Annotated in this window: 53 protein-coding genes and 1 tRNA gene (1 of these 54 running past the window's edge); 35 read left to right on the top strand and 19 right to left on the bottom strand. The window is 49.6% G+C overall.

Annotated features, from left to right (window positions below; genetic code table 11):
* Positions 1 to 811: the 5' portion of a tetratricopeptide repeat protein gene (locus ACYQ2L_RS15480; protein WP_460057598.1), read on the bottom strand. Its footprint begins 71 nt before the window's first position; 811 of the gene's 882 nt are visible here — the first part of the coding sequence; the start codon lies at positions 809 to 811; its stop codon lies beyond the left edge, outside the window.
* A gap of 134 nt (positions 812 to 945) precedes the next feature.
* On the opposite strand from ACYQ2L_RS15480, the gene ACYQ2L_RS15475 reads away from it, so the two are divergent.
* The 8 genes from ACYQ2L_RS15475 (at position 946) to ACYQ2L_RS15440 (ending at position 6592) form a co-directional block, all read left to right on the top strand.
* A complete protein-coding gene (locus ACYQ2L_RS15475) occupies positions 946 to 1275 on the top strand; it encodes an ArsR/SmtB family transcription factor (protein ID WP_460057596.1) in 330 nt (109 codons plus the stop codon).
* Entirely contained in the window at positions 1268 to 2329 is a 1062-nt protein-coding gene (gene arsB / locus ACYQ2L_RS15470) for an ACR3 family arsenite efflux transporter (protein WP_460057593.1), read from the top strand. Before ACYQ2L_RS15475 ends, arsB begins: the two co-directional genes overlap by 8 nt.
* A gap of 32 nt (positions 2330 to 2361) precedes the next feature.
* Positions 2362 to 3252: an alpha/beta hydrolase gene (locus ACYQ2L_RS15465; protein ID WP_460057591.1), complete on the top strand. Its 891-nt coding sequence runs from the start codon at positions 2362 to 2364 to the stop codon at positions 3250 to 3252.
* Between the two features lie 13 nt (positions 3253 to 3265).
* Positions 3266 to 4039: a patatin-like phospholipase family protein gene (locus ACYQ2L_RS15460; RefSeq protein WP_460057589.1), complete on the top strand. Its 774-nt coding sequence runs from the start codon at positions 3266 to 3268 to the stop codon at positions 4037 to 4039.
* 33 nt (positions 4040 to 4072) lie between these two features.
* Positions 4073 to 4582, top strand: coding sequence for an NUDIX hydrolase (locus ACYQ2L_RS15455; RefSeq protein ID WP_460057586.1), 510 nt, complete (start codon positions 4073 to 4075; stop codon positions 4580 to 4582).
* Between the two features lie 71 nt (positions 4583 to 4653).
* Positions 4654 to 5928, top strand: coding sequence for a hypothetical protein (locus ACYQ2L_RS15450; protein WP_460057584.1), 1275 nt, complete (start codon positions 4654 to 4656; stop codon positions 5926 to 5928).
* An 87-nt stretch (positions 5929 to 6015) separates the two neighbouring features.
* On the top strand, positions 6016 to 6222 hold the full coding sequence (locus ACYQ2L_RS15445; protein ID WP_460057582.1) for a helix-turn-helix transcriptional regulator: 207 nt from the start codon (positions 6016 to 6018) through the stop codon (positions 6220 to 6222).
* A complete protein-coding gene (locus ACYQ2L_RS15440) occupies positions 6212 to 6592 on the top strand; it encodes a hypothetical protein (protein ID WP_460057579.1) in 381 nt (126 codons plus the stop codon). The genes ACYQ2L_RS15445 and ACYQ2L_RS15440 overlap by 11 nt, the downstream gene beginning before the upstream one ends.
* 26 nt (positions 6593 to 6618) lie before the next feature.
* On the opposite strand, the gene ACYQ2L_RS15435 is transcribed toward ACYQ2L_RS15440, so the two are convergent.
* From ACYQ2L_RS15435 to ACYQ2L_RS15420, 4 genes are read right to left on the bottom strand one after another with little or no spacing between them, the layout of a single operon-like run.
* The gene (locus ACYQ2L_RS15435; protein WP_460057577.1) at positions 6619 to 7407 is read right to left on the bottom strand and encodes an ABC transporter permease; all 789 of its coding nucleotides are present in this window, start codon (positions 7405 to 7407) and stop codon (positions 6619 to 6621) included.
* Positions 7404 to 8234 (bottom strand): ABC transporter permease, encoded by an 831-nt coding sequence (locus ACYQ2L_RS15430; protein WP_460057575.1) that lies wholly within the window; start codon positions 8232 to 8234, stop codon positions 7404 to 7406. The genes ACYQ2L_RS15435 and ACYQ2L_RS15430 overlap by 4 nt, the downstream gene beginning before the upstream one ends.
* Position 8235: 1 nt before the next feature.
* The gene (locus tag ACYQ2L_RS15425) at positions 8236 to 9471 is read right to left on the bottom strand and encodes an ABC transporter substrate-binding protein (protein WP_460057573.1); all 1236 of its coding nucleotides are present in this window, start codon (positions 9469 to 9471) and stop codon (positions 8236 to 8238) included.
* Positions 9468 to 10499 (bottom strand): ABC transporter ATP-binding protein, encoded by a 1032-nt coding sequence (locus ACYQ2L_RS15420; protein WP_460057571.1) that lies wholly within the window; start codon positions 10497 to 10499, stop codon positions 9468 to 9470. Before ACYQ2L_RS15420 ends, ACYQ2L_RS15425 begins: the two co-directional genes overlap by 4 nt.
* A 98-nt stretch (positions 10500 to 10597) precedes the next feature.
* Here ACYQ2L_RS15420 and ACYQ2L_RS15415 point away from each other — a divergent pair, with 98 nt between their 5' ends.
* From ACYQ2L_RS15415 to ACYQ2L_RS15400, 4 genes are read left to right on the top strand one after another with little or no spacing between them, the layout of a single operon-like run.
* Positions 10598 to 11272, top strand: a complete 675-nt coding sequence (locus ACYQ2L_RS15415) for a cupin domain-containing protein (protein WP_460057569.1) — start codon at positions 10598 to 10600, stop codon at positions 11270 to 11272.
* Positions 11269 to 12102 carry a GNAT family N-acetyltransferase gene (locus ACYQ2L_RS15410; RefSeq protein ID WP_460057566.1) on the top strand — a complete coding sequence of 278 codons (834 nt, stop codon included), beginning with the start codon at positions 11269 to 11271 and terminating at the stop codon, positions 12100 to 12102. The genes ACYQ2L_RS15415 and ACYQ2L_RS15410 overlap by 4 nt, the downstream gene beginning before the upstream one ends.
* On the top strand, positions 12095 to 13042 hold the full coding sequence (locus tag ACYQ2L_RS15405) for a GNAT family N-acetyltransferase (protein ID WP_460057564.1): 948 nt from the start codon (positions 12095 to 12097) through the stop codon (positions 13040 to 13042). Before ACYQ2L_RS15410 ends, ACYQ2L_RS15405 begins: the two co-directional genes overlap by 8 nt.
* On the top strand, positions 13027 to 14406 hold the full coding sequence (locus tag ACYQ2L_RS15400; RefSeq protein WP_460057562.1) for a pyridoxal phosphate-dependent decarboxylase family protein: 1380 nt from the start codon (positions 13027 to 13029) through the stop codon (positions 14404 to 14406). Before ACYQ2L_RS15405 ends, ACYQ2L_RS15400 begins: the two co-directional genes overlap by 16 nt.
* Here ACYQ2L_RS15400 and ACYQ2L_RS15395 read toward each other — a convergent pair.
* Together ACYQ2L_RS15395 and ACYQ2L_RS15390 are read right to left on the bottom strand one after the other, a co-directional pair.
* Entirely contained in the window at positions 14398 to 15261 is an 864-nt protein-coding gene (locus ACYQ2L_RS15395; protein ID WP_460057560.1) for a hypothetical protein, read from the bottom strand. The genes ACYQ2L_RS15400 and ACYQ2L_RS15395 overlap by 9 nt on opposite strands.
* On the bottom strand, positions 15251 to 16084 hold the full coding sequence (locus ACYQ2L_RS15390; RefSeq protein ID WP_460057558.1) for a DUF547 domain-containing protein: 834 nt from the start codon (positions 16082 to 16084) through the stop codon (positions 15251 to 15253). Before ACYQ2L_RS15390 ends, ACYQ2L_RS15395 begins: the two co-directional genes overlap by 11 nt.
* Before the next feature lie 128 nt (positions 16085 to 16212).
* Here ACYQ2L_RS15390 and ACYQ2L_RS15385 point away from each other — a divergent pair, with 128 nt between their 5' ends.
* Entirely contained in the window at positions 16213 to 17316 is a 1104-nt protein-coding gene (locus ACYQ2L_RS15385; RefSeq protein WP_460057555.1) for an NAD(P)/FAD-dependent oxidoreductase, read from the top strand.
* A 1-nt stretch (position 17317) separates the two neighbouring features.
* On the opposite strand, the gene ACYQ2L_RS15380 is transcribed toward ACYQ2L_RS15385, so the two are convergent.
* Positions 17318 to 18016: a TVP38/TMEM64 family protein gene (locus ACYQ2L_RS15380; RefSeq protein ID WP_460057553.1), complete on the bottom strand. Its 699-nt coding sequence runs from the start codon at positions 18014 to 18016 to the stop codon at positions 17318 to 17320.
* Entirely contained in the window at positions 18016 to 19458 is a 1443-nt protein-coding gene (locus ACYQ2L_RS15375; protein ID WP_460057551.1) for a dihydrolipoyl dehydrogenase family protein, read from the bottom strand. Before ACYQ2L_RS15375 ends, ACYQ2L_RS15380 begins: the two co-directional genes overlap by 1 nt.
* Positions 19459 to 19564: 106 nt before the next feature.
* On the opposite strand from ACYQ2L_RS15375, the gene ACYQ2L_RS15370 reads away from it, so the two are divergent.
* From ACYQ2L_RS15370 to ACYQ2L_RS15350, 5 genes are all read left to right on the top strand, one after another.
* Positions 19565 to 20221 (top strand): CDP-alcohol phosphatidyltransferase family protein, encoded by a 657-nt coding sequence (locus tag ACYQ2L_RS15370; RefSeq protein WP_460057548.1) that lies wholly within the window; start codon positions 19565 to 19567, stop codon positions 20219 to 20221.
* 258 nt (positions 20222 to 20479) lie between these two features.
* The gene (locus ACYQ2L_RS15365) at positions 20480 to 21154 is read left to right on the top strand and encodes a lysoplasmalogenase family protein (protein WP_460057546.1); all 675 of its coding nucleotides are present in this window, start codon (positions 20480 to 20482) and stop codon (positions 21152 to 21154) included.
* 75 nt (positions 21155 to 21229) lie between these two features.
* Positions 21230 to 21712 (top strand): YbaN family protein, encoded by a 483-nt coding sequence (locus ACYQ2L_RS15360; RefSeq protein ID WP_460057544.1) that lies wholly within the window; start codon positions 21230 to 21232, stop codon positions 21710 to 21712.
* Positions 21713 to 21777: 65 nt separating this feature from the next.
* Positions 21778 to 22740, top strand: coding sequence for an L-lactate dehydrogenase (locus tag ACYQ2L_RS15355; RefSeq protein ID WP_460057542.1), 963 nt, complete (start codon positions 21778 to 21780; stop codon positions 22738 to 22740).
* A 32-nt stretch (positions 22741 to 22772) separates the two neighbouring features.
* Positions 22773 to 23987, top strand: a complete 1215-nt coding sequence (locus tag ACYQ2L_RS15350; protein WP_460057539.1) for a cation:proton antiporter domain-containing protein — start codon at positions 22773 to 22775, stop codon at positions 23985 to 23987.
* Here ACYQ2L_RS15350 and ACYQ2L_RS15345 read toward each other — a convergent pair.
* The 4 genes from ACYQ2L_RS15345 to ACYQ2L_RS15330 are packed head-to-tail and all read right to left on the bottom strand — an operon-like array spanning position 23947 to position 28043.
* The gene (locus ACYQ2L_RS15345) at positions 23947 to 24912 is read right to left on the bottom strand and encodes a lysylphosphatidylglycerol synthase transmembrane domain-containing protein (protein WP_460057537.1); all 966 of its coding nucleotides are present in this window, start codon (positions 24910 to 24912) and stop codon (positions 23947 to 23949) included. The genes ACYQ2L_RS15350 and ACYQ2L_RS15345 overlap by 41 nt on opposite strands.
* A gap of 5 nt (positions 24913 to 24917) precedes the next feature.
* Positions 24918 to 26720: a FeoB small GTPase domain-containing protein gene (locus ACYQ2L_RS15340; RefSeq protein WP_460057535.1), complete on the bottom strand. Its 1803-nt coding sequence runs from the start codon at positions 26718 to 26720 to the stop codon at positions 24918 to 24920.
* Positions 26717 to 27505 carry a FeoA domain-containing protein gene (locus tag ACYQ2L_RS15335; RefSeq protein ID WP_460057533.1) on the bottom strand — a complete coding sequence of 263 codons (789 nt, stop codon included), beginning with the start codon at positions 27503 to 27505 and terminating at the stop codon, positions 26717 to 26719. The genes ACYQ2L_RS15340 and ACYQ2L_RS15335 overlap by 4 nt, the downstream gene beginning before the upstream one ends.
* Positions 27492 to 28043: an SAM-dependent methyltransferase gene (locus tag ACYQ2L_RS15330; protein WP_460057531.1), complete on the bottom strand. Its 552-nt coding sequence runs from the start codon at positions 28041 to 28043 to the stop codon at positions 27492 to 27494. Before ACYQ2L_RS15330 ends, ACYQ2L_RS15335 begins: the two co-directional genes overlap by 14 nt.
* Positions 28044 to 28242: 199 nt before the next feature.
* Here ACYQ2L_RS15330 and ACYQ2L_RS15325 point away from each other — a divergent pair, with 199 nt between their 5' ends.
* Complete coding sequence (locus ACYQ2L_RS15325; protein ID WP_460057529.1) at positions 28243 to 29100, top strand: hypothetical protein; 858 nt, start codon at positions 28243 to 28245, stop codon at positions 29098 to 29100.
* Positions 29101 to 29185: 85 nt separating this feature from the next.
* Here the strand turns inward: ACYQ2L_RS15325 and ACYQ2L_RS15320 are convergent, their stop codons facing one another.
* The gene (locus ACYQ2L_RS15320; protein WP_460057527.1) at positions 29186 to 31501 is read right to left on the bottom strand and encodes a glycoside hydrolase family 9 protein; all 2316 of its coding nucleotides are present in this window, start codon (positions 31499 to 31501) and stop codon (positions 29186 to 29188) included.
* A 180-nt stretch (positions 31502 to 31681) separates the two neighbouring features.
* Here ACYQ2L_RS15320 and ACYQ2L_RS15315 point away from each other — a divergent pair, with 180 nt between their 5' ends.
* The 16 genes from ACYQ2L_RS15315 to ACYQ2L_RS15240 all read left to right on the top strand — a co-directional run bounded on the left by ACYQ2L_RS15315 (position 31682) and on the right by ACYQ2L_RS15240 (position 49606).
* On the top strand, positions 31682 to 32746 hold the full coding sequence (locus ACYQ2L_RS15315) for a hypothetical protein (protein WP_460057525.1): 1065 nt from the start codon (positions 31682 to 31684) through the stop codon (positions 32744 to 32746).
* 44 nt (positions 32747 to 32790) lie between these two features.
* Positions 32791 to 34122, top strand: a complete 1332-nt coding sequence (gene rsxC / locus ACYQ2L_RS15310; RefSeq protein WP_460057523.1) for an electron transport complex subunit RsxC — start codon at positions 32791 to 32793, stop codon at positions 34120 to 34122.
* Positions 34123 to 34145: 23 nt separating this feature from the next.
* Positions 34146 to 35855, top strand: a complete 1710-nt coding sequence (locus tag ACYQ2L_RS15305; protein ID WP_460057521.1) for an RnfABCDGE type electron transport complex subunit D — start codon at positions 34146 to 34148, stop codon at positions 35853 to 35855.
* Positions 35856 to 35866: 11 nt separating this feature from the next.
* Positions 35867 to 36454: a hypothetical protein gene (locus ACYQ2L_RS15300; protein WP_460057518.1), complete on the top strand. Its 588-nt coding sequence runs from the start codon at positions 35867 to 35869 to the stop codon at positions 36452 to 36454.
* Positions 36447 to 36986: an Rnf-Nqr domain containing protein gene (locus ACYQ2L_RS15295; RefSeq protein ID WP_460057516.1), complete on the top strand. Its 540-nt coding sequence runs from the start codon at positions 36447 to 36449 to the stop codon at positions 36984 to 36986. Before ACYQ2L_RS15300 ends, ACYQ2L_RS15295 begins: the two co-directional genes overlap by 8 nt.
* 190 nt (positions 36987 to 37176) lie before the next feature.
* Positions 37177 to 37250, top strand: a tRNA-Pro gene (locus ACYQ2L_RS15290).
* Between the two features lie 131 nt (positions 37251 to 37381).
* Complete coding sequence (locus tag ACYQ2L_RS15285) at positions 37382 to 38506, top strand: tyrosine-type recombinase/integrase (RefSeq protein ID WP_460057513.1); 1125 nt, start codon at positions 37382 to 37384, stop codon at positions 38504 to 38506.
* Positions 38507 to 38770: 264 nt separating this feature from the next.
* Positions 38771 to 39904, top strand: a complete 1134-nt coding sequence (locus ACYQ2L_RS15280) for a hypothetical protein (protein WP_460057510.1) — start codon at positions 38771 to 38773, stop codon at positions 39902 to 39904.
* A 115-nt stretch (positions 39905 to 40019) separates the two neighbouring features.
* The gene (locus tag ACYQ2L_RS15275; protein ID WP_460057508.1) at positions 40020 to 40301 is read left to right on the top strand and encodes a helix-turn-helix domain-containing protein; all 282 of its coding nucleotides are present in this window, start codon (positions 40020 to 40022) and stop codon (positions 40299 to 40301) included.
* On the top strand, positions 40298 to 41728 hold the full coding sequence (locus ACYQ2L_RS15270; protein ID WP_460057505.1) for an AAA family ATPase: 1431 nt from the start codon (positions 40298 to 40300) through the stop codon (positions 41726 to 41728). The genes ACYQ2L_RS15275 and ACYQ2L_RS15270 overlap by 4 nt, the downstream gene beginning before the upstream one ends.
* 99 nt (positions 41729 to 41827) lie before the next feature.
* Entirely contained in the window at positions 41828 to 44263 is a 2436-nt protein-coding gene (hsdR, locus tag ACYQ2L_RS15265) for an EcoAI/FtnUII family type I restriction enzme subunit R (RefSeq protein WP_460057502.1), read from the top strand.
* A gap of 30 nt (positions 44264 to 44293) precedes the next feature.
* Positions 44294 to 45763 carry a type I restriction-modification system subunit M gene (locus tag ACYQ2L_RS15260; protein WP_460057500.1) on the top strand — a complete coding sequence of 490 codons (1470 nt, stop codon included), beginning with the start codon at positions 44294 to 44296 and terminating at the stop codon, positions 45761 to 45763.
* Positions 45760 to 47493, top strand: a complete 1734-nt coding sequence (locus tag ACYQ2L_RS15255) for a restriction endonuclease subunit S (RefSeq protein WP_460057497.1) — start codon at positions 45760 to 45762, stop codon at positions 47491 to 47493. The genes ACYQ2L_RS15260 and ACYQ2L_RS15255 overlap by 4 nt, the downstream gene beginning before the upstream one ends.
* A 217-nt stretch (positions 47494 to 47710) precedes the next feature.
* A complete protein-coding gene (locus tag ACYQ2L_RS15250) occupies positions 47711 to 48502 on the top strand; it encodes an RES family NAD+ phosphorylase (RefSeq protein WP_460057496.1) in 792 nt (263 codons plus the stop codon).
* Positions 48503 to 48599: 97 nt separating this feature from the next.
* Positions 48600 to 49043 carry an excisionase family DNA-binding protein gene (locus ACYQ2L_RS15245; protein ID WP_460057494.1) on the top strand — a complete coding sequence of 148 codons (444 nt, stop codon included), beginning with the start codon at positions 48600 to 48602 and terminating at the stop codon, positions 49041 to 49043.
* Entirely contained in the window at positions 49043 to 49606 is a 564-nt protein-coding gene (locus ACYQ2L_RS15240) for a PIN domain-containing protein (protein ID WP_460057491.1), read from the top strand. Before ACYQ2L_RS15245 ends, ACYQ2L_RS15240 begins: the two co-directional genes overlap by 1 nt.
* Positions 49607 to 49728: 122 nt before the next feature.
* On the opposite strand, the gene ACYQ2L_RS15235 is transcribed toward ACYQ2L_RS15240, so the two are convergent.
* From ACYQ2L_RS15235 to ACYQ2L_RS15215, 5 genes are all read right to left on the bottom strand, one after another.
* On the bottom strand, positions 49729 to 51168 hold the full coding sequence (locus tag ACYQ2L_RS15235; protein WP_460057489.1) for a hypothetical protein: 1440 nt from the start codon (positions 51166 to 51168) through the stop codon (positions 49729 to 49731).
* 68 nt (positions 51169 to 51236) lie between these two features.
* The gene (locus ACYQ2L_RS15230; RefSeq protein ID WP_460057487.1) at positions 51237 to 53363 is read right to left on the bottom strand and encodes a hypothetical protein; all 2127 of its coding nucleotides are present in this window, start codon (positions 53361 to 53363) and stop codon (positions 51237 to 51239) included.
* A 9-nt stretch (positions 53364 to 53372) separates the two neighbouring features.
* Positions 53373 to 54560: a hypothetical protein gene (locus tag ACYQ2L_RS15225; RefSeq protein WP_460057485.1), complete on the bottom strand. Its 1188-nt coding sequence runs from the start codon at positions 54558 to 54560 to the stop codon at positions 53373 to 53375.
* A 203-nt stretch (positions 54561 to 54763) separates the two neighbouring features.
* Entirely contained in the window at positions 54764 to 57019 is a 2256-nt protein-coding gene (locus tag ACYQ2L_RS15220) for an LPD7 domain-containing protein (RefSeq protein WP_460057483.1), read from the bottom strand.
* Positions 57009 to 57374 carry a plasmid mobilization protein gene (locus ACYQ2L_RS15215; RefSeq protein WP_460057481.1) on the bottom strand — a complete coding sequence of 122 codons (366 nt, stop codon included), beginning with the start codon at positions 57372 to 57374 and terminating at the stop codon, positions 57009 to 57011. The genes ACYQ2L_RS15220 and ACYQ2L_RS15215 overlap by 11 nt, the downstream gene beginning before the upstream one ends.
* Positions 57375 to 57671 lie beyond the last annotated feature (297 nt).

The raw sequence follows: 57671 nt of genomic DNA, 5'->3' as shown, positions 1-57671 counted from the left end.
CCTCCGGTTCGGATTTGTTCGCCGGGGGATCAAGCTCCTCAAGGGCAGATAGATATTCCGGATTGCCGGGCATCTGTTTCAGGGCATCCTGATAGAATTTTTTTGCTTCGCTGAGCTTTCCCAGTTCACGGCAGCTGTAGGCAATATGTCCCAGGATCCATCCTTCCTGTGCCTTCTCATAGGCATTGGAAAAGCAGAGTAGTGCTTTCCGGTGATGATCCGCTGATTCAAATGCCAGTCCCATTGCCAGCCACATTTCTCCCCGGTACACGGGATCCTGTGAGAGCAGGGCGGATCTCTTGTAGCAGCGTACGGCCCGGTGACAGTCGCCTGCCATGAGCATTTCATCTCCTCGTTCCTTCCATGTCCGGGGCAGGAATTCCTGCGGTGCAGTAAGGAATGCACGCGACGCCTGCTCCTGTTCCTGGAGATCAACAAAGAGATCCAGCTGTCCGGCTCTGGTACCTTCAAGCGCAGCATCATAGACGGAAATCATTTCGGCTTCACCGTTCTGATTTTCCCAGATATGCTGCAGGCTCTCTTCATGCAGCAGGGCGTTCGGCCCGAGATCCTGTTCGGATCTGTAGCGGAGTGCTGCAGGTAGAATCGGTATGCATGCATCGAGGTTCACCGTGGAACGTGAGTAAACAAGGGGTTTAATCAGTTTCCAGTAGCCGCCGAAGTGTCGGTAAACCGTGCTGTTCTCTTGTATTTCTTCCCGAATCCCTTTCAGGATAGTTTTGATCTCTTTTGTCGATTGTTGTCCCCATTCCAGGACAATGCTGTTGAGCTCGGTGGATTGGTAGTACATAGCTATTGTATCGCCCCTCTTGCGGTATGACTAAAGACTTTCTGCCATGAATCCGGGAAGAATTCAATGCCTGAGGCTTAATATTGATGATCATCGATATTGACGGGTGTCCATATATAGCATACATTAGTTGCATGAAGTCTTATGAGGAGACAGCAGGCAGGCTGAAAATAATGAGCGATCCCGTGCGGCTCAGGATTCTGGATATGCTGGCATGCAGAGAGATGTGTGCCTGTGATCTGCTGGAGTACCTGTCGATCAGTCAATCCACGCTTTCGCATCATATGAAGATTCTTGTCGATGCCGGCTTTGTCGGCAGCAGGAAGGATGCTACCTGGGTACATTACCGGATGATTGGTTCGAAAATCAATGAGTTGCGGGATGATCTTGCAGACCTGGCTGCTGCTGATCCAGACTGTCTCTGCTTCCGGAAATCAACAATAGAAGGAGAATTTTGTGGCTGAAAAAAAGAATGAAGGAATAAGTTTCTTCGAGAAAAATCTGACTGTGTGGGTCGCACTCTGTATGGTCATTGGTATTTTGATAGGTGTCTACCTCCCGCAGATCCCGGAGTTTCTGGGTGCTTTTGAATATGCAAATGTGTCGATTCCGATTGCATTCCTTATCTGGTTAATGATCTACCCGATGATGATGAAGGTGGATTTTACCAGCATTAAAAATGTCGGTAAAAATCCGAATGGCTTGTATGTCACCTGGGTGGTGAACTGGCTCATTAAACCTTTCAGCATGTTCGGTATTGCTTCGCTGTTTTTCTATGTAATCTTCCGGGATCTGATCCCCCGCGAGCTGGCTGCTGATTATCTTGCCGGTGCTGTTATTCTTGGTGCTGCACCCTGTACCGCAATGGTATTTGTCTGGAGTCATCTCACCAAGGGCAATCCGGCGTATACCGTTGTACAGGTAGCTACCAACAATATTATCCTGCTGTTTGCCTTTACTCCTATCGTTGCCCTGCTACTAGGTGTCGGGGGCATTTCTATTCCCTGGGATACCCTGCTGCTGTCTGTGGTACTGTTTGTGGTAATTCCACTGGGAGGCGGAATTCTTACCCGCAGTCTTGTAATTAAAAACAAGGGACTCGATTATTTCCAGAACAGCTTTGTACCCAAGTTTAATGGGGTGACTATCGGCGGCTTGTTGCTGACCCTGGTTCTGATTTTCTCCTTTCAGGGCGATGTTATTCTCAATAATCCCCTGCATATCCTGTTGATAGCCATTCCCCTTACAATACAGACCTTCCTGATTTTCTTTATAGCGTATTTTGCTGCGAGATTTCTGAGACTGAAGCATGACATAGCAGCTCCTGCTGGTATGATCGGTGCATCGAATTTCTTCGAGCTGGCAGTAGCCGTTGCGATTGCGCTTTTCGGACCTGCCTCACCGGTAGTTCTTGCGACTATTGTAGGTGTTCTGGTTGAAGTCCCGGTCATGCTGGCCCTTGTGGGAATTGCAAATAAAACGAAAAACTGGTTTCCTGTAGGCTCAGAAAGCAAGTAATCTGAGGCTGTGTCCTCAGCGATGAGGGTAGAATGGGAAGTTTCCAGGGTAGGCTTACAAAGAAAATACTGCAGAGGGCAGGCATGTGGTCAGAGGGCACGATAGAAGAACAGCGTGCCCGGCAGGAGCTTTCGACCAGACTGCTCAGAGTACCTAAAGCAGTCAGGAACGAGCATTGTGAAATCAGTGGTATTCATGCGGAATGGTTTATCCCGGTTACTGTCACGCCGGCCAGGGGCACCATGCTGTACCTGCACGGCGGGGCCTATACCATGGGCTCGGTTGCGATACACCGGGAACTCATTTCCCGGATTGTTCTTGCTTCCGGGTATCGTGTGCTTGCCATAGACTATCGCCTGGCTCCGGAGCATCCCTTCCCTGCAGCGCTTGAGGATGCCTGTTCAGCCTGGGACTTCCTGCTTGAGAGCGGAATTGATCTTTCAACATCCTGTATTGCAGGTGACTCAGCAGGTGGCGGTCTGGCAGCAGCCTGTCTTCTTTCCCTGAGGGACAAGGGGACCCCGTTGCCTGCATCAGCAGTGTTTATGTCCCCCTGGTTTGACCTCGGTATGACAGGCGAGTCCGTGCAGACGAGATCGGAATTCGACCCCATGCTCGATGCTGAAAAGTTACGCGAATATGCAGGCATGTATACCGCTGGCAGAAGCGTAGACGATCCCCTGGTCTCACCTTTGTTCGCTGATCTTCATGGATTGCCAGATATGCTGCTTCAGGTGGGAACAGATGAAATATTGCTGGATGATTCAGTTAGATTTGCAGAGCGCGCAGAGGCTGCAGGAAACACAGTGAAAATTGAAGTCTACGAACATCAGATTCACGTATTCCAGATATTTCTGTACCTGCCGGAAGCACGTACTGCAGTGGATTCTATCGGGAAATTCCTGAACCCGAAGGGAGAGTAATGCAGTGAAAATTATGCGCAGAAAAATTAACAGAAAGAAGAAAATCGGTCTGGCATTGGGAGGCGGAGCAGTGTTGGGTGCCGCTCATGTCGGCGTACTCAGAGCAATCGAAGAGCATGAACTGGAGATCGCCTGCATTTCCGGAACCAGCATCGGCGCTTTCGTAGCAGCCTTGTATGCCTTTGGTCTTGGCTGGCAGGAAATAGATGATATTGCACGCGATCTTAACTGGATGCAGGCTGCCAGGTTGAAGGTCACCAAAACCGGAATTTTATCCAATGAACAGCTCGGGAAGTCCCTTGGTAAAATGATCGGAGATGTTGATTTTTCAGATGCCCGAATTCCATTGTCTATGATTGCTACCGATATCGGCTCCGGAACAAAGGTTGAACTGAAGCGTGGAAAGGTTGCCCAGGCGGTTATGGCAAGTTCCTGTATTCCCGGGGTTTTCTCTCCAGTGGAAATAGAGGGTCAGCTGCTGGTAGATGGCGGTCTGAGCGAGAACATTCCGGTTTCTGTTTTGCCTGGACTGGGTGCGGAACAGATAATTGCGGTGGATCTCATTCACAATCATTCCCTCAGACGCCCGGAGAGTATAGTCGAAGTGCTCATAAACAGTTTTGATTTTGCCCTTGCCAATGCTGCTACGGACTCGCTCAGAAAAGCGCATCTCGTTATTGCCCCGCATCTGCAGGGTTTCAACGCCATAGATACCAGACAGATCCCGGATCTGATCGAGCAGGGTTATCGCGATACAGTACAGATTCTGCGCCGCCAGCTGAAATAATCAGCTGAAATAACCAGAAGAAAGGATCGAATCATGAAGTTTTGTACACAGTGCGGCGGTAAGCTGCGGGCTGTAAGTTCGACTCATTTTGTATGCAGTGACTGCTCACGCGATCTGTTCTCGAATCCGAAGGGCGCGGTTGCAATACTCCTGATCTCTCCCCATGGAGAGCTGATTCTGGCCCGACGGGCCAGGGATCCGGAAAAGGGAAAGCTTGATCCCATCGGTGGGTTTCTGGATGTGGGGGAGTGCTTTGAAGAGGCATTGTACCGCGAACTGGAGGAGGAATCCGGACTCGGGATGGATGATATCGAGGCCGTTCGCTATCTGGGCAGTGCCCATGATTATTATCACTGGCAGGGCGTGGATGAACCGGTAATCTCTGCTTATTTTACGGCCGTCCTCAAACCCGGAAGAGAGTTGAAGGCAGCAGATGATGTAGCCTCATACGAGTTCCTGCAGGTCGGGAGTATAGATCAGGATCAGCTGGCCTGGCCAGGACTGCAGAAGATGCTTGCAAAATTCACCAGCGACGATCAATAGAAAACAACAAATTCTGAACTGTATCTGGCGTTTCTTTCTGTATGTGTTATGATATAATACAGGAGGACTGTATGGAACGATTACGGAGGCGGACCGTTCGTTCTTTGCTGTTTGCAGTATTGCTTGTACTTTTAACTGTTCCACTCTCTGCAGAAAGCATTGAACCGGGTTGGTGGGGTAGTTATTATACCCCGGGAAATGTATCGGCGGGACTACTTACAGCAGCTGATTTCAATTATGGCTTGAGCCTTGATGTGTACCCCAATGTGGAATTCAAGTTCTATAAATGGAGACCGGGCAATTTTTTTGCTGTGGACTTCGGGGCAGGGCTTCGGGGTGCAGTAAACCTTTATACGGGAGATAATTTTTACCCCGGATATTTTGGACTTGGTTTGGGGCCGTATGTCTCATGGCACCTGGGTTTCCGGGGCCTGCGTAACCTTGGAATCGAGGCTCTGGAGTACCTTGAACCGCTTGATTTGTTTTCGACTGTAGGGCTCAGTTTTCATATGTTCTCCGGTGATAATCCTCCCGGGTCAGGGCTGTCGTTCTCCGGAATCAGCGGTATGAACTATTTCCTTACTGATAATCTTGCAGTGACTGCCTTCACGTCTGTAGCCGGCATTTCCGGACTTCATACCCGGCGATTGAGGGGCGGAATCGGGCTGCTTCTGAAATGGGGACCCAAGGAACGACTTGGAGATGCACCGGATATAGCCTTTGGATTCGGTGAACCCCTCTACATGTATTTCCAGGCATATTACATGATGGCTATTGGCTTGTCGGGCCCATTCTTTGATGATGTCTCATTTCAGCCAGGTGATGAAACAGAGCTCATGTACCGAATAACCGAAGATGGGGATGCAGTTGAGTTCACGATTATACGAACACTGCTTGAAAGGAATGCAGCTGGCACCGAGTCGTGGTGGAGGGTACAATTTATTCATCCAGATATGGAGAAGGACAGAGATTGGCCGGATGTTTTTGAACTATTGACGAATGCAAGCCATGATATTCTCAAAGTTCGCTATATCGATCCAAACAACCAGAGACTATCTGAGTATGTCCCGGATGATCCTGCCAGATGGCGGCGGAACCTAGATTTTTCATCATATGACCCTGAAGCAATGGAAGACTACTTTGTCAGGACAGACTCAGTCACTGTGCCAGCTGGTACTTTTACTACCGATCTTTATCGTTACACAGATGGAGAGTATGATGTTGAGTACTGGATATCTTCAGACGTTCCGGGTCTTCTTGTTCAGATTGATGGAACATATAGAGATGGTGATGAATTATTCGGGCAGCTGCAGGAAATCCGACGCGGCGTAGTATCGCCCTGGTAACAGAACCTGCTTCAGTAGTATAGCCCGGACAGGATATCCTGTCCGGGCATGTTGACTTTCCATACGTATTCTGTACATTTGAATCCTATGGCAGATACAGTTGTTTCCAACGTCAGGAAATACAGAACAGATCTATCGCTAACTCAGGCTGACCTTGCTGATAAAATCGGTACAACCAGGCAAACTGTAATTGCTATCGAAAAGGGGAATTACACCCCGTCTGTACTACTGGCTCTGAAAATCGCCAGGGTCCTGCATAAAAAGGTAGAGGAGCTGTTTGTATATGAGGAATAAAATAGACCTGCTGAAGGAGAACTTCGAGCTGGTAATTTCGGTTATTCTGCTTGCCTTACTGGCAACCTGTCTGGATCCGATTATGATCCGTATGCCTGAACTCTGGAACAGTCTGGTGGTATATTTGATTGTGGCAGCATTTGGAATCTATGCTGGCATACTATTCCGTGAGAAGAACCTGGATGAGCGGGAGCGACTCCATTCCGCAATGGCTGACCGGGGAGGCTTTCTTGCCGGCACTGCTTTGCTTGTTGCCTCTATTGTCGTCAGTGCTGCTGGCTGGACCTGGGACAAATCCCACATCTGGATTCTGTCGGGCATGATTCTGACTAAACTATTTCTGCTTGTTATTGCCCGGATCCGGAATTAAACAGAAGCGAGAGCTTTTCTGCAGAATTACATTCCCTTGTTGCGGTAGAAGTGCTGCAGAAAAATTTCCTGAATGCTGAAAAGTATCAGGGGTATGCTGATAAACAGAATCGTCAGTGCAGCTGCACTTGCACGATCACCACTGTTAATAAATGGAATCAGATAGGCCGTGAAAGACGGTAGCTGTCCACCGCCGATAAGGGATACCAGAAAATAATCCGAAAAAGCAGATAAAAATACCACTGATCCGCCGGCCAGGGCAGACGGCAGCAGGACGGGAAATTCAATCTCCAGAATGCGCTGCAGGCGGCCTGCTCCGAGATTCTGTGCACATTCGTCATATCCCCTGCGGTAGGCAAGATATCCAATCTTCATAGCCCGCAGCATATAGGGGTATGAGACCAGCGAAAGAATCAGAATTACACCGGCTGCGGTATCTGCTAATCTAATGCGTATAAATATGACCTGTAATCCCATGGAAAAGCTTATGGCAGGAACCAGGGCCGGAGTCAGCAGTACTGCTTCCAGCAGGGCTTGACCAGGGAATTGTGTGCGTGCCAGAAATCGCGCAGGCAGCCAGCAGATAGCTGCGCTCAGAAGAACTGCCGCTGCAGAATAGAGTGTTGAAACCAGCAAGGCGATGAATATGTCTTTCCTGTTTAACCATATAGACTGCCAGGCCCTGAGAGACCATGATCCAGGCAGAATATCCGGGAAGGGCCAGTAGCCTGCGAAGGCGCTTATTACAAGGAAGAGCAGGGGGAGAACAATGAATACAAAGAGCAGTGTATAGAACAGAAGAATACTGATTTTCATAGTTTCCTCTCTCTGTCTTCAATGCCACGAACTGCATAGGCATAGATACATACCAGCAACAGCCCGATTCCGAATACTATCATCAGCAATGCTGCAGCTGCCGGTCGTTCACCGACGGGTCTGGCGAAGTAAGCTCGATACAGGTACAGACTGATCATTCTCGGGCGACTTTCGCCGACAACGAAGGGCAGATCATATGCACCGAAACTGTAGACGAACAGGATAATTGCGGAGGCCGAGAGCCCGGGGAGAATCCGGGGTAGAATAATATGAAAGAAAATTTCAGTCTCGGATGCCCCCAGCATTCTGGCTGTATGTATGTAGGAGTCTGATACCTTTCTGAGTATCGGAAGAATCAGGATTACAACAAAAGGCGTTGACTTGTAGACATAGCCGAGGATAATACCGGCACCATTACCGGTGAACAGCGGAGAACGGTATGTACCGGGTAGCAGTCTTTCCAGAAAAGAGGCCAGGATTCCGGACTGGCTGAACCAGAGCATGACCAGAAACCCAACCACAATATGGGGAAGTATAAGTGGCAGAAAGAACAGGGTTCCTCTACGCTCATGCTTCAGGGGCAGCCTGCGCACAAGATAAGCCAGTCCTGTTCCTGCTACTACCGAAACAAGCGTTGAAACGAATGCGACATATAATGAAAACAGCAGATTCACAGCCAGCGCAGGCTGGGACAGGGCAGTATCCCAGGCATCTGCATTGAATGAAAGCATAAATGTGTGACTGAGACCTGCGAATATCATGAGCCCCGGGATCATAAGCGGCATGAGATGCAGAATTGCTTCAATCCAGGGCTGACGGGTCTTCATTTTATTTGTCCAGCACGTAGCGATACCAGTCATCCTGTAATGCCTCGATGTATTCCGAGGAAATGTCGGGCACAGCTGCTCCATCCAGTTGATCCAGTGGGAGTGTTGCACTTCCCAGATCGATGGAAGCAAATCTCTCCTGGTCCTCAGCGGAAAGGCGGCTGATTTCAAGTACCGTAAAATCTCCCCAGTTTGCTGGTTCGTTTTTTGATGCCTGTACCTCTGGATCCAGCAGGAGATTCGCGAGTACCAGTGCGCCGGCCGGGTTTGTTGAATTCCAGGCAATGGCGGTAAAGTGGGTGCCGAAAACGGTTCCTTCATCCATGACGAAGGTTCTGACTGTATCCGGATACCTTCCCTCGAGAATCCGTGACTGGGCGTTTGCCTGGGTATAGTTCATGTTCACTGCAATCTCACCACGTTCAAAGAGGCTGTCCATTACCGAAAGCTCCCGTGGATAGCTGCGGCCCTCCTGCCAGAGGTAAGGGGCCAGATCGTTCAGGTAGTCCCAGAGTATTTCCGAGCTTTCCCTGTACAGGCTTTCGTCCCAGCCCTCATAGAAGCGCTCGGTCCGGCCGCTTTCACGGTTCAGAGCAAGAAAGGCCTGTCGGATAAATGCAGAACCGGTAAAATCAGAGGGTTCGGGGTAGGTAAATCTGCCGGGATTATTTCTGACCCAGTCAGGCAGCTCAGCAAAGCTTTCGGGGTGGCCAGATTCTGCCGCGCTGTCGTACTCAAACACAAACTGAGCCCTGCCCCAGGGAGCCTCATAACCGTCGGTCGGAAAACCGAAATCATAGGCTGCAGTCTCGGGAGCTACGTAATCATGATAATTGGGTAGTTTCTCCAGGAACGGACCGCTCAGCACATCTGCCTGACGGGCTCGCTTGAAGTTTTCACCGTTGATCCACATGAGATCGATACTTCCACGGCGGCGCATGGCTTCCTTTTCGGCCATGAGCCGATTGACGAACACCGGAGCATCCATCGGGACTCGCTTGAGACGGATGCTGTAACGTGACAGGAGCTTGTCAGCAACGTAAGCATCAATCCACTGGTTGATAGCGGTATCGCCGCCCCACATGTAGAAACTGACCTCGGTATTCTCAGCCGCTGATACGATTTCATTCCAGTCGGCATCCTGCCAGTTAAACACAGCCTCGTCCTGACTGCAGGCTGTTAATAGTATGCCGATGATCACAAGCAGCGTCAGTGCTGTTATTCGTATGATTCTCATATAGTGTCCTCCTCCCTGAAGGCGATGTGCAGGTGAATTTCTACCCGGTTCCCGGGCTGTAGATTTTTTTCCAGACTGAATATCTGCAATGTTTTACTGCTATTTTCTACCTTGAGTTCAACCGTGTATAGAATCAGCTGTCCCGTGAAAATAACTGATTTGACAAGCGCATTGCCGGTCGGACTGGCTTTAATTCTGAGGTTTTCTGCTCTGCAGAACAAGCGTGTATCCGGAGGCAGTTTCTGCAGCAGGGATACTTCCGAACTGCAGTGCAATGCGCTGAGCAGGCCGACGGTAAAGCTGTTGACAGGACCGAGCAGCTCAGCCACTTTTCTCTTCCTGGGATACATGTAGACCTGTTCTACGGTATCCAGCTGCTCGAGTCTTCCATCAATCATAACCCCGGTTCTATCACTCATTGCCATTGCTTCATCAAGATCGTGGGTAACCGTCATTGCAGTAATATTGAATTCCTTGATTATTTTCCTGAGAAAGAGTGCGGTTTCCATTTTCAGATTCTTGTCGAGATGGGAGAACGGCTCATCCAGCAACAGGAGTTCAGGCTGTATAGCCAGGGCACGTGCAATTGCTGCCCGCTGCTGCTGTCCTGCCGAGAGCTGCCCCGGGTATGCATCTGCCTTGTCCAGAATCCCGAAGGCTTGCAGAAGTTCAAGAGACCTCTGTTTGATCTGTCCTCTGCCCAGTCTGAAATTCTTCCTTCCTGTTTTACTGCGCAATCCAAATCCTACATTGTCAGCTACTGTCATATTGGGAAATAGAAGGAAGTCCTGGAAAACCAGAACCGCTTGCGGCTGAGCTGTGTTGTGATGTGGAAAATGAATCGAGCCGGCATCTGCTGTGGCCAGGCCTGCCAGGAGCTTCAGAAGGCTTGTCTTGCCAGCTCCCGATGGACCGATTATGGAGACTATCTCTCCATCATACAATGTCAGATTTACATCCTGCACAGCAGGAACATGTTTATACATTTTTACAAGATTTTGAGTGACACAGAGCACAGCTGATTCCATGACTTGAAATTATATATTTTGACCAAGAATGTCAAGTTTGCTTGACATTTATTTCTGCTATATTATACTAAAATGATAAGCAAAAGAGGAGGATTGCAATGGAACAGATTCCCGGAAAGATATCGGAATTAATTCAAAGAATCGAAGGCGAACGGCACATGAGCAGCCGGAAACTCAATCGCTTTCTGGAAGAATACCGGATAGAGACATCGGATATTTCAGAATATGCTATGTATGAGCATCCACCAGAGGACAGTTATGGCCGGAAAACCGTCTGGGCCTCTGATCGTTTCGGTATTCATGTAATGACATGGAATCATGGTGATTACACTGCCCTGCACAGTCATGGGCATGCTGAATGGGCCGCCATGCTTTTCCTTGGAGATGCCAGTCAGAGAATCTATTCCGTAGAAGGAAACCAGGTTGAACTGAAGGAGGTTCAGGAGATTCCGGCTGGCACCTGCTTCTGTCCGGGGATTTCTGATCTGTTTCATGCCATGGGGAATAGTGGAAGTGATTCATTTCTAACCATGCATATTTACGGATCTGACAGTTATACCGGAACGGCAACGGATGACGCGGTGGTGTATGAAATCGAGAAGGAGAGAATGCTGCTCAGTACGGGGCCTGCCTTTCTCAATATGAGTGAGGAAAAGTGTAAAAGGATTCTTGACGGGAAGCTGGTATGTGATCCTGCTACCAGACAGGATTATATCGATTGTATTCGTCCCTTCTATGCACGGATAGGCCAGGAAAAGGCACTTGCATTGTGAGAATTCTGGATGTTGATGCCGCTCTGTCCAGGAAGAATCCCCGATTATACCGAAGAATGCCACGATTCCTTGTGAGGGTGCTGGAAATTATCCTGCACCAAAGGGAGATTAATCGTGTCATCACTCAATCAGGTACGGTGTCGGGAACAGATTTCGTGGCATACATACTGGATTATCTTGGAATCAGGCTGGATATTCAGGGGATCGAGAACATTCCAGATTCCGGAAAAATCACTCTCTGTGCGAATCATCCGACCGGTGGGCTGGATGGTCTTGCGCTCATGCAGCTTGCCGGCATTGCCGGAAGAGACTTCCGCTTTGCGGTCAATGATCTTCTGCTTGCTATTCCTCAGCTGCAGGAAGAGTTTGTGCCGGTCGAGGTGTTCGGGAAATCACCGGGCAGGAAGCGGATGGAACTCCTTGAAGCCATGTATAGAGAAGCAGACACGGTGATTCTGTTTCCTTCAGGCAGAACCGCCAGAGCATGGGGTCGGAGAGTACTGGAATATCCGTGGAGTACGAGTTTTGTGCGGATGAGCGCTCGCTTTGACAGACTGATTGTGCCTGTTCATATTTCCGGTAAAAACTCACTGCTTTTTAACCTTGTCTGGCGTGTGAGACGCATCTTCGGTATTTCAGCGAATATCGAGATGTTTCTGCTGGTGCATGAACTGGCACGGAAGAAAAATACCAGGGTTCGCCTGAGCGTAGGACCCGCATATAATGGTCATATAAGTGCAGCACGGAAGGATCATGCGGATATATCCCGCATGCTGCAGACAGAGGTTATGAAACTGCCCGGACTAAGAGGAGGTAGACAGAATGATTGATATCATTGAACCCGTTGAGCGCAGGTTTATTCAGCGCGAGCTTGATGCATCCAGGGAAATACTGAATTTTCGTGGTATCCAGGTAATGATTATTATTGGCGATGAAGCGCCGTTTACCCTTCAGGAAATAGGCCGTATTCGGGAACTGGAGTTCCGCAAGGCAGGTGCGGGTCGCAATCTGCCGGTTGATATAGATGAACTCGATCGGGGTCCAGTCAGCTATCGCCATCTGATTGCCTGGGATCCGGAGCATCTCGAACTAATTGCTGCCTACCGGTACATGCTTTGCGGGGATCTTGATCAGCAGCAGCTGCATTACCTGCGCACACAGCGATTATTCGAGTACAGCAGTGAGTTCATTGAACAGTATCTTCCTGCAACAATCGAACTGGGGCGATCGGTCGTAAATCAGTCTGCCAGAAAATCACGGATGGGACTTTTCTGCACCTGGGCAGGTCTGGCCGCACTCATGAGTGAGTACAGACACATAAAGTATTATTTTGGAAATGTCAGCATGTACCGCAGTTATGACATGGAAGCACAGTCCTGGATTCTTGAGTACCTTCAAACCTACCATGCAGCTGATACACAACTGATTCGTGCATGGCCGGAATACCGGATGCAGCCGAGGAAGAATTCCTCGCGGTATCTCGAACAGTTAGGTACAGATGCACAGAGAGAGGAGGCCTGGAATCTGCTCGCAGAGCTTCTGCGGGAAAAGCAGCAGATCATACCTCCTATTCTGCAGTCCTATGTCGGGGCCTGTCCGGGTATGACCTATCTGGATACTGCAATCGACAACGATTTCGGAGGTGCACTGGAGGCAGCAATACTGGTGGACAGAGAGCTGCTGAATGAAAAGACGCGGCAGCGCTTTTTTGATGGTTATCAATCGATTAATCCGGAACGCTTCAGGGAGACACGATGGGTACAGACATGAGCAGTCAGTTGGCACTTAAGGAACTATTACAGGCAAACAATACTATTGTGGATAAAATCCTGCAGTCGGAGCAGGAAGGTGCATTGTTTACTACCCCCGATCCACGGACTGCCCTGGACTCGAATCTGTTTCCGATAGCGATTGGCAGTGCAGGACTGGAAGAAGGAGAGGTTCTTCAGCGCCTTGATAGAATAATGGCCGGTACCCCTTCGTCCTCGAACTGGCGCTTCGTGAATCAGCTCTTCGGGGGGCGTGTAAATATTGCTGTTGCCGCCGAACTTCTCGCTGTAATTGCAAACTCTTCGATGTATACCTATAAAGCTGCCGGGTCACAGGTTCTGATTGAAAATGAGGTCCTTAACAAGCTTCTGACAGTCGCTGGTTTTCCCGGGGGAGAAGGGGCCTTCGTTCCGGGAGGATCCTTTGCGAATATGGCCGCGATGATCGTCGCGCGTAATCAGCTTTTTCCTGAAGCCAGGGACCATGGCACGGGAGATTCAAGGGCCGGAATTTATACCTCAGAAGAGTCACATTATTCGATTGTGAAGAACGCCGGTATGCTCGGTCTGGGAAGGAGGAATGTTCGCAGGATACCAGTTTCTTCCAGAGGAGCAATGCTTCCCGAAGCGCTGGAAGCGGCTGTCGAAGCGGATATAAAACAGGGAGTGATTCCGATGCTCGTGAACGCAACCGCAGGAACCACAGTGCGGGGAGCGTTTGACCCGATTCCTGAACTTCTGCAGATTGCCCGCAGGCATGGAATGTGGCTGCATGTCGACGGTGCTCTGGGTGCAAGTCTCCTGCTTTCCCGGCAGTATTCGTCGCTGCTCGAAGGCCTGGCTTCTGCGGACTCGCTTTCCTGGAATCCGCACAAGATGATGGGGGTTCCCCTGCAGACATCGCTTGTCCTGTTTCGCCAGAAAGGCGGCTTACAGGGAAGCCTGGACGAGACTGCTGATTATCTCTTCCAGAGTGATGAAGAACTGTTCAACCCGGGGCGCAGATCCCTGCAATGTGGTAGAAGGAATGATGCATTGCGATTGTGGGCAGCCTGGGCATATCTGGGCGACGATGGCTGGGATCAGCGAATACAGCGTCAGATCGAGAATGCCGGAATTGCTGCCCGTATGATAGCCGAAGATCCAGACCTGATTCTGTGTGAAGAGCCGCAGTCAGTTAATGTATGTTTTCAGGTGAAGGGGAGGGACAGTGCTGAGATCTGCTCTCTTCTCAATTCCAGCGGACGTCTCAAGATCGGCTACGGGCAGGTTAAAGGTCAGCAGGCAATCCGGCTGGTCTGCATTAACCCGGAGCTGGATGAGGAGCGGATCGGCAGAATACTGGGCGAGATCAAGTCAGTTTGAGTGTTCCTTTTTGCTGGGTATGCGGCGGCTTATGAGCAATGAACCGGCAATAATAATCAAGCCTCCGGCAATTCGTGAGGGACTGAGATGAAACTGCTCAAGAAGATACGGAACGATCAGCAGCGGCAGCAGGATGTAGCAGGCATTATATACTGAACCCATTACCGAAGCCCGGCAGGTGCGGTGAAATGACCATTGAATCAGGACGAATGCCCCGGCGGCTCCGAAAAAACTCAGAATGAAAATAATCCAGTTCAGACTGTTCTGCGGAAGGTAGCTGTTTTCATGCAGTCCCGATTGTGCGATCCCCTTGAGAATCGCTTCGAGGGCAGCCAGACCCCCAGCGGCGATTCCGAAAAATAGTTCCTGCAGATGTACTGCACGGTGCTTTGAAGCGACAGTCCCGATAAGCGAAAACAGGAGCCATGCGATACTGACTGCGAGTGCCCTGGTTTTATTTGCTGCATAGAGTGAGGGGCTGATCGAAACAAGGGCTGTGTATCCGATAATAAGGGTACCGACTACTATGAGAATGCTGCCGTAGATCTGCCAGCGGCCTGGTCTTTCTCCAATGACCAGGTAGGAGAAAAGCAGCAAGGGAATCAGACCAAGTCCGTAGACGGATGTGTAGTATACAGTAGGGGCAAAACGATTGGCAGCAATCACCCACAAGGGGTTAGTGAAATTCATACATATCCCGAGGATATAGACGGCTGTACCTCCCTTGTGCGAGTCCTTCAGCTTCTGAATTCCCAGTCTCATTACACCCTTGGACAGATGAATTACCGTTGTCCCTGCAAAACCTATTACAATGGCAATCTGGATGTTAATCAGACTGAAGCTGTCAGGGCTCATTCAGATTCCAGTCATATGAGTAGCGAATGCGCCCCCGGTAGCCGCCGTCAGCATAGGCCTGTAATTCATCTTTCAGATTGCCTTCAGCATATTCAAGCAGATGACTGATTACCCCAGCCGAATTCCCGCCGAAATCGTCTTCATACCATGTAAAGATACTGGAGAGCTCGGGAACACCATTTCTGAAGCTGACCGCCCGTGGATGATGAATGAATTCCCGGGCTGCCTGATCATATTGCTGATTCCAGTGCTCTCCTGTAAATGGCTCCGGAAAGAGATTCGGGCAGCCGATGCTGGCACAGTTAACAGCATAGTGAATTCGAGGGTCCTGCCAGATTGGCCGCATTATACGGTGCTCTATGTCGTTCAGACTGAGATCAACGCCCTCAATGCGTACCAGATGTGCATCCCATGGATGTCGGTTGAACACTGGTCCGGAAATCTTTATATCACGAATGCTTTGCACCGGATAATATTCAAGAATGAGATCTACCGTTACTGCATTATAGAGATTCGTCCAGAACGCCATCTGCTCGTCCCGGTTCAGATCACTGACCCTTACCTCTGAAAGGTAGGATATATATTCTTTCAGTGCATGAAGGTCTGCCTGGCTTACCTCGGCATAAGGCAGTCTATGCACACCGCTGTTGTGGTCTGTAATCAGGTATGATTCAAGAAAATCTGCCCAGAGGCCGTGATCAAGACGGGTCGTCGATTCTGGATTATGTTCTTCCCAGAGCGGCCAGGGTTCTGCCTGAGGCGCTGCCGCTATCTGCAGGATCTGCGATAGAAATAATACAATAATGAATGATACGGAACGCATAGAAACCTCCTTCTTATTATGAGTGATATAGTAATATTCAGGGGGGGGTAAAAGTCAAGTTAACTTTACATCTATCTGCAGATGTGCAGATGACTGGATTCAGACTATACTGTCCACGGGGGAATAATATGATTGTTCTGGCTGGCGCAGGCCACTGCCATGTAGAGGTTTTACGACAGGGGAATCAGCTTACATCACGGGGGCATAGTGTCACCTGCATCAGTCCCGAATCAATGCATCCTTATTCCGGCATGAGCCCCGGTGTTCTGGGGGGGCTATACAGCAGGGCAGAGGTGGAGCTTCATGCTGAAGAGCTGGCTGACAGGAGCGGTATCCATTTTATCTGTGACCGGGTCACAGGTTTGAATGCAGACAAACGGGAGCTGCTGCTGGAAAGCGGAAGGGTTCAGAAATACGATGTACTTTCTTTTAATATAGGGAGCGAGAGTATCCTGGAGCAACAGCCCTCAGCGGAGGAACGGCCATTAGAGCAGGTAAAGGGGCCGGGGCGTATTTTCAGATCAAAACCGGTGCAGGAACTGTTTATGGCCAGGGAGCTCATTGAAGAACGTGCAAGACAGGGGCTGACATGTAATGTCGCTGTTGTCGGTGGCGGACCAGCAGGTGTCGAGCTCTCCGGAAATGCAGTCTGTCTTTTGAGGGACATTGGAGCAGCAGGGCAGGTCAGTCTGTATTCCTCAGCCTCGGATTGTCTGGCCGGACTCCGGGGAGCCGGGTACCGTTATCTGCATAAAAAGCTGAGGCATGCAGGGGTGCGTATCCTGGAATCAGTCAGGGTTAATCCTGGAGACCTTACAGAGGATATTATCCTGCTGGCAGCAGGAATACGGCCCAACAGAATACTTGAAAACCTGGGACTTGCGCTTGCAGATGACCATTCCCTCCTTGTTGATGCTTTTCTGCAGGTCCAGGGCTCATGTGGCGTATTTGCAGCAGGGGATTGCGCAGGCTTTTTACGCAAGGACGGCAGTCTGCTTGAACGGGTCGGCGTATACGCGGTCCGGCAGCAGGAAATTCTGCTGCACAATCTTGCTGCCTGTGCAGAGGGCAGGCCGCTCATGGAGTTTACCGCAAGCGGCCCGTATCTTGCTGGGGTCAATGCCGGCTGTGGTGTTGGACTGCTGCATAAAAATTCCTGGCAGCTGAAAGGCCGTCCAGCCTTTATTCTGAAAGACTGGATTGACCGGCGCTTCATGAAGAAATATCAGTAAATCATGCAATAGCCTGCTTCACTGCTTTCTGGGCGACCCGGGTAATGTAGATAGTGACAATGACTGTGGCGACAAGCCCGGCTGCGTATAAGGTCCATTCTGCGGTGCTTCGTGTCCTGCCCTCCAGTGCGGCCGCGCTGAGGTTCTCGATCAGTGATCCAATGTACACATACATCAGTGTGCCTGGAAACATACCCACCCAGGAAGCCAGAATATATGAGCGGAAGTTGACCTTGCTCAGGGAATACAGATAGTTGGACAGATTGAAGGGCATGAGAGGTGACATTCTGAGCAGGAAAATGATCTTTCCACCTTCACGTCCGATTGCTTCGTCAACAGCCTGAAACCGCTGGTTTTCCCTTGCCTTGCGCTCTACCCAGTCCCGCAGAAAAAAACGTCCGATCAGGAAGGCGGCAGCAGCCCCGATTGTCGACCCGATTGAGGTCAGCAATGTCCCCCAGAACACACCGAAAACCGCACCGGAACCAACGGTAAGTATAGAACCGGGGACAAGGAGCACCGTAATGAGAATGTAGAGTAGAATGTACAGCAGGGCTCCGCGTAATCCGATTCCATGTATCCATTCCAGGGCTGAGCGCAGGTACGCGGTAAAATCCGTGAAATAGCCGATAGCAAGCATGAGGCAGAGAATACTGACTGCAGTGCTGATTTTTAATAGAGATTTTGTTGATGATTTCATTATTTTTTCCCCCGGTAGCCGAAAAGAATCCTCAGCAGTCTGCGAACACGCGGATTGAAGAGCTTTGAAGAGTAGACCTCTCCAACCGCCCGCTTGTATGCCTCACTGACAGTTGGATACGGATACATGAAGGACAGAAAAGCAGAGATTTTCCAGCCTTTGCTGAGTGCAATAATAGCCGGCAGCAAAAGTTCTCCGGCATGCGGCCCGGCGATCTGGGCCCCGATCAGTTTTTTTCCAGGATCATACAGTAGTTTCAGTTTTCCCTCTGATTCATTCTCGGCCAGTGCCCTGTCGTTGTTGCTGAGGGCAGCTTCTGCCGTGGAATATCTGATTCCCGCGGCTGCAGCGGCAGACTCATTCAACCCCACCGATGCCAGCTCCGGTTCTGTATAGGTACACCATGGAATAGCATCCCAGTTCATTTTACCGGGTAGATGCAGGGCGAGTTGCTTGACCATGAGCGAAGCCTCTGCGGCTGCCGTGTGTGTGAACTGCATACGTCCGTTGCAGTCACCAATAGCGTATATATGTTTTTTGCTGGTCCTCAAACGAGAATCTACCCTGAAATAGCCACGTTCAATTGTGACATCGGCCTTCTCTATGTCGAGATCCTCCACGTTCCCGCTTCTACCGGTTGCAAGCAGAATCTGTTCAGCATGAAGGCTTCTGCCGTCAGCCAGAACAAGCTCTACTGATTTTCCCTGGCGGCTGACAGATGTTACCCCGGTGCCGCAGATCAGCTCCACTCCTTCCCTTTGAATCCTGCCTGCGACAATGGCTGCCATATCAGCATCCTCCCTGGGTAGAATATGCGCCGCAAGCTCTACCAGGAACACCTTCGAACCCAGGCGCGCCAGTGCCTGGCTGAGTTCAACCCCAATCGGCCCGCCGCCAATCGTGATAATGCTCTCAGGAAGCTTTTTCATGGAGAAAATATCCTTGTTTGTCAGAAAACCGGTCTCTTCCAGGCCCTTGATCGGGGGAACCGCGGGTCTGCTGCCAGTCGCCAACACGATTTTTTTGGCCGAAATCTCTGATCCCTCACTCAGGGCAAGGCGATGAGAGTCCAGAAACCTGGCTGTGCACTCAAAGACATCTACTCCGAGATCCCTGAACCTTTCTGGTGAATCGTGAGGTGCTATGGTGCCGATTACATCAGCAATACGCTGATTCAAAGCAGTCATATTCAAGACATCCTGACTGATCTGAACCGCAACCTGCAATCCGAAGTGCTCTGCATCCCGTGCAGACTGCATGACAGAGGCACTGCGGATCAGGGTTTTGCTGGGCACGCATCCGAAGTACAGACAGTCCCCTCCGGTATGTTCCCGCTCGACAAGCGCCGTTTTCATTCCAAGCTGTGCGCAGCCGGATGCAGTGCTCAAACCGGCAGCACCGCCGCCAATAATTATGATATCGTGTGTATAGCTGGTTTTCATCTAATCTCTCCTCACCCTGAAATATGGTATAAGCAAATCAATATGTCAAGTTTGCTTTACATATTTCCTGATTACAGTTATGATACTCACAGTAAAAGGAGTTCATGTGTTTGATACTTCACTACGCAGGTTAAAGGACATTGCAATTCAGCCTCTGGTTGTCCTGGCGGGCCGAATCGGACTGACGGCTTTACCGGTCACCTTTGCCGGCTGCATCCTGGGCCTGGCAGCAGCTGTCTGCGCCGGATTCGGCCTGTGGCCGGCAGCCCTGGTTCTGTGGCTCTTGAATCGAGTGTTTGACGGACTGGACGGGGCCCTGGCCAGACAGCAGAATGTCAGCAGCGATCTCGGGGCTTACCTGGACATTATGGCCGACTTCCTGGTCTATGCCGCCTTGCCTCTGGGAATTGCGGTGGGTCAGGCAGCCGCGAGTCAGGCAATTCTTGATTCTTCCCTCATGCTCTGGCCGCTTACCGCATTTCTGCTGGCATCCTTTTATGTAAACGCTGCCTCCTGGATGTTCATTGCCGCGATTATCGAAAAACGTGGAGCCAGCGGGGAGAAAACTACCTCACTGGTAATGCCCCGGGGCTTGATTGAAGGAGCAGAAACTATTTTCTTCTTTACTCTGGTTCTGTTGGTCCCGACCTGGGCTTACGGATTATTTGCGCTCTTCGGCGTCCTGGTCAGCATATCAGCAATCCACAGGGTAATTGCCTGGATACGTATCGAAAAGCATCTGAAACAGAAAAACAGCGGATGACCGAGTTTAACCCAGCAATTCAGGATGTGCGCCTGTACATGAAAAGTTGTGTTGTAAAAACCAAAAATCTCTATGTCCTGTGTAAGTATCTACAGCAACATGGCAGATCTGCCATGTTGCTGTAGTTGCTCCCAAGTCGATTAGAGATTTTTGACATGTGAATGCCTTATATTGTGCTGCATTTTGGCGCACATCCTGAATTGCTGAGTTCAAACAGTAAACTGGAACTATTTTACCGGGTTGTACTATACTCAAGTAATGACTTGGTTAACGATTCTTTTGCTCCCCCTGTGTCTTTCGTTCCCTGCGGTCTATGCAGGTCAGAAAGGTTTCAAGTACCGTGAGTATCTGAAGATCGCAGTCACCCTGTCTCTGTTACTGATTGTCATGCTGACGCCGGTAACAGCGAGCAGTCTTGCGGCTGAGCTGAAACCCTGGTTTGTGGTGTCCCTGGTTTTCGCTGCTGTTGCCGATTATCTGCTCTCCACACAGAAGCGCAGCTGGTTTTTTCTGGCTGGTTTATGCGGATTCTTTATTTCCTACAGTCTGTACGGACTGGCCCTGCATAGGGTTGCCGGGCTGCAGCCTGCGGCTTTCTTCAGTATTATTCCCCTATCTATTATTCTTCCCATAAGCTATCTGAGGTTGAATAAACTACCACGAAATATGAAGCTTCCTGTCCTGTGCTACATGTTCATGTTGGGGCATCTCTTGCTGGCCGCCTTTGCTTTTTTTCTTTCAGCAGCCGGACAGACGGCAGGTATGCCGCCCCGGCTCCTCTTCCTCTCAGGTACAGGGCTGATATTTATCTCCGACAGTATAATCGCACAGAAGGAATTTCGTGGAGCTGTTCCACTGGATGAATTATGGATTCTTTCGACGTATTATGTCGCCCAGATCTGCATGGTGGCTGGATTAATGCTGATTATGTAGAGGCGTACTTGAAAAAGTTAGGCTTCCGTAACATATATGACAGTCAACATTCGCAGGAAGGTATATACTTGAACCATGAAGAGTCAAGCTACTCAGCAGCCGGATCACCAGCCCCCCAGGCAGATACCTGGGCAGTACCCTCCACAGTATCCTCTTCAGCGACCTGGTCAGCCGGGAAAAATCAGCCGGTATGTTCTGTTTTGCGGCGGCAGTGTCTGTCTTGGTATTGCTCTGATAACAGTAGTCGTCCGTGGCATTCCAACAACGCCGTTTTTGCTGTTGTCAGGCGCTGCCTTTTCCCGTAGCAGTCCACGCATGCATAGCTGGATACACAATCATCCGAAGCTGGGACCCCTGCTGCGTAATCTCAGGGAAGGGCGGGGCCTGAGTATGAAAACAAAGCTTTTCGCATTGACATCAGCCTGGCTGGTGCTTGGCTCTTATGCCGTGTTCGGATCAATGCCCACTGCAGCTCGGATTGCCTTGATTGCGCTGGTATGTCTGAAAACGATTCTGATGTTCACGGTAATTCCCACCTCAGAAGAAGAAAAGATCTGATATAGGTTCAGCATCTATTTGCTTCCTGATCAGACTCGCAGTAGCTTTCAGCAAAGGGGATCAATATGACAAAAAACAAGATTGCAATAATCGGAGCCGGCTCGGTCGGTGCTACGATTGCCTATAATCTCTCGAATCGGGGGCTGGCTAACGAGCTGGTCCTGGTAGATATAAACCGTGAGAAAGCCGAAGCTGAGGTTCTGGATATTTCGCACGGCATGTCGCTGGGGAGTACCCTGAATCTGTATGCAGCCGGCTATGAGGCCTGTGGTGATGCCGAGATTGCCATTATTACTGCAGGTGCCAAGCAGAAACCGGATGAGTCCCGCGTTGAACTCATGGACCGCAATGTCAAGCTCATGAAACGCATGGTAGGCGATCTCATGAAATCCGGCTTTCATGGGGTTCTTCTGATTGTTACCAACCCCGTGGATGTGCTGACGTATGTGGCATATCGTGAGAGTGGTCTGCCGCCGAACCAGGTAATCGGATCAGGTACAGTAATCGATTCATCCCGGTTGAGAACCTTTTTGAGCCGCCGATGCAGCGTGAATCCACAGAATGTGCATGGCTATGTAATCGGAGAACACGGTGAAACCTCATTCCCTGCCTGGTCCAATGTGACCTTTGGAGGTGTGCGGGTTCAGGAATTCTGCCGGGACTGCCTTGAAGACTGCAATGATGAGGATTTACGGCAGGAAGCTACCGAATACGTCAGAGGAGCAGCCCAGCAGATAATACGGGCCAAGGGCTCAACCTATTATGCCGTGGCACAGGCTGTTGCAATTATTACCCAGGCAGTTCTCCGCGATGAGCGGCGCATACTCCCGGTCACGGCAGTAGTCAAGGATTTTGATGGATTCAGAGAAGCTGCTTTCAGCTATCCGCATTTTATCGGTGAGTCGGGAATTGTGCTCGATGCGGGCATGGACGGCCGCTTGCGCTATGACCTCGATGCCGGAGAGCAGAAACTGTTGCGGGCTTCAATATCCTATATAATCGAGAATACGGAACGGGCAGGATATTGATTTCCGGAAGCTGATCCAGCCATACTGGTAGTATGAGCTTTGAATTACTGTTTTTTGCGATATTTGCCGGTGGCTGGATTGGCGGGCGTCTGTTCGAGCGTCTGCGATTACCGGCTGTTCTCGGAATGACCCTCTGGGGTATAGCCCTTGGTTTGCTTGCACGCTATATAGCGATTGATCCATGGCCCCTCGGCTTCAAGGAAATCGAGCCCTTCATCAAATCACTGGCCCTGGTCATTATTCTGCTGCGGGCAGGTCTGGGGATCAGTCGTTCCGAGCTGCGTACTGCCGGACTCTCGGCCGGGCTCATGGCCTTTATCCCCTGTCTGTTCGAGGGTATAACCCTTACTCTGGTATTCATGTATCTCTTTGCCTTTCCCTTCGAGGTAGCTGGTCTGACTGCTTTCATGATCGCTGCAGTCAGTCCAGCGGTTGTTGTTCCTTCAATGCTTGATTTGAAGAGCCGGGGTATGGGTGCACGGAATGGTGTAGTTACCACCGTCCTGGCTGGTGCCTCGGTTGACGATGTGCTGTCTATTACCCTGTTTACGGTTTTTCTGGGACTTGCCACTGGAGCAGGGGGCACAGGAGTAGATAGTGAGACTGCGGGCAATACACTTTCTGCACTTTCGGGTTTACCGCTTGCGCTGATTGGTGGTCTGGGAATTGGTGCTGCTGCAGGATTTCTGATCGCCTGGTGGTTCAAACGCCACCATGAAGCAATACGGGCAACAGAAAAGGCATTGCTGCTGACTGCATCAGCTGTTTTTCTGGTGCAGGTTGGTGACTGGCTGCATCTGGCAGCGCTTCTTGGAGTCATGACTCTCGGATTTGTCCTGCTCGAGAGGGCTGAAACCGCTGCCCACGAGATCGCATCCAAACTCGGTAAAATCTGGATTTTTGCCCAGATCGCGCTTTTCGTTCTCATAGGCATGTCTCTGGAGGTCAGCTATGCCCTCGACGCCGGACTGCGGGCCCTGCTGGCCATAGGAATCGGTCTTACCGCGCGCTCAATCGGGGTTTTTCTGGCGACCTGGCCGTCAAACATGAATCGCCGTGAGCGCCTGTTCTGCGTCATTGCCTATACCCCCAAGGCCACAGTGCAGGCAGCCCTGGGAGGTGTAGCCCTTGCCGCCGGTTTAGCACAGGGACAGACCATTCTGGCGATTGCGGTACTTTCAATCGTTATAACGGCTCCGCTGGGGCTTATAGGTATTCGGCTTTCTGGTAAACGGTTGCTGAGCTGACACACAGCTGCCGTTTTTTTGCTGGCAGAAGATATGAAGCTGCAAAGAGAATCGAAATCAACAGGGGAAACCAGAAGGTAATCAGCCTGCCGGTTCCGGCTATCAAAAGACCTTCTGAAAGACTGAGACCATTCATGGCAAGTACATGCGCCATGCTCAGTTCGAATGTGCCCAGCCCCCCGGGGGTGAGCGGAAGAAGACCGGCGAAATAGGCAATGAATGTGGCCGATGCAAGGCTGCTGAATTGAATGTCAATTCCATATGCCACCGCAACCAGGTAGTATTTCAGGGGATACAGCAGCCACATGAGCAGAGATAAAATGATGAGTGTGTGAAGCTTATCCTCGAGCATCGGCAGACGCCTCTGCAGGAATACAGCCAGAAATACAAGCAGAATTCCGAACAGAAGCACCAATCCGATTATCAGCAGCGCTGATTCCACCGGTATCAGTTCCACTAACATCTGGTTGGGGTTCCCGAGCAGAAAACCCGACAGAATAACAGTCAAGGCTATCAGCATAAGGGGAAGCAGAATAATAAGCTTGTGAATAGCAACCAGTCCCGCGATCCCTGCTGCGTTGTTTCCCGTATAGCGCTGCAGAAGCAGAATCTTTACACCCTCTCCTCCGAGCTTGGACGAGGGGGTTATGCTCTCCATGACCGAGGCTGCAGAATTGATCCGGAATATCTCGAACAGATGCCTGATTCCCCGGAATTTTCCGGGCAATAAACTGCTGATAATCCGTGCCCACAGACAGGCAGCGAGCAACAGACTTGTCATCTGCAGCAGAATAAGTATGCCAACACTGCCTGGTCGCAGTTGTCTGAGAGTCGATGAAAATTCTGACAGGTCGGCCTGGCCAATTGCCCTGTATAGCAGCACAGCAATCAAAAAAAATCCAGGCACTTTCAGCAGTCGCAGCATTCGCTTTACCAGAAGATTCCTCCAATATGCGCGGTCAGCCCTCCCAGAGCAAAGGCTATGGCTGTTGTCCCGACGAAAATAGCCATAGCAGTTTTAACTCCCAGTTCGCGTGCTGTGGTTACCACCATGGCAATACAGGGGATATACATAAGCGCGACCACTGAACCAGTCATGAGCTGTACCGTGCTCAGATCCATATCCAGTAGAGGCAGTACGGTCAGCTCACGCCGGATAATGCCCAGAAGCAGAGGCACAGATGCCTCGCTGGGAAGCTTGAGCAGCCCACTGACCAGCGGTTCCATGGCTCGGCCAATCCAGTGCAGAATGTGCAGCTCATAGAGTATAGCCGCACCTAGTATCGCCAGTGCCATTGGCGCAGCCCCGTCAGCAATATAGCCCCGGCAACGCATGAGAATTTTCTTGGCAAGGATTCCCCGGTTAGGTCGGAGCATAGGAGGAAGATCCAGCACGATAGGCGGTATGACCCCGGGAAGTATACGGTCGAGTACCAGACCCGCAGCTGCCATAATCATAAAACTGATTAAAAAGAGCAGCGGCAGCAGAATGAAATGCTGTTCGGCCAGAAGTGCGATAAAAGCCCCGGTCTGGGATACACAGGGAACAGCCAGGCAGACCAGCCAGGTAACTATCAGTCGCTGCTTCTGTGAGGGAAGGGCCCGGGATGCCATAATTGCTGGAATACCGCAGCCGTAACCTAGCAGCAGCGGAATGATACTGCTGCCGCCAATGCCGATGCGTCGGAACAGACCATCCAGAAGCACTGCCAGTCTGGGCAGGTAGCCTGAATCCTCAAGCAGCGCAAAGGCTGCATAGAAACTGATCACATAGGGAAATACCAGCGCAAAAGGCCATTCAATTCCTTTAATGAGCACCCCGTATTCACCGATCAGAATATTTTCCACTGCCATTGGTAGCGGAAGGGCCCCCACGCCTCCGGTGATCAAGGGAAAGAGGTATCCCCTGAGAATCGGCAGTAGCAGGAACCGCCGTATTCCCATACCTGCACCAATAACTATGGCGAACACGGTGGCCATTACCCCGAGGGCGACTGGAATCCCGGGAAACGGGGAGACAAGCTTTCTGTCCAGTTCACGGGCAGCGGCTGCTGCCGGTTGTAAACCTGAATTCTCGATATCAACTGTTAGAACACGCCTGCAGAGTTCCTCCGCCTCCGGCCATGGATCGTAATCAAACAGTTCATCCTCGTGACCGTGCATGAGAATCTGCTGGCACTCACCAGCCAGAACCCGTGCTGTTTCCTGTTTCAGGTGTTCAATACCGCTGCTGAGCAGGGCTGATACCGGAATACAGGGAACACCCTGCAGTGATTGCTGGAGCCGGCTGTAGTCAATCTGCTTGTCTTCCAGTAAATCAATCCGGTTAATTGCTGCAATCATGGGAATTCCGAATCGCCTGACCTGCAGCAGCAGGGCGATGCTGGCTTCGAGGTTCAGGGCATCCAGTACGAGTATGACTGCCTCAGGGCCGGACTCAAGCATACTGACGGCTACCTGTTCCGCCTGGTTCGCAGCCTTGAGACTGTAGACTCCCGGAACATCCTGCAGATGACAGGAGAAAGCCCCGAAAATGCTTGATCCGCTGGTGTATTCAACAGTAGTGCCGGCAAAGTTGGCAGCAGCCACATTCAGACCGGTCAGTCGCCCGAACAGCACACTTTTGCCGACATTCGGCATGCCCATAAGTAAAACCCTGGGTAGGTCTGAACCTGAAAAGAAATGACGGGGACCGCAGCTGTGGCAACGGTCACAATCCCGGGAAAATTTCACGCGATTTCTCTCCTTACCCGGATATGGGCTGCAAGCTGAGGGCAGATAGCAATCCGTCTGGACCCAATACACACAATACAGGGTCCATTGAAGGCTGCCTGGCCAAGGTAGGTCAGGGTTTTGCCCGGCCGAATAGATAGACTCGGGAGATCGCTGTGCTGTGGAACCGAGCAGCAGACAGCACTGTCTCCTTTCCGCAGTTCTGCCAGCGAAGTATCGCTGGTATTACTGATTATATGACTGTGGTTTCCCCAGAAATGCCTGATCGATTCAGCCTCCGGGAAATCTGACAGTGAGTAGGCCCAGCTCAGCCAGTTTGCTGGGGTCCTCCAGACAATAACCGCATCCGGATGCTGGCTGCGGACTTTCTGGATAATCTCGGAGGCCTGCGGTACATGCAGGGAAATCCAGACAGCATCATAGGAGCTGTAATTCTGGGTTTCTCCGGATGACAGGCAGAAATCAATATGCCTGGAACAGGGTTCGACTGCGCCGCTGCACCAGGAATTCATGAACTCCCTGGCCTTGCAGACAGCATTCGGGCAGCAGTCAACTGCGGTTACCCGGAAACCGGCCTCACTCAGGCCGGCCGCCGTAAAAGGCGCCGCGCCGGCACCAATGTGCAGGACATGAGCACCAGCCTGCAGTCCGCTGCGCGAGATCTCTCTGTCTATCATCCGGCGGTAGAACAGATTGTTGTACAGGCGCCTGCCTGCTCTTCCTGAGCACAAACTGCGCTCCATTTTCATTGGAATGCAGTAGAGTTTTTCCTTAAGACGCGACATGGACGTATGATCTCTTGAATGTCGGCATGTCATGCTCCACCCAGGGTGACAGTGCAACAATACCCGGTATGGAATCGTATTGCGTCTGGAAACGTTCCGCCGGAGAACGGAAAATAAAGCGTGTCCCAGCAGGACAGGTCCTACGCAGGTTCTCGAGAATTACTGATTTGGGACGAGCCTGAAGGGCAATGAACACAGCGCTGCAGCCTGAACCATCGATTTCAGTTCCATCGCAGTGCACAATACTGATTCTGTTCTCAAGGCCCAGTGAGGCAACAAGCTTCCGCGCGCGCTGTACCGCCGAAGCATCGTTATCAATTGCTACTATGTTGGTATCGCTGAGTTCAGCGAGGTAGATGGCGGTAAATGGAATGGAACCACATCCGATCTGAAGCAGGGTATCGCCCGGAGAAACATTAGCTGCTTCCAGTTCACGCGAAACGATATCACGATACTGCCCGGTATAGAATCTTATGGCCCAGGGAAACTGCACCAACAGTTTCTCGGCTGTCGCTATTAATGGTTGGATAAGTGACATTCAAGTAACCTCTCTCTCTCCGCTGTAAAGAAGATGGCTGTAATAGCAAATTAAGTTTGCCTAAACTAACTATGGGCACAGAATAGTCACTGACCGGCAGGTTGTCAAGCGCATAAGCTTATGAGTAAGACAGATATTCTGCATTATTCTGTTGTCATTTCAGTAGTGGAATTCGTACATTGTATTCAGGAGTTATTTCATGAAAAGATCTCACTTTTTGATCATTTTAGTTTTTATGGTTGGGACATTCGGAGTATTGCATGCCCAAATCCTGGATGTCAGTGCAACGGCCGAGTCGGGAGTTATCAGAACTCTATACCATACCATTCAGATTGGCGAGGGTGGCTATGAGTTCGACTATGTAGTAAACGGTGGACAGGAAATCCTGCTGCCTTATGCCCGCTATGAGCTTGAGCTTCTCGCCGGCGGACGCCATGAGGTCAGTTTTTTGTATCAGCCCTTGACTCTGCAGACCAGGACACGAGTGGATCGTAGCAATGGTATTCAGATCGATGATGTCCGCTTTGCAGATAACACTCCGCTCGATCTGCAGTATGGCTTTGATTTTTATCGAGGGACCTACCGCTATCGCTTGATTACAAACGAAAAATGGCAGCTTGCAGCCGGTCTTGCCCTGCAGATCCGGAATGCATCCATAGTGTTTGATGGATACCAGCGTAACAGTGAAGGTGAACCCGAAGATGCGAGGGTCATTACCCAGGATCTGGGACTGGTTCCGGTTTTGTCCTCTGCGCTTCGAAGAAGCTTCGATAATGGTGTGTTTTTTGAGGGAACAGTAGAAGGCTTCTATGCACCGGTACGCTACCTGAATCTGCGTGATGTAGATGTTATCGGTTGGCTTTACGACGCATCTCTACGTGTCGGTTTCACGCCCGATGAACGGGCTGATGTGTACGTAAGCCTACGGACTCTAGGTGGAGGTTCAGATGGTACTGCGAGAGAACGTGAACGATGGACTCAGAGTCGGCAGGAACCTCGTTATACCAGTAATAATCTGAATCTTGCTGTTCTGAGTATAGGCGCAAGACTGCGCTGAGTGCCGCTCCAATTTGTCCAGTTATAGAAACGGCCACCCTGTTCAGAAGCAGGGCGGCCGTTTTGCAGCAGTCGGAATATGATTATCAGTAAGCGCTTATCGGTCCCATTTCAACTCTGCCTGTTGCATGGCTGAGTGGAGAAATGGTAAAACCTCTGACTGGATCCCTGGAAAAATCCGGATCCGGTCGAACACCGGGGTGCTGATAATCACCTCGCACCCGAAGATCGCTGAAAGGAATCACCAGTTCATGCCAGTCCGATGTCTCCGGTGAATACAGAATCTGGTGAAGACCACGGTCGTAGTTTGAAAACTCAAAACGGTAGTTCTGTCCGGCCTCCGCACGAACCATGAAACGTACACCCTCGACGCTGGTCCAGTCCTGATTGCTGGTGAGGGTTGCTCCAAGCCAGCCATGTTCGAAGAGTTCATAATCAATCCGCAGGGCAGGGTTCCCTTCGGGATCACTGGCCACCTCAATACCGATTACAGAGGATCCGTCGGTAAAGGTGTCCCAGAGTTCTTCGAGCTGACTGTAGTCCGCAACATAATCCCCTGGCTGGATCAATAGAATTTCTTCCTCCTCGCCCTCATCTTCATCTCCTTCCGCAGTTGTTGGACGGTATCGTGCATAATCAAAAAAGTTGAAGAATGCCAGGGCATACACTGCCGGGGCTGTATAATCGATCGCGTACTCGTTTGTCGCCCAGGAATTCAGGGTATCGATGTAGGCCATGCCGGGAGCAACGTCCTGATCACGCAAAAGCTGGTCCAGAGTAGGATCGCCGCCGAAGATGTTCGGCCCGCCCACCAGGAGTCCGGGAACAGTAATGCCCGTGGCCTCCATAATCCGGTGATGCGGATGCTGCGGGTAGATGCTGCCGACACCCGTTATATAGCTGTACCCGGTCGGGCTGCGGCCCATAACATAGTTAAGTTGATCGAGTGCACCATGCAGATAATCATTCTTCGGCTCGAAGGTGTATGCCATCAGCAGCAGATTTCCCTTGGCAACCGCATTCTTGGCAGATGCCCATGTGTACTCATCCTCTGTCAGTGAAATTCTGAAACCATCGTTTGCAATTACTTCGAGAATCTCATCTGCCTTGCTGATAAAGTGCTGTTGAATGCGTTCCTGAACTGAGCTGTCGGCCCCATTGGGAGCAGTAGCATAGGCCCAGTAGCCGAATGCAATGCTGTTTGCCCATGACACAAAATCCAGATTGTTTTCTTCATAGAGATGTGAAAGCTCCGAAACAATATAATCACTATAGATTCGGTTGCCTGTTGTCCTAAGCATTTCGGCGGCTGCCCAGAAGCGTTCTTCAGCATCGCTGTGTTTTCCGTATGGACCTGAGCCGGAATCCTGATTCTCATCGAAGCGGAAAAACGGTTCGGGATTGGCCATGAGCCATTGAATTGCTGCTTCAGCAGCTGCAAGCAGCTGATCAGAATAGTTCAGATTGTAACGCCGGTAAATTCGGGCTGCCATTGCCATGGTTCCTGCAAACTGAGCAGTACCGAAGGTTGAAAGGCCGTATACATAACGGTCCTGTCTGTCATCTTCCGGAACAATCATGCCGGGCCAGGCTCTTCCCGATGTCTTGTGAAAGACAGCCCCGTCAGCACGCTGCATTCTGCGCATCCATTCCAGATTGAATCTTATTTCCTTGAGAAAGTCCGGCATCTCCTCATCCGGGGATTCAAATCCCGGAGGAAATGCCATCTGCCCCTTATAAAAGGCGTCCCGGTTGTTGTCGTAGGTAAGAAGCAGCTGTGCAGTGGTCACAGCTGCTGGTGGAATATAGCGTCCGAAATCTCCGGCATCGTACCAACCCCCGTGGACGTCGATTCTATCGCCTGCGTTCACCACATCGTCGCTGAAGTAGATAATCGCTTCCCGATCATTTAAATGTCCAGCATTGATTGACAAACCCGTGAGCGGATCTCGTATAGTAGTGCTCGCACGCTGCAGAGAATATGAGCGCAAGGTCTTGAGAAGCGGCGCATGAAAAATATTCTCATTGATATCGAAGGGCAGGCTGGCATAGCGTCCGTCAACAAGCAGAATGTATCTGCCGGGTTCCATGAAACTACTGAAATCTGCCTGCTGGACCATCTTCCCTGACATGGGGTCGGCAATCCGCTCACTCAACTCGCCTGAATAGACGCTGTTATTGTGTCGCAGATCGATTATCTCGAAACTGCTGCCGCCTGCACTGCTAACTGCAATCTTCGGCAGGATAGGGTGGTAGCCCTCCTGGTTTACAAAAACCTGCCGCCCAGGTATCGGTTGGATCTCCTGGATCTCCATACTGGCGCATCCTCCAATCATAGATATTACAAGTACGAATAGACCGATGAATGATGCGGCACTATAACGTTTTCTGGAACTGATCATACATATTCCTCCTGTTTGCTCGTGAAAATTGTCCTGAATTTGATTTTATGAGCGTTTTTTCCTGCTGTCAATGAAATAATTGGATAATCCAACTAATTAACCCGGTTAACCGATTAAAATTGACGGTATGAAAATACCTGTGTTAATCTGTAAACATTACTGAGTAGATTGGAGGCAGAAATGAGCGGCAGATTTAAGGCTATTCCATTCACGGGATTACTGATGATACTACTTTTTTCCGGTTGTGAACCGGAACGGGTTGTAATAAGCTCCGGAAGCGAAGGTTTCGAGGGCTACCATGTGGGCTATTCCTGGTCAGGAGAAGCTCGCGGAACAAGTCTGGAAGATGCCGGTGCATTTATAGAGACCATTCTCAGACTGGATGAAGACGGTGTAATACAACATGCCAGCATGCGCTACTGGCAGCAGGCCGATGGATTCTGGACAACGCGACAAAGCGGGAATGCTCTTGTTTCTGTTGATTTTTCCGTTGACCCCGGATCAGCCGGGCTCGGTTCGGAATATTCAGCTGCCGATTCCATGTTTTCCATTTCTGCCGTTAATATGATGTCGCTGTATTCTTCTGCTGTAGCTGGGGATGAAACCGTAGCGGTGACTATCGTTGAGCCATTAACCCGATATCGATTCGAGGTTAAACTTCCTCCGGGATTCGATTACACACGTCCGTTTTCTGACCTGAGCATAGGAAGCGATTACCTGAAACCCGTGGTGAGAACCGCTGGAGGAGCATTCCTGGCACCCGCGCAATGGTCTGAACTTGAAGGTGCGCATTTGTTTGATTTCCACGATTATTCCCATGTGCTGACAGATAGAGGACCCTTTGCCGGCATGAACGGCGATACCAGTATTGAAGCCTTTCTTGCAGCCACAGGAATAGAGTTTTCGAACGGTCGACCGGTACAGAAAACTGCAGGCTATGGCTACTTTGGCCTTGGGGGCTGGAGAGGCAATTACGATGCAATCGCCAGTGACCTCATCGGACGGAATGCCCGTGATCTCCGCTCGCTTGTCAACTGGGACATAGAGCTCTACCGCAATGGAATCAATGAGCAGAATCAGTTCGGGGTAGATGTGGTCAGCGGTGCAACCAGGACGGTGCAGAATTCGGTCGATGGCATATCCGGTGCTACGGTGCGTATGTCCCGTGAATCAACCAGTTATCAGAGAGCTCTGGTGGATGCAGGCATTCTTTCTGAGGATGAGGTGATTATCGGACGCTTCTAAGCCATTGCTGATTCAGCTTCGATCCCTGGAGGGATATTTACATCATGAATGAACGTGTAAAAAAATTTCCGATTGGTGGAACTCATCTGCCGGAAGAAAAGGGGATGACCACACATCTGCCAATCAGGATCATGCCTTATCCGGACAGGGTTCTCATTCCCCTGAAACAGCATCTTGGAGTTGCTGTCGATCCGGTGGTCAAGGCTGGTGACCGGGTTGTCCGCGGACAGGCCCTTGGAATTACAGCACTACGGTTGCATGCCCGGGTCCATTCCAGCGTCTGCGGTGTGGTGCAGGGTATAGAGGATGCACTCCTGCCGGACGGGACCGCTATTTCAGCTGTCAGTATCAAGGTTGATCATTCGGATACCAGCGAACAGAGGCTGGAGCCGCTGCAGCTCGATGATCTGGAGGGCGACGATTATCGCTCAGCTGTTGTGGCCCGTGTTGAAGAAGCCGGGGTTGTCGGGCTGGGAGGCGCCACATTTCCCACCCACATCAAGCTTGCCACGAAGGATAAAGTAGACACAGTTATTGTGAACGGTGCGGAATGCGAGCCTTATATTACAGTAGATGACCGGATAATGCAGGAACAGGCCGACAAGGTATTCCGTGGACTTGAAATCGTCAGAAGGACAGTTGGCGCCGAGCGGGGATTTGTGGCATGCGAAATCAATAAACCGGAAGCCCTGGCCAGTTTGCGTGAAACAGCAAAAAAATACCCTGCACTCGAGGTACAGGCACTGGATACCCGCTACCCCCATGGAGCCGAAAAACATCTGATCAAGGCTGTGCTGAATCGTGAGGTTCCATTGCGGGCATTGCCCTCTACGGTAGGAGTCCTGGTAAACAATGTGCAGACCGTGTGTGCCGTAGCGGATGCAATAGATACCGGAAAGGTTCTCGTCGACCGCATCGTTACCGTCAGCGGCTATGGGATCAATAACCCCGGAAATCTTGTTATCCCCCTGGGAACTGCAATCTCGGATGTAATCGAGGATTGTGGAGGCATGGCTATAGCTGAACCCGCAGTGATTGTGGGCGGTCCTATGACCGGAATGAGAATCGATAATTTTTCGATACCTGTTACGAAAGCAACCAGCGGGATTGTGCTACTGACAGAAAATGAATATGCCGGAAGTATTCACATGGCCTGCATTCGCTGCGGGAAATGTGTTGAGGTCTGCCCCATGTATCTTCCACCCAACAGGATAACTGCCTTTGTGAATAATGATATGACCGAGGAAGCTATTGCTGCAGGAGTGGATGCCTGTATTCTCTGTGGGGCATGTCAGTTCGTGTGTCCGTCAAAACGTCCCCTGTTGGAATGGCTGCGACGGGGTAAGGCCCTGGCAGCAGAATCCCGGAAGGTCTGAGGAAATGAACGAGGAGAATTATTATGATTCCAAAGCTTAGAACCGCAGGGCCTCACATCGAGAGCAGGGATTCTGTACGCCGCAGCATGTGGGAGGTCACTGTTGCCTTGTTGCCGCTGGTCTTTGCTGCAACATTGTTTTTTGGTCCCTATTCATTGTACCTGATCTTTGCCTCTGCGATTGCAGCTGCTGTACTGGAGCGGCCCTTTGCTCCCGGCGGTTTTTCCCTGAATGAACCCCTGGGAGACGGCAGCGCATTCCTGGCCGGTATGCTTTTCGGACTCACACTGGCACCAGGATCTCCCTGGTGGATTCCGTTTTTCGGTGCCGTTATTATCGTTTTCGTTGCCAAACAAGCCTTTGGAGGCATTGGAAACAACATATTCAATCCGGCCCTGGTTGCACGTGCCCTGCTGCTTTTATCCTACCCTGGATTATCGACCGGCTGGCGCAGTCCCCTGAATTACGATGCCGTCGCATCCGCGACTCCGCTGGAAACCATGTCGGAATCGTATATCGATCTTTTTCTGGGAAATGTTCCGGGCAGTATAGGTGAGGTCTCTGTTCTCGCCCTGCTGATCGGGGCAGTTTATCTCTTCGCCCGGGGCTACGTCGGCTGGCGGATCTCCGTTGGTTATCTCGGAGCGGCAATGCTGACAGCCCTGCTGCTTGGAATCGACCCCCTGTACACCATTCTTTCCGGGAGCATAATGTTCGCCGCTTTGTTTATGTCTACAGACATGGTGACCTCTCCGGTCGGACGCAGTGCACGGAGCCTGTACGGAATCGGCTGTGGGGTACTGACTGTGCTGTTGCGTGAATACACTATGTATCCCGAAGGTACAACCTTTGCAATATTGTTCATGAACGGAGTAACCCCTTTGATTGATACCACGCTCGTGGACACCTTTTTCGGAGAGGTGAAAAAGCGTCGCCGCCGGATTGCTGCCCTGGCCGCAGCAGCAGTGATACTGCTTATCGGCCTTGCGGCAGGAAGCAGCCGCCAGTCCATCGGGGAGTTTGCAGATGACTGGTATGTTAATTCTACCGTCCGTCATGACATGCGTCTCTTTTTTCCGGAGGCACGGCACGCCCATCGATATGAGAGCAGTAGAGAAGGTGTACAGGTAGAGCAGATATACCTACAGACCGAAGCCCTGGGCTATCTCGTATACAGCTCGGCCCCCGGCTATCGAACCGATGTCTCTCTGGTCACTGCCCTGGATATGGATGAGCGCGTAATCGGTATGCGGATCATCGATCATCATGAAAGTGCCACTCTCGGTGCTCTGATCCGCAGGCCATCGTTTCTTAATCAGTTCCTGAGACGAAGTACAGCCAATCCCGATATTGTAGTTGAAGAGCTGCATGCTATCTCCGGAGCAACCGTGTCCTCACGGGCAGCAGCCGAAGCAGTCCGCGAGGCGCTATCCTTCAGGATAGCCGATGAACCAGACCGCCCACGGCTTGATCTGGCAGAGGATGGAAGCTTCAGAGGTTCCGGGCAGGGTTATGGCGGACGAATCGAGATCGAGGCGCGTGTCAGCGGAGGAAAGCTGGAAGCCATTGAAGTGCTGTCACATTCAGAAACCTCCGGCATTGGTGAACCCGTTCTGGGAAGAATCGCCGATGCCGTGATCAGTCAGCAGAGTCTGCAGGTCGACGCGGTATCCGGCGCAACCGGCTCAAGCCGGGGAATAATTGCAGCAATCCGCGACGCACTCGGACAGTGAGGAGATATAACATGGACGCTGAACATCAACTGGAAAAAGCAGTATTACTTGGTTTGATCACCCTGGCGGGCAGCAGCAGCACCGCCATATCGGCAATCGCTGGCATTGTCGTGAGCGCAGCAGCAGCCCTGGTAGTCTGTCTGCTGTCTCTTCTTCTGAAGCTTGTGGATCGCGATTCAAAGTGGCTGCGCTGGTCCTTATTGCTGTCAGCCGGATTTGGAACATCCTGGTTACTTGCCGGCATTATACCCTATCTGCTGCCGCTTCCATCTGGCACACTCATATTCCTTCAGATAGCCGGGGTATCACCTATCGTGTTCTACGGGGTCGCCGGTAAGGTCTCCGCCCTGGAATCAGCAGGGGTATGGGCGTATTTCGGAGCAGCCATGATAATCGCAGGGATTTTCAGGGAACTCCTGGGCCGCGGAACACTGTTCGGATATCTGCCGGGAGGCAGTTACACCATACCTGCTGATTTTATGGCAGGACCCATTGGTGCATTCCTGACAGCCGGAACCATGGTTCTCGCAGCACGAATAGTCGCTTTGCTGAAGGCACAGCGAAGCTCGATCAGGAAGGGGAGTGAAGAACATGAATGAATCCGTGAAAGTATTTCTTGATTCAATGCTTATTGAAAATCCAGTCTTTATGGGGCTGTTCGGAGCACTCGCCGCGCTGGTACTGCCCCGAACAGCACGCACATCCTATGCGCCAGCACTCCGCTTCGGTATCGCCCTGTTCTTCAGTGCCCTGGCTGCATCCGCCGTTTCAGCGATTGCAGCTCAGTGGATTCAGCCGATCGTACACCTTGCCGTCAGTATCGTGATCATAGCAGCCCTCTTGAAATCCGGGGATCTGTCAGGAGAATGGCTGGGAATGCCCAAGGCCGTCCTCGCCGCCGCCCCCATCTTTGGCATACAGTTACTGATTGCCCAACACAGCAACCCCGCCACCGTCACTGCCGCCGCAGCCGGCAGCGCCGCAGGATTCGCCGGGGCATACATACTGCTCGGAGCAATCCGCGAAAGCGTAATGATCGCCGAAAGCCGGAAAATCTTCAAAACGAACCCCGTCATGCTCTTCAGCATGGCAATGTTCGCCCTCGTAATGTCCGGATTCCTTTTCTGGTAAAGCCCGCTCCCGAACTCCGCTTCACCGCATAACAGCCCTGACTTCCAGCGCGAATTCAGGGCAAAACCCCCGTTACACCCAAGCAGCAAACCTGCATTCCCACCCTGATTTTACCCCTCCCGGCATTGACAGCAGCACCCCCCTCATGGTAGATTCCTCACCTGCAGGAACTGCACAGCATTTCCCGCAACGGGCTGTAGCGCAGGGGTTTAGCGTACAAGTCTGGGGGACTTGGGGTCGGCGGTTCGAATCCGCCCAGCCCGACTGTTTTAAAGTCTTACTCCATAAGGAGTAAGACTTTTTTTATGCATCGGCGATATAATTTTCAATTAGGTCTGAGATTTTTCCTGAGATTTTTATTACACTTACTGTATTAAATAAGGGGAAATTCAGGTATGAGCAGACAGCCGTTTTCACTGCAGAAGCGCACAACCAAAAAGGGTCACGTCTATTACGTCCAGTTCTGGCTGGAGGATGACGAACGCTACACCACAGCCAAAAGTACCGGACAGAGCAATAAAACTGCAGCTACCCGCTGGGCAATCGAGTTTCTCAATAGCGGTGGTCTGGTTACCAAAAAGAACATAACCCTGGCAGAATTCTGTCGTGGATTTTTCCATGAGGATGGAGAGTATGCTCGCTATGAACGCTCTCGCGGCAAAGGCATCGGCACTACACATTTGAATAACCAGGTCGCCCACCTGAACAATCACATAGTACCAGCCCTGGGCAGCAAGAAGCTGAAATCGATTAAGCGTGGTGTGATTGAGAAGTTTCGCGATACACTGATGCAGAAAGGACTATCACCATCCACCGTGAATCATATCCTGTTGGCACTGGGAATCGTGCTGAAATGGGCCGAGCACCGGGAGTACATATTCAAGGCTCCACACATAGACAAGGTATATGGTGAAAAAAAGTCAAAAACTATACTCACCTCGTTGCAGGTTAAACAGCTTTTTTCCCTGCCGGATTGGCCGGAGGATCATTTGGTAATCAATATGCTGGCCTATGCAACCGGCATGCGTCTGGGCGAAATCCGTGCGCTGATGCGCCGCTATGTGCACATTAATCCTGACCGTTCATATATAGAAGTAGCACACAGCTGGGATCGCACCACTGGACTGAAGACAACCAAAAGCGGCAAGTCACGTATTGTACCCCTGCCTTCAAAAGCCTCTGTCCGGCTACTGTCACTTATGCAGAAGTCGGCCAATACCGCACCAGATGCACTGGTGTTTCCCGGTCGAATTCCCGGCCAGCCGCTGGATCAAAAAGCTGTACAAAAGATCCTCTACAAGCAGCTGCAGAAAATCGGTATTCCCGAGGACGTACGGAAAGAACGGTCTATTACCTTTCACTCAGCCCGTCACTTCTTTAACAGCCAGCTTGTAAATGCCAATATCCCCATGCTCAAGGTGCAGGCTCTAACCGGCCATCAATCCGACCAGATGACCGAAGCCTACTACCATTTGGATGATCTGCAGGATGTAGCGGCTATTGCGGATGGGTTGCTTTAACAAAAAGTGTGGAAAGTGTCTGTCTGTCATTATTATATATAGAAATCTGACAGACAGACATTTACCTTTACACAGAATACAATTTAGACGAACTAAAAACCTCTGATGTGCTTGATAGTTTGTGTCTAAGTTGTGTCTATATGGTATATTTGAGGATCTGTAGAAGATGCAAAACCTGTAACCCATTCAGAATGGATGGAACGGTATAAGAAAACTTATTTTTGTTATGAAAAAACTGGAGGATTTGCAAAGAGGTAGGTTAGGATGATTGGTAACGACATTGTTGAACATACTATCCGTTTAATAGGGTTCAGCGCACTTCCTGTGTTTGCTATTTTGGTGTATATAGACAGCTTGGGCGGACGTTTAGTGTCCAAACGAGAATTGAGATTGCTGCTTTATTTAGTTGGGAGTGTTTACTTAGGTGGCGCAATACTATGGGTGCTAAACAGTAAAGGTTTAGTGTCTGCAGAGACGCTTCCTGGCTATCTTATGGCTTACTTAATAGTAAATGCCGTAATGGGGTTTGTAATTCTCCGAAAAATGAAGGGCCCCGCATTTAATAAAATTGAAAAATACTCTTCAGCTGCAGGGATGGAGGTTAGAAACTATCACGAAACGCTAGTTAGACCAGGTTGGTATCAGTCTTTTGGGTTTACGACTTTTTCAGGTGCTGTCTATGGTACCGATTATGCAGAAGCATATCATGCTTTTCGAAATCGGTATTTTGCGCAAAACGTTTGTCCAAAGGCACAAAAGGATTTAGATGATGGTTTCTGGCTCAGCAACTTTAATTATCTGATTCGTCTTCTGTTTGATGGGAAATCTAATAGTGAAGATCCTGTTAAACAAGCACAAGAACATTATGATCAGCTGGAAAATTTGGCAATCACAATTCTCTCGGATGACAAGATTAGACGTTCAAAACGTCATTTGGTTTTGTTAGAACAAATTAATACTTATCTGCCGGGCGAAAGACAGGTTTCTGAGGAGTATAAAATGAATCCCCAGTTGCTATCTGGTGATGAAGTGGAGTTGTTGTGGAAATCTTTTGAGTACCATTTGGAAGATGGTACACCAGCTGAAGAAAGGAATATAAACTGCATGTCCAGATTTTTCCGAGAGTATCTCCCGAATAGCGGTCATATTCTTTACCATCGTACGCATATTGAAATACCTCGCAATTCCAAAGTTTCCATGAAAAATTTTGTTATTGCAAAGCGATTGTATCTTCGTCCAGCAGTGGCAAACAGATTTCTCCCATATGGAACAGCGACGCCTGAAAAAATAAGACAGTTATTTAAGCGCAAACACGCGCAGGAGACAGTAGACCTGATTGAAGCGTATAACGACTACAAACGGGAAATTATAGGCGAATCCGGTAAAAAATTGGAATGAATTGCTAAAATCTGCTAAGTGTTGCGAAAAAATCGCTGAAGTCAATCTAGCTAAATCACGCTAAATTGAGCTCAACGTCAGCCGGCTGGCGAATTCTTTTTTGAAGGAGTTCGCTATGACGAACGAAAGGACAAGAGCTCAAGGAGAGTCGCATATTGAGCAGCACTACTTCAGTGTAGAAGAGGCAGCAGAATACTTGCGCTTAAGCAAGTACACGGTTTACAAGCTGAGTTCTCAGAAAATTATCCCCCAATACAAAATCGGGCGGAGGGTTTTATTTGCGAAAGCAGATTTAGAGAAGTATCTGCAGCAGAACAAGGTGCCCTCTGTAACTGAAACTGCTCGGCAAAAAGCGGCAGCTGATCGTATTCGAAAAACTGAAGGGGGCACGAAATGAGTGCTTCTGAAATTCTCATGTTTGAGTGTGAGCAGGTTTGTCTGGGTACACTGCTGGTGGAAGGTAAAGCGGGACTATTATCACTGCAATCAGATGAGTTTCTTGATAGAAAACACAGATTAATTTCTGCGGCGATCCTTGAGCTCACTCACGAGGGAGCCCCGATTTCCATTTTATCAGTGGCAGAAAGACTGCAGGTGAGAGGCGAGCTCAGCGATGCTGGTGGGCGTGCGTATCTGGCGTATCTGACAGATAATGCGCATCCGTTGAGTACTTACGCGTATTATGAGTCGAAAGTGCGTGACTTCGCGCAAGCTCGCAAGGTGTATGAGAACTTAACCGATTCTACAGCGCAGCTTGATAGAGGAAGTGATGTGCAGATCGTTCTTGATGGGTTATTTGAGAGGCTGAATGAGCTGCAATATCGAGATTCGAATTCGATAGTTTACTTGGATGAAATTATGCTTGAAAAACCTGATTGGTTAATTGAAGAGATACTAACCCGGGATTCTATCGCAGTGCTCTACGCACCGCCGAAAGCTTACAAGACATTTATTGCTGTAAGTATGGCATATTGTGTTGCTGCCGGAGTGGATTTCATGGGGCATAAAGTAAACCTTGGCAGGGTACTCTATCTGGCTGCTGAGGGGCGAAGGGCGTTCCTGACCCGAGTGCATGGATGTAGTGTATTTCATGAAAAGGAATTGCCGCCGCGCAGTTTTGCTCTCTCAGAGCCGATCGGGATTGGCAGTCCTAGCGCAGTTCATAAACTCATTACTCAATCTCGAGCTCAGGGAATGATGCCAGACTTAATTGTCATCGATACTTTGAATAAAAATTTCGGAACTGGTGGAAAAGAGAATTCTGCAGACGACATGGCTGCGTTCTTTGCTGGCTGTGAGCGATTAAAAAGAGAGTTTCACTGTGCAGTATTGGTACTGCATCATACTGGGAGGGGTGATCTCGACAGAGTGCGCGGGAGTTCTGCAATTGAAGCGAGTGTGGATTTCTCGTACAAAGTCGAAAAAAGCAGTGATGAATCATCCGGACGCATTATCCCCAAATTGTCGCGCGATTTCAGTTTAGGCGATGTACTTGCATTTGATGTACAGCAGTTTAGCTTTAGCCGGCATGGACATGAAGATTCATTTTCTACACTTGTTCTCACGAAAGGGAGCGAGAAGAATGAAGCTGAATTTGGGCCGGTTTTACGGACAGATAACGACAAGCTCGCACACGGGCAGCTTCTGGAACTTGCTGGTGAAGCGATGGAATGTCCACTTCAGACGTGGCGTGACAGGATGGTCGTAGATCTAAACTTTGATCGCCGAGTTTTTTCAGCAATAAAAAAGCGGTTTCTGGATAAGGGAATCATCTTCATTTCATCTGACGAATCAGGGGGGGATATCGTAAGCATCGTGAACTGATCATTGTACCTGTCTGTCTGTCTTTTTTCCTAATACAAAAAGACAGACAGACACTTCGATCCTTTACTTCTCCCCACCGTTGTAATAGAATCCATATAAATGGCACAAATGGATACAGCAGATAAAAGACATCTAAGTGAGCGGGATATTTGCACCAAGTTTATTACTCCGGCGGTTCAGCGGGCGGGGTGGGATATCGAGACGCAGGTGCGCGAAGAGGTGTCGTTTACGGCCGGGCGGATTATTGTGCGGGGTCGGCTGCATACGCGCGGGAAGCGGCGTCGGGCGGATTATGTGCTGAGCAATCGTAAGAATCAGCCGCTGGCGATTATCGAGGCCAAGGATAACAAGCACAGTATTGGCGATGGAATGCAGCAGGCTTTGTCGTACAGCGATGCGCTGGATGTGCCGTTTGTGTTCAGCTCCAATGGTGATGGCTTTCTGTTTCATGACCGGACAGGACTTACCGGCCAGACCGAGCGGGAGCTGTCGCTGAACGAGTTTCCGTCACCGGAATACTTGTGGAATTTGTACTGCCGGCACAAGGGGCTGCATAACGAGGCCAAGCAGGCTGTGGAGCAGCCCTATTTTGATGACGGCAGCGGGCGCAGTCCGCGTTACTACCAGACAGTGGCGATTAACCGCACGATCGAGGCGGTTGCCCGTGGGCAGAATCGGGTGCTGCTGGTTATGGCTACTGGAACCGGCAAGACCTATACCGCGTTTCAGATTATCTGGCGCTTGTGGAAAGCCAAACAGAAGAAGCGGATCCTGTTTCTTGCCGACCGGAACATCCTGGTTGATCAGACCAAGAACAACGACTTCAAGCCTTTCGGTCAGGCGATGACCAAGGTGACTAATCGCACGGTGGATCCATCCTACGAAATCTACCTCTCACTGTATCAAGCCGTGACTGGCAGTGAGGAAGAGCAGAATATCTACAAGCTGTTTTCACCGGACTTTTTTGATTTGATTGTGATCGATGAGTGTCACCGGGGCAGCGCTGCGGTGGACTCTGCCTGGCGGGCGATCCTGGAGTACTTTACTACGGCTACCCACATCGGACTGACGGCTACACCCAAGGAGACGCGCGAGGTATCCAACATCGATTACTTCGGCGAGCCGGTGTACACCTATTCGCTCAAGAAAGGGATTGAGGATGGATTTCTGGCACCCTACAAAGTGATCCGGGTTGATCTGGATCGGGATCTGCAGGGCTGGCGGCCGAGCAAGGGACAGACCGATAAATACGGGGAGCTCATCGAAGACCGTATCTACAATCAGAAGGATTTTGACCGGACAATGATTCTGGAGCAGCGTACCATGGCCGTAGCTGCCAAGGTGACCGAGCTGCTGGAGCGTACCGATCCATTTCAGAAGACGATTGTGTTCTGCGAGGATATTGATCATGCCGAGCGGATGCGCCAGGCGCTGGTGAATCTGAACCCGCTGCGGGTGGCTGAGAACCGCAAGTATGTCATGCGGATTACCGGTGATGAGCAGGAGGGCAAGGCGGAGCTTGATAACTTCATTAACCCCGAGGAACGCTACCCGGTCATTGCTACCACCAGTAAACTGATGACCACCGGGGTGGATGCCCAGACCTGCAAATTGATTGTGCTGGATCAGCGGATTCAATCCATGACCGAGTTCAAGCAGATTATCGGGCGTGGTACCCGGATCAACGATGATTATAACAAGCACTGGTTTACCATAATCGATTTCAAGAAGGCCACCGAGCTGTTTGCCGATCCGGCCTTTGACGGCGACCCGGTGCAGGTGTACGAGCCCGATCTGATTGATGTCTGTGTTCCGGAGGATGAAACAGCGGACGGGGCAGATGACCTGCCGACAGGCGAGGATGCGGTAGGGCCCAATGGAGAGGAGCTTGAACCCGACAGCGAATGGGTCAGTGATGACCATGGCCCGGATCAAGAGGAAACAGGCAGCGGCCGTACACGCTATGTGGTGGATGATGTTGTGGTGCAGGTGGTTGCCGAGCGGGTGCAGTATCTGGATGCCGAGGGCAAGCTGATTACCGAGAGCCTGCGCGACTATACCCGCAAGAAGGTCCAGGAGCAGTATGCCTCACTGCATGACTTTCTCAACGGCTGGAATTCCGCCACCCGCAAGCAGACGATAATTGATGAGCTGGCCGAGAACGGGATCTTCTGGGAGGATCTGATTCGTGATGTCGGCAGGAAGCTGGGCGATGAGCCGGACCCCTTCGATGTGATCTGCCATATTGTCTACGATCAGCCGCCGCTGACCCGCAAGGAGCGCGCCGAGAACGTGCGTAAACAGAACTACTTCAGCAAGTATCAGGGAGCCAGCCGCGAGGTGCTGGCTGCTCTGTTGGATAAATATGTCGATGCCGGTATTGAACCGATTGAGGATGTAAAGGTGTTGACCCTGGATCCATTCTCGCAACTGGGATCGCCGATCGAGCTGGTGAATGCATTCGGCGGCAAACCCGGCTATACTGAGGCGGTCCAGGAACTGGAGACGGCGCTGTATCAGCCGCAGGTCTCGTAATTACTCGCAGTACACCCCCGGAGGAACCCCATGGCAATAAGCAGTACGATTAAATCGATTCAGGATATTATGCGCAAGGATGTCGGCGTAGACGGTGATGCCCAGCGCATCGGGCAGCTGGTGTGGATGCTGTTTCTCAAGATCTTTGATGATCGTGAACATGAATGGGAGATGATGAGCGATGACTACCGCTCGCCGATCCCGGATAAGCTGCGCTGGCGCAACTGGGCGGCCAATCCCGAGGGTATGACCGGCGATGAGCTGAAGGATTTTGTCGACAACAGCCTGTTCCCCGGGCTGCAGAACCTGGAGCCGCGCGGTGATGACTACCGTGGAATTGTAATCCGCAATGTGTTCGAGGATGCCTACAACTACATGAAGTCCGGGCACCTCATGCGACAGGTCATTAACAAGCTGCAGGAAGGGATTGATTTCAACAAATCCAGCGAGCGCCATGAGCTGGGTGATATGTATGAGCAGATTCTGAAGGATCTGCAGAGTGCTGGGAATGCCGGTGAGTTCTATACCCCGCGGGCTGTAACCGAGTTTATGGTAGACCGGATGGATCCCAAGCTGGAAGAAAGCGTAATGGATCCGGCCTGTGGTACCGGCGGCTTTTTGACCTGCGCCATTGAGCATAAACGCAAGCACTATGTGACCACCCCGCAGGATGAACAGACCCTGCAGCGCAGTATTCACGGGGTGGAGAAAAAGCCGCTGCCCCATCTGCTTGCTACTACCAACCTGATTCTGCACGGCATCGAGGTGCCCGACCAGATCAAGCATGACAACACCCTGGCGCGGCCGCTGATCAGCTGGAGCCCCAAGGAACGGGTGGATGTAATTGTTGCTAATCCGCCCTTCGGCGGCATGGAGGAGGACGGGATCGAGAACAACTTCCCCCAGGCCTTCCGCACCCGCGAGACCGCCGATCTGTTTCTGACCCTGTTTATTCACCTGCTTAAAAGCAACGGCCGGGCAGCGGTGGTTCTGCCGGACGGCTTCCTGTTTGGCGAGGGCATGAAGACCCGGCTCAAGGAAAAGCTTTTGGGCGAGTGCAATCTGCACACCATCGTGCGCCTGCCCAACGGGGTATTTAACCCCTATACCGGCATCAAAACCAATCTGCTGTTCTTTACCAAGGGCAAGCCCACCAGCGAGGTATGGTACTACGAACACCCGTACCCCGATGGCTACAAAAGCTACAGCAAAACCAAACCGATGCGCTTTAGCGAGTTCCAGACCGAGATTGAGTGGTGGGGCAGCGAGTCCGACGGCTTTGCCTCCCGCGTGGAGACCGAGCAGGCCTGGAAGGTCTCGATTGAGCAGATCCGCGAGCGCAACTACAACCTGGATATTAAAAACCCGCATATCGGCGAGCAGATCAGCCACGATCCAGATGAACTGCTGACCCAGTACGAACAGCAGCAGGCCGAAATTCAGGACATCCGTAATCAGCTCAAAGGCATCCTGGCCACCGCCCTGGGGGGCACAGCATGAGCGCTGCCGAGGTAATAACCGACAACATCGACCTGTGGACCAGTGCAATCACGCATAAATCCACCGCCGGTCGCGGCCGCAACGGCAAGATAGAACTGACGGGCATAAAGAAACTGCGCGAACTGATTCTGGAACTCGCCGTACGCGGCAAACTCGTCCCCCAAAACCCCGACGACGAATCAGCCAGCACCCTGCTGGAAAAGATCGCCGACGAGAAAGAGCGACTGGTGAAAGAGGGGAAGATCAAGAAGCCCAAGCCCCTGCCGGAGATTAGCGAGGATGAAAAGCCCTTTGAATTGCCTGAGGGGTGGGAGTGGTGTCGGTTGGGGTATGTGTTTAATTCTATCGCCAGTGGAGGAACTCCTAGCAAGAATAATCCCGCTTTCTGGAATGGTGATATTCCTTGGGCAAGTGTGAAAGATCTGAATGGAGGAAAATACATATCTGTTACCCAAGATACTATTACTGAAGAAGGCTTGAAATCTGGGAGTAAACTGGCAGTTAGTGGGGATGTGCTTTTGTGCACTCGGATGGGTTTGGGTAAAATCGTGATCTGCCAGACTTCTATTGCATTCAATCAAGATTTGAAAGCCATAAAATTGTCCGAACAAGTGGACATAGACTATTATTATCTGTCATATGCTACTTTGGAACTGATTGGCACTGGTACAACAGTTGCTGGAATCACACAAGAAAAGCTTTTAAATCTTCCTTATGCTCTCCCCCCGCTCCCCGAACAACACCGCATTGTTGCCAAGGTTGATGAGCTGATGGCCTTGTGTGATCGGCTGGAGGAACGTACGGGTGATCAGCTGGAGGCGCATGAAACACTGGTGGATGTGCTGCTGAATACGCTGACCGATGCTGCCGATGCGCAGGAGCTTGGCGAGAGCTGGGCGCGGGTGCAGGAGCATTTTGACACCCTGTTTACCACCGAGCAGAGTATCGACCGATTGCAGCAGATCATTCTGCAGCTGGCAGTGATGGGGCGGCTTGTCCCCCAGAACCCCGACGACGAACCGGCCAGCATCCTGCTGGAAAAGATCGCCGCCGAGAAAGACCGGCTGGTGAAAGAGGGGAAGATCAAGAAACCCAAGCCCCTGCCGGAGATAACAGAGGATGAAAAGCCGTTTGAACTGCCGGAGGGGTGGGTGTGGTGTCGGTTGGCTGAAATTGCCTATCAAGTGACAGATGGTACCCATCACACTCCTCAATATAGCAAAGATGGTGTGCCTTTTCTCTCAGTCAAAGATATTAGTTCTGGAAAATTATGTTTTGATAACACGCGGTTTATTTCTCAGGAGCAGCACGATGTATTGATAAAGCGATGCAGGCCGGAAAAAGGAGATATGCTGCTTACAAAGGTTGGTACGACTGGTGTTCCAGTATTAATTGTAACTGATATAGAGTTTAGCATTTTCGTCAGTGTTGCACTAATAAAGTTTGATAAAAAAAATTATCTTGGTACTTTTTTCCGTCATCTGTTAGCAGCGCCACTTTTACGCGAACAGGCTGAAGAAGGCACAGAGGGAATTGGGAATAAAAACCTCGTCCTTCGTAAAATTAGTACAATGGTTCTTGTTATTCCCCCGCTCCCCGAACAACACCGCATTGTAGAACGAGTCGATGAACTTATGGCCTTATGCGACCAGCTGAAACAGCGCCTGCGGGATGCTGGGCAGACACAGCTGCACCTTGCCGAGGCGGTGGTTGAGGGCGCAACGGCGTAGCGGATGGTCGGTAGTTCCGAGGGTGTGCGCCGGCAGGCGCGCAATCCTGCCCTGGTCGTTCGCTGCGCTCACTGCTCGGGCATGCATCCTGCCCGGCCTCCGATTGATAGTCACTCATCAATCTAAAAATACCAGGACGGGTGGCATGGATAGATGTGTGTGGGGTGTGGAATGAGGATGCAGCGGCATTGGAGAAGTGTAACGGAGGAACTGGTGTATGCCATTTAGAACATGGCGGAGCTATGAAGCGTTTAAAGCAGCGGTTACCAGTCGGCGTCGGTATGTATTCGATGAGGAAACACAGGCTTTCCTGGCGGAGTTGGTTGCCAGTTCTCAATCGCGACAGGTTACGATTGAAACGGGTCGTAATTTCTGGAGGGCGCAATTGGGGGGTGGTTGGCGTTCTGAGTGTGTCGGCGATACCGATGATGTCCTCGAGGTTCCGGCTCCTCATCCTCCCGACAGAATGCGGCCACGGTTGAATGCCGCTACGGAGGGTCGGGCGAATTCCAAGGGGATACCGTGCTTGTATCTTGCCAGTAAAAAAGAGACTGCAATGGGTGAGGTCAGGCCGTGGATCGGGAGTGAGATCTCCGTTGCCCGGTTTAAAACGCAGAAAGAGCTCACTGTTATTGATTGTTCCAGAAACACCACTGCAAACCCGCTCTTCTTTGATGCAAATCGCAAGGATTTCTATGAGCCGGATGACGACCAAAAGGAATGGGCTGTCTGGGCTCACGTAGACAGGGCTTTTTCACTGCCGGTTACGCCTGAGGATGATCGGGCAGATTATGCGCCAACGCAGATTATTGCCGAGGTATTCAAGTCGCATGGGTTTGATGGCTTTGTGTACAGGAGCCGGATTGCCGATGGGTATAACATTGCATTGTTTAATCTGGACGCCGCTGAAATACAGAACTGCTTTTTGTTTGAGGCAAGGGATGTGCGTCATAGCTTTGCTGAGGTGGCTAATCCTTATTTTGTTCGTGGTGAGCAGTCGAGCGGTTAAGCGTAGTGTGGTGTTGATGGGGGCTGATTAATCCGATGATTCCTTTGTTGCGTTTATTTCGTTTAGGTAGTATATTAAACATATCAAGGGGGAAGCGATGAGCAAGGTTACTGAATTGATAGAACCCGCACCAGACGAAATTAGCGTTGCCAAAGAATCAAGTCGCAAACTGGCTCGGTATCAGTCTGAAACACTTAATATTCAGATTACCGGGACGATGGAATCTGTTGAGCTGCCGCGTTCGGCCGTCAGATTGTTGGTAGATCTGCTGTCGAATATGGGGCAGGGAAATGCGGTAACGTTGATTCCGGTGCATGCAGAACTTACGACACAGCAGGCTGCTGATCTTTTAGGTGTCTCACGGCCTCACCTTATATCGCTCCTTGAGAACGGTGACATTCCGTATCACAAGGTTGGGACTCACCGCAGAGTCTATTGCCGGGATGCGCTGCAGTACAGGGAACAGAATCACCAGAAGCGCGAGGAAGCCCTGGCCAGTCTGGCGGAACAAGCCCAGAAGCTGGGTATGGGGTATGATTAATGTTCACCGTTGTTCTGGATGCCTGCACTCTATATCCTGCCCATCTCAGAGACTTGCTCCTGCAGTTAGCAGCTGATGGGTTATACCGGGCCTGCTGGACGAATCATATACACGAAGAATGGATAGGCAATCTGTTGGCCAATCGTCCTGATTTGACCCGTGAGCAGTTGGAGAGAACCCGGTTGATGATGGATCAGTATGCCGCCGATTCTTTGATTACCGGTTATGATAAGTTGATTGAATCCATTGTCCTTCCCGATTCCGGTGATCGTCACGTTGTTGCCGCAGCTGTACGAGCAGGAGCGGACGGTATTGTGACCTATAACCTGAAAGATTTCCCGAAAGAATCACTTCAGGAATTCGGGATTGAAGCAATCCACCCGGATGATTTCCTGCTTGCTCAGTTTCACTTGAACACTGGGGTTTTTATTCGTGCAGTGCAAAAAATGCGACAGCGTCTAAAAAATCCACCAAAAACAGCTCGGGAGTTGCTGGAAATTCTCGGTAAACAAACACTTCCCGAGACCATACGAGCTCTGATCGAATTCGAAGATGTGATTTAACCAGGGAATGCGAAAAAAGGCGATTGCCCCTACTGGTGGACCCGTTAATGAACGAATCGCTGGCAACCGCCGTCTCAACTATATTCTAATACCTTTCTGTTTCTTGGGTCAATCTCTGTTGTCTAATCCTTGTTTTGCAATTCGTACTGTTTTCGTCCAAAGCTTACATTGCCTTCATTGTCGAAGGAGTACGGAACAAGTAGGCGCGGTATATTTTCGTAAATCCACGGGCTTTTCTCATCAAGGTATGTGCTGAAGTGATCATTGGTAACAATGAACGATGGATACTGTCGTGCATGGTCAATTAAATAGGCATCTGCAGGCGTGCCATAGATTGCTGTAGTCCAATTGTCACAGGCCTGTTTCACTTGCTGTATTTCTGATTCGGTGAGATAGTGTTCGAAAGAAGAATCGGCAAATACGTTGATTTCCTTGGTTCCAAATTCCCGTAGCTTGTTGATTATCGTAAGAGCTTTTGCGACATCTCCTATCCGCTCTTCCTTTAATCCATCGATTCCATAAAGTACGATATTGCAGAGATCAAGGTTTGCAGTTTCAATTTCCTCATCGCTTAATGTGCGGCGGATTACTGTCTGGTCGTCTATAGAGATTACCATATCACAAATGTCTGGATGCATTGTTAGTGCTGTCATTGGCTTTTCGCCTGTACTTCGTGCGATTTCACAATATATTCCTCCAGACATCTGGTAAGGGTTGATTATATTGCGCTCAATATACTGTTGAATGCTTTTTAACGACCATGTTGATTCCAGCGATTCTGTTAAATACAGAATGTATAAATGCTTTCCCAGTAGATCGGTAAACTCTGCTTTCGCTGTATCTGAGTCCTGTTTATACTGCTTCCACCGTGAGACGCTCTGAATACCTGAAATTTCAAGCTCTTTGTATTCGTTTCGGGATTTTATACCGTATTCTCTGGCATGAAAAAAAGTAGCAGCATCGGTAAAACCGCATTCTTTTGCTTCTTTGTAATCAAGAATGTTTGAAAAACCAGCAGTTATAATCGACAGTATTTCTTCGGTACTACAGGCACTAAGACCAGCCTCTTCAAGGTATAAACTAAACTCACTGAGGTTGTTACATGTCGGCAGTTCTTTCCTCAATAGGAGATTATCAACATGTTCCATCCAGTGAATATAGATATCGGGTAGATCAGTTTTTGTGACCTCCCGAAATTCATCAATGTTTGAATATCCAGACTCCATTAAAGCCTGATATTCCTTGAAATTCCTGGTTCCCATTATTATAGAATCACGGTATTGAATGCCATTTAAAAATCCCAGCTTATAGCCGGATTCCAGTTCAGCATAATCATTGTAGCCGTCTACTGTAGTTGTTAACATAACACCCTCATTCAATATGCCGCCCGTTCCTTTTAGTCCTTCATTGACATCCCAAAACACATAATCCGGTTGCAACCTCGATACTACCTGTACAAATTCATCCGGAGCAGCAAGTCCCACGAACGGAACATTAGTTTGATTTATTCTCAGAGTTACTGGAATAATTGCGTCTGTTTTCTTTTCCTTGACATCACTCATTTGATGATCCTCCTACAAGAAGAGTACAACCGGAAAAGAGTATTGACGGGTGGGAAAAAGTGCGAAGGTTAGCGGATTGCGCGTTTATATTCTCCGATATCCCTGAGAATATGAATGCCCGAAGGATCACCAAAGGTTTCTGCTATTTCATATGCAAGGTCTAGAGGGTATTGGCCATTAGGAGACATTTGATTTGGTACGGCACCAGATCCCGCTAATAGATACATGTTCTTCAGTAGTTGTTTTTCTTCGCGGTGATTCAAGTATTGAAGGTTTGTGATTGATGATTGAGCAAGAGATTGGAAAGTGGAATCAGAGTTATGGAGAAGGTCCAAGATGGCAGGAGCTGTGGTCATTCGTTGAAGATTGTAATTACCGTCGTTTATTATATTGGATAGGTATTCTGGAGAGCGCATGCTCTTGTGTTGAAAGTATGCGTTCATTGCGAGGTATATAGGATAGAATGAGTCTTCACCAAGCTCTCCTGTTAGATCAGGCTTATATTCGAGGAGTTCTTCTATAATGTTACTGGTTCCCAGGTACAACGCGCAGCTTAAGGGGCTCACTTTTTTAAGATTTGTTGGCAATGTTATTATTTCTTTTACCCTGTCATGCGGATATTCCTTGAGTGCATTCATGAGGATCTGCAAGATCTCGGAGGTTTTCTTGAAATGTTCCGGATTTGTACTTTCTAATAAGGCTTGAATTGCGAACAAGAGTGCTGTTCCATTGTCCCCGGGCTGTTTTGAAGAGTTTTGTGATATACGCAGTACGTCAGCACCCAAAGCGAGTTGTTTCTTTACCTGTTCGGGTGAGCCAAAGGTGACGGTCATCATCAATCTGGTTCGATCAAATCTTGCCCATCTTTTGGGTAGGTTAACATTCTTTTTATTAGAAGCAGCAAGCCATTTGTTCAGGTCTCGCTCGATTATTCTTTTTTTTGGTATGTCTGACAACAATGTTTCCATTTGTCGGTCGATCCAGGCAGTCGAGGAAGTGTAACTGAACTTATATATTCCATGAAGGAATTGTTTTTTGAAAACATGTCGAATTCCTGAGAGTTTTTCTTTTTTGCAATACTCGAAGACGCTAGTAGAAAACTCAGTAAAATTACTGCCCGAACAATATGCCAGACCATTGACATATTCCCAGAGAACATCAAAGTCAGATTCTTCAATTTCTGGCAGGAAAATATCCTGCTGTATACTTGTATTTTGCCAATTGTAATACTCATCGTCTGTAGTGAATTTTGCCAACAAACTCTGAGCCAAGATATGAATACTCATGGTTAACATTTCATCAGAGAATATAAAATCTGAAGGTACATGTAATTCTGTATCTTCTCTGTTTAGAAGTTCCGTAAAAAATGTGGACATCCATGAAGAGAGGTCGGAAAATGCAAGATCTGAGTCTTTAAGCATTGTTGCAAGCCATTTCCATGAAATAAAATCAATTTCCAGGATCTTTGCTGCTTCCACATCTATGTCACGTAGTGGCTCGATAATCTTTATAAGGAAGGTATGATATTTCGGTGAATCAGGTGTAGTTCCCCATGATTGAAGCTGCTTGACTAGTTCGCGGATTGCTTCTTTGTTCTGGCTTTGCCCCCGTTCCTTGTCACCCATATGTTCGGGATGCAGAAGTGTGATGAATTCCCAGTCCGAAATTCCTGGTTTCCCTAATAAACGTTTCGCATTATTTATACAAGACGCAAATGCTTCTTGTAGGGATGCATTTCCACACACAAGGAAATGCGGAGCATGCAGTTTAGCATCAGCTTCGAATTTTTTGATCATCCATGCATAACGCTGCACGGACATGTATGCGAAATAGTATGCAGTCAGGTTATGAATTAGCTGTTCAGACAATCCAAGTACAGGAAATTTCAATATTAGTTGTTGGTAGGCTCTGAAATAATGATACAGCTGAGCCCCATCTATCCAATGGAAATTTATTCCATCTGTTACCATTCGATATGATTCAAGGATACCCGTCAGGACGTCCATATAGCTGTCCAAATCTACATCTGACGATTCATTGCTCAGTAACTGGAGTTTCTTCTTCAGCTTTGCTGTTCCTAATGGAAACTCTTTGCCTCCGATAGCTGAGGTATATTTATTTAGAATACTTCCAATGCTGGGGTATTTAGGGATGGCACGTAATTGATCAATGGTCTTTATTGGTTCCGGTTCCATATAGGCTCGTCACCAGCTCGTTAAGTAAAGTATTTCGGTATCACCTTCTTCTGCTATTACAGTAACTTCTCCTGTGCTGTCCAATAATCCAATAACTACTTTTCCATCTGATAATCGCAGTCCGTTAACGATATAACTGTTATTTTCGATGGGAAAAATGGAGCGGACATCCAGATTAGTCAAGCTACTGATCTCTTCGTATATGTCTGTTTCGGGATCTATGAAATATGTCCTGAATCGGTCCGTGAAGCCTGATACAATAATTCTATCTGAAGTTGCTGTCATATGGCTGATAGAAGAAAAGTTTGGCATAAAATCGAGCGAACGCGGAACTCCATCCGGGTTATATACTTCTGCAATAATATTCGCTCTATCCTCATCTACAATGAAAACCCGATCTTTTGTTTCAGCTTTCAAACTCATGTGAGGAGGCCATATACTTGTCTGGAGTTCACTCTCAATCCAGGTGAAATCAACGTTACCCTGATTATCCAGCGTTACTCGTGCAATAGTTTGATATTCACCTTCAGAATCTGTGTGTGGATGATACAAGTATATATATCCATCAGGAGCCCTCCAGAAGTCTCTGCTTGGTAAATGGGCAAGTGCGCCTTCGGGATGCCTGATCCGATAATCTCCTTCCCATGTTCTGTATGCAATGAAACCAGTAGAAGTAACTTCAAAGAAGTCCTCTCTATCTCCTGTTGGGCTTGCATGAGTTACTCCAGGTGGCTCGGTGCTTGTATCAACTCTATGAATGCGCTGGTCGGTGCCGAGATAATAAATGCCACCTATTGCATCATACTGGAATAAGGGAGGGTGTTTATAATAGTTGGTCATAGATCTGAACCCGGTTACGAGCTCGCCCAAGTCAAAGAAGCCTTGACTATCCGCGGTATACAGCCATGCACTTGAAATGGAGCTGATAGAATATCCGAAACCGATAAGAAGCGCTTGTTCGGAAATACCTGCTACTAGTGCAATTGGTGCATTCGAATCAATTAGTACCTCGTCCAGTGATATCTTTGAAATGGAGCCATCATCAGTCAACTGGAAAAGCATATTTACGCTTTCATTTTCATCATTCGTGGTGTTTGCAACAAAAACTGCCCGGGCATTATTGGGGAAGTCAAAAAAAGAAACATCCGGGTCACTTTGTGAATCTTTTGAATCTGAAACTCTCTGATTCGTTTCCATTGGACAGCCTGAAAGTACTATCGCCAGGACCGCTGACAGGATAATCACAGTTATGATTTTAGTATTGGACTTACACATCATATTCCTCCAAATACCAATAACAAAACAAAATAATTTAGCATATTAGATATTATGTTTGGTATATTTTATTCTTATCAATATTTTTGTGTATGTCAAGAAAACCGAGGGGAATAATGTCTCCGTCAGAATTCCATTTCCATTCCCCCTCTATCATTACTCCGCGGTCTCGCCCGTCTCACAGGTGGCTGGGTTTTCTCCAGTGCTTCATTCATCCAGTCATCGGTGAATCGGAGGGGGAGTTTGAGGCTGGCTGCAGTTGCGACGACTTCTTTCTTGAAATCGTCTGAGCCATATATTTTCAGGTGTGTTCCGAACTTCATCATGGACAGGCGGAGGCCAGTTTCGGTGACCTCACTGCAATTGTTTTCAAAATCCACACGCTGGCCATGATCAACGAGTGCTTCATGTTCCCGGTATCGGTAATGCACACTGCCATTCTCTGTAATATGGTGAGACCAGTCTTCTTCATGGTAGATCGCACCCCGATAGTTTTTTGCGGTAGATGCTGCCGCGTTCTGGTTTTCATTCAGCAAAGGATTCCATCGGCGTAATCGTTGAAGTTCATGCAGTGATTTTTCATCTCCGTTTTCTGCCTGTTCGTGTAGCCAGGCAGGGTAATTATAGAGTCGGGAAAAACGGTACTCAATTTCTTGATTCCGGTTCTGTAGGGTAGTGTGTATTTCCTGGAAGCGGTGCACTTTGTTCATGTTAAGTAGGGACAAGGCGGCTTTGCGCTCGGCTATTGTTTGATTATTCTTGGCATATATCTTCTGTTTCCGGGCTACATACTCGTTTTTCAGCTTGTTTCGCTGCTGTGCTGCAGAATACCTGTTGTTCTGTTTTGCTTTGGCTGCTTCATGGCTTGCGGTATTTCGTTCGCAGGTGAATTGTCTCCACAGCTCGGGGTCATATTCCTGCCGCTGATTCTGCTGACGATTCTGTTCCTGATTGACTTTCCTGATTATTTGCAGCGCATCTTCCGGTTCGAGGTATAGTTCCTCTACCAGAAAATCAAGTGCTGAATACCGCTTACCGGTTTCTACTTGAATTCGTTTATAGTCTCCTGTCTGCTCTGTCCGATATTTCGCTGGATTTATACCATGGCTATGGCTCAGCGAATTCAGCAACTCTCCCGGATCAATCAGTCTGGCGTATTCATTCCTGTAAATTGCGGCCATTTCTATATATTTCATTTTGCGGGCTTCAATCCGCAGTAGCTCTCCGATTGTAGAGTCACCGGCTTGTTTGGCCGCTTCCTGAATCGATAGTGCTTCATTTGTTTCCTGAAAACTAATAGCTTCTGTAACCTGATTTTCTGCTTCCAGATCTGTGAGTTCCGGTTCAATTGAACGCGAGTAGAAGGCTTTTTCCAGTACGTGGAGCATGTTCTTACGCTCTGTGGTATCAGCTGATTGATACTGCTTCCATTGTGAGCGGTTGCCGCTGTTTAAATACTTGATTTCACGACAGCCCACAGCGTTCCATTCCTTGAGAATAGCTTCAGGATCAATAGAAGAGGAAGCATCTTTATCTCGTAATACACTTGAGCTTATGGTCTCATTCTGAAGCCAGGATTGTTTCTCTGCGCGAGAGAGCTGCAGGAAACTGCGTGAGAAAACCTGTTCTTTGAGGTTCACACCGCGAACATCTTCAGGCTTTTTAATGTTCAGGTATTCTCTGTCAGTTCCCGGGTTCCGTACACGAACGGTACCGAGCGTGTTCAGGAAGCAGATGAAAGCTTCGTAGTCATTCATGTTCAGGGCTGCTTCCAGTAAATCCTGCTTGAGCTCTCTCCCGGCTGGTTTGAAGAAGTCTCCCGAATATCGGCTAATTACTTCACTGCGATCTGCTGTTTCCAATCTACGATGATCTTTGGGACTTGCAAGCTTGTACTTTGTGTTCATCGTTTCCTGGAACGCATCAATATACTCAATGCATCTTTTGACCTTGCCGAATGGATTCAGTCCCTTACCATTCAAAAGATTGACCTTGGGAATCACAATGTGAAGGTGCGGTTTTCGTTCAAGCATTTTTCCTGATTTTTGATCCTGCTCACACTTGATTCTTGGTAGATGTGCTTCACAGTAATAGTAGTACTCATCGCTTCGATAGGCGGCAAAGGCAAACTGTCTGAATTCAGTACTGATTCTCTGTAGTGTATCCAGGGGTACCCTGTCCTCCCGAAAAGAGATGGTTATATGCAGGTATTTCTCTCCCTTGCCTGGAACCGAGCTAATAATTGCATCAGCTGCTTCAAGATCACCATGCAAAATGACACGGTTATCGAGTTGGTCACGGCTTTGCTCCCGGCCCTTTTTCCGACCCGTCTGCAGATATTCCTTGATTCCGCTTTTTCCTCCCCGAATCCTAATCAGCATTCGCAATCCCTTGTTTCAGGTAATCAGAAATCTGCAGTAGTGCTATTAATATGGAATGGTAGGTTTCCTCACATAGCACACCATGTAGATGATCCCGATTAGCGCGGTAAGCCAGTTGATTCATATTATTGCTTGCCTTGCTATATAAATAGATGAGTGAGCGCTGTTCTTTGCTGATGGGCCGCTGAGCCCGAACGCTGCTGCGATTATGGATAATCGCCTGCCGGAAAAACTCGCTGGTGCTCAAACCGCTTTCTGCTACCTTTGCCTTCCAGCGATCATATTCTTCGCGACTCAAACGAACACAAACAGAGCAGTCAAGCTTGTTGTGGGCAGTCTTTTTGGGTCGGGCCATTCTTCCTCCTCTGGCTATTCCGGGGTTTTTAAGGGGGTACCCCTTAAGCACGCGATATGTGACCTAAACTGCGCAGCGGTTTTGGTAAACATATCTGTCGTGCCTATGGCATCACGTATGCCCATTTCATTACCCGAATTCACAAATCAGGCATTCAGAAAATCTAAACTATCTGAATACGCTTTCATGCGTGTTTATACGCGTCTTTACTCGTAAGTATAATAATATTCTTTTAATATGCTTGCAATACGTAAATATACGTATTATAGTGTTATTTGTTGATTGTATTTGCGTATG

Source organism: Spirochaeta dissipatitropha (genome assembly GCF_054657935.1).
This window is presented reverse-complemented; position numbering and strand designations above follow the sequence as displayed.

Bases quoted from the DNA above. Each gene is read 5' to 3' on its own strand.
- ACYQ2L_RS15475 (WP_460057596.1), top strand. From the start codon at position 946: ATGAAGTCTTATGAGGAGACAGCAGGCAGGCTGAAAATAATGAGCGAT.
- ACYQ2L_RS15465 (WP_460057591.1), top strand. From the start codon at position 2,362: ATGGGAAGTTTCCAGGGTAGGCTTACAAAGAAAATACTGCAGAGGGCA.
- ACYQ2L_RS15460 (WP_460057589.1), top strand. From the start codon at position 3,266: ATGCGCAGAAAAATTAACAGAAAGAAGAAAATCGGTCTGGCATTGGGA.
- ACYQ2L_RS15455 (WP_460057586.1), top strand. From the start codon at position 4,073: ATGAAGTTTTGTACACAGTGCGGCGGTAAGCTGCGGGCTGTAAGTTCG.
- ACYQ2L_RS15450 (WP_460057584.1), top strand. From the start codon at position 4,654: ATGGAACGATTACGGAGGCGGACCGTTCGTTCTTTGCTGTTTGCAGTA.
- ACYQ2L_RS15445 (WP_460057582.1), top strand. From the start codon at position 6,016: ATGGCAGATACAGTTGTTTCCAACGTCAGGAAATACAGAACAGATCTA.
- ACYQ2L_RS15440 (WP_460057579.1), top strand. From the start codon at position 6,212: ATGAGGAATAAAATAGACCTGCTGAAGGAGAACTTCGAGCTGGTAATT.
- ACYQ2L_RS15435 (WP_460057577.1), bottom strand. From the start codon at position 7,407: ATGAAAATCAGTATTCTTCTGTTCTATACACTGCTCTTTGTATTCATT.
- ACYQ2L_RS15430 (WP_460057575.1), bottom strand. From the start codon at position 8,234: ATGAAGACCCGTCAGCCCTGGATTGAAGCAATTCTGCATCTCATGCCG.
- ACYQ2L_RS15425 (WP_460057573.1), bottom strand. From the start codon at position 9,471: ATGAGAATCATACGAATAACAGCACTGACGCTGCTTGTGATCATCGGC.
- ACYQ2L_RS15420 (WP_460057571.1), bottom strand. From the start codon at position 10,499: ATGGAATCAGCTGTGCTCTGTGTCACTCAAAATCTTGTAAAAATGTAT.
- ACYQ2L_RS15415 (WP_460057569.1), top strand. From the start codon at position 10,598: ATGGAACAGATTCCCGGAAAGATATCGGAATTAATTCAAAGAATCGAA.
- ACYQ2L_RS15405 (WP_460057564.1), top strand. From the start codon at position 12,095: ATGATTGATATCATTGAACCCGTTGAGCGCAGGTTTATTCAGCGCGAG.
- ACYQ2L_RS15400 (WP_460057562.1), top strand. From the start codon at position 13,027: ATGGGTACAGACATGAGCAGTCAGTTGGCACTTAAGGAACTATTACAG.
- ACYQ2L_RS15395 (WP_460057560.1), bottom strand. From the start codon at position 15,261: ATGAGCCCTGACAGCTTCAGTCTGATTAACATCCAGATTGCCATTGTA.
- ACYQ2L_RS15390 (WP_460057558.1), bottom strand. From the start codon at position 16,084: ATGCGTTCCGTATCATTCATTATTGTATTATTTCTATCGCAGATCCTG.
- ACYQ2L_RS15385 (WP_460057555.1), top strand. From the start codon at position 16,213: ATGATTGTTCTGGCTGGCGCAGGCCACTGCCATGTAGAGGTTTTACGA.
- ACYQ2L_RS15380 (WP_460057553.1), bottom strand. From the start codon at position 18,016: ATGAAATCATCAACAAAATCTCTATTAAAAATCAGCACTGCAGTCAGT.
- ACYQ2L_RS15375 (WP_460057551.1), bottom strand. From the start codon at position 19,458: ATGAAAACCAGCTATACACACGATATCATAATTATTGGCGGCGGTGCT.
- ACYQ2L_RS15365 (WP_460057546.1), top strand. From the start codon at position 20,480: ATGACTTGGTTAACGATTCTTTTGCTCCCCCTGTGTCTTTCGTTCCCT.
- ACYQ2L_RS15360 (WP_460057544.1), top strand. From the start codon at position 21,230: ATGAAGAGTCAAGCTACTCAGCAGCCGGATCACCAGCCCCCCAGGCAG.
- ACYQ2L_RS15355 (WP_460057542.1), top strand. From the start codon at position 21,778: ATGACAAAAAACAAGATTGCAATAATCGGAGCCGGCTCGGTCGGTGCT.
- ACYQ2L_RS15350 (WP_460057539.1), top strand. From the start codon at position 22,773: ATGAGCTTTGAATTACTGTTTTTTGCGATATTTGCCGGTGGCTGGATT.
- ACYQ2L_RS15345 (WP_460057537.1), bottom strand. From the start codon at position 24,912: ATGCTGCGACTGCTGAAAGTGCCTGGATTTTTTTTGATTGCTGTGCTG.
- ACYQ2L_RS15335 (WP_460057533.1), bottom strand. From the start codon at position 27,505: ATGTCGCGTCTTAAGGAAAAACTCTACTGCATTCCAATGAAAATGGAG.
- ACYQ2L_RS15330 (WP_460057531.1), bottom strand. From the start codon at position 28,043: ATGTCACTTATCCAACCATTAATAGCGACAGCCGAGAAACTGTTGGTG.
- ACYQ2L_RS15325 (WP_460057529.1), top strand. From the start codon at position 28,243: ATGAAAAGATCTCACTTTTTGATCATTTTAGTTTTTATGGTTGGGACA.
- ACYQ2L_RS15320 (WP_460057527.1), bottom strand. From the start codon at position 31,501: ATGATCAGTTCCAGAAAACGTTATAGTGCCGCATCATTCATCGGTCTA.
- ACYQ2L_RS15315 (WP_460057525.1), top strand. From the start codon at position 31,682: ATGAGCGGCAGATTTAAGGCTATTCCATTCACGGGATTACTGATGATA.
- rsxC (WP_460057523.1), top strand. From the start codon at position 32,791: ATGAATGAACGTGTAAAAAAATTTCCGATTGGTGGAACTCATCTGCCG.
- ACYQ2L_RS15305 (WP_460057521.1), top strand. From the start codon at position 34,146: ATGATTCCAAAGCTTAGAACCGCAGGGCCTCACATCGAGAGCAGGGAT.
- ACYQ2L_RS15300 (WP_460057518.1), top strand. From the start codon at position 35,867: ATGGACGCTGAACATCAACTGGAAAAAGCAGTATTACTTGGTTTGATC.
- ACYQ2L_RS15295 (WP_460057516.1), top strand. From the start codon at position 36,447: ATGAATGAATCCGTGAAAGTATTTCTTGATTCAATGCTTATTGAAAAT.
- ACYQ2L_RS15285 (WP_460057513.1), top strand. From the start codon at position 37,382: ATGAGCAGACAGCCGTTTTCACTGCAGAAGCGCACAACCAAAAAGGGT.
- ACYQ2L_RS15280 (WP_460057510.1), top strand. From the start codon at position 38,771: ATGATTGGTAACGACATTGTTGAACATACTATCCGTTTAATAGGGTTC.
- ACYQ2L_RS15275 (WP_460057508.1), top strand. From the start codon at position 40,020: ATGACGAACGAAAGGACAAGAGCTCAAGGAGAGTCGCATATTGAGCAG.
- ACYQ2L_RS15270 (WP_460057505.1), top strand. From the start codon at position 40,298: ATGAGTGCTTCTGAAATTCTCATGTTTGAGTGTGAGCAGGTTTGTCTG.
- hsdR (WP_460057502.1), top strand. From the start codon at position 41,828: ATGGCACAAATGGATACAGCAGATAAAAGACATCTAAGTGAGCGGGAT.
- ACYQ2L_RS15260 (WP_460057500.1), top strand. From the start codon at position 44,294: ATGGCAATAAGCAGTACGATTAAATCGATTCAGGATATTATGCGCAAG.
- ACYQ2L_RS15255 (WP_460057497.1), top strand. From the start codon at position 45,760: ATGAGCGCTGCCGAGGTAATAACCGACAACATCGACCTGTGGACCAGT.
- ACYQ2L_RS15250 (WP_460057496.1), top strand. From the start codon at position 47,711: ATGCCATTTAGAACATGGCGGAGCTATGAAGCGTTTAAAGCAGCGGTT.
- ACYQ2L_RS15245 (WP_460057494.1), top strand. From the start codon at position 48,600: ATGAGCAAGGTTACTGAATTGATAGAACCCGCACCAGACGAAATTAGC.
- ACYQ2L_RS15240 (WP_460057491.1), top strand. From the start codon at position 49,043: ATGTTCACCGTTGTTCTGGATGCCTGCACTCTATATCCTGCCCATCTC.
- ACYQ2L_RS15235 (WP_460057489.1), bottom strand. From the start codon at position 51,168: ATGAGTGATGTCAAGGAAAAGAAAACAGACGCAATTATTCCAGTAACT.
- ACYQ2L_RS15230 (WP_460057487.1), bottom strand. From the start codon at position 53,363: ATGGAACCGGAACCAATAAAGACCATTGATCAATTACGTGCCATCCCT.
- ACYQ2L_RS15225 (WP_460057485.1), bottom strand. From the start codon at position 54,560: ATGGAAACGAATCAGAGAGTTTCAGATTCAAAAGATTCACAAAGTGAC.
- ACYQ2L_RS15220 (WP_460057483.1), bottom strand. From the start codon at position 57,019: ATGCTGATTAGGATTCGGGGAGGAAAAAGCGGAATCAAGGAATATCTG.
- ACYQ2L_RS15215 (WP_460057481.1), bottom strand. From the start codon at position 57,374: ATGGCCCGACCCAAAAAGACTGCCCACAACAAGCTTGACTGCTCTGTT.